The organism is Rhizobium sp. BK176, assembly GCF_024808055.1.
In genome coordinates this window covers 1-56,367 of the sequence record NZ_JANUBV010000015.1, presented here as the reverse complement: position 1 = coordinate 56,367, position 56,367 = coordinate 1, and the positions used below count along the sequence as shown (strand labels likewise).

The following is a 56,367-nucleotide window of genomic DNA, read 5'->3' as shown; positions in this document are numbered from 1 at the left end:
TAGGCGTCCAGCAGATCGGGAACATAGCTATCGTCGGCCAACGCCAGCAGCGCGCCTTGCCGGTCGAGGCCAAGGTTTTGCCAATGGCGGAGTCGCCAACGGATTGTAGCGGGATTGCCGAGCATGGCGGTTCTCCTTGCTGTCGCCGCCCGGTGACTTGTGATATGTATATACGTGGTGAAGCGCCGGGAGTCCCGCCCGGCACCGAGAATTGGTCAGCCTCGGCGTTCCCACGCGGAGGCTTTTCTATGACCGATGCTGATCTCAGGAAAATGGTAGCGGACGCATTTACCGAGGTTGCCGAGCGGGCGATCAGCGAGGCCTTTGCGCGCGGCTTGGATCAGGTCGCCCGCCGCTTTGCCGCGATATTCGAGGAAATCCACCGGGCCGATCTTGCGGCGCTTGAGGCCCGCATCAGGGAATTGGAGGGCAAGGCATGCGCGACATGAACGCGGGCGATATCCTTTCGGCGCTGGAAACGGCGCTTCGCAACGGGGCCGACAATTGGCGCTCGGCGCTGGACAAGCAGGCGCACGTCTTTGACGGCCAGCTTGGCAATATCAAAAGCCTGCTGGTATCCGTCCGCCGCGATCTGGACGGCCTCCGGGCGCTTTCCGGCATCAAGTCCCAGCTAGGCAGCAAGCCGCCGCCAGCCCCATATCGCTCGCTGATCCGATCGATATCCGTCCGCCTGATTGCCGCCGCCAACTACGGCAGCGACCCGGAAAGCTTGGCGAAGGAGCTTTTCCCGAATTCGCCCGGCCTGCCTGACGTAATCAAGGCCCCGGACGCCTACATGCGCCGCGCCTATACGTCGCCAGCGCGCACGGACGTTGTCGATTGGGCTGGCGTGCTGGCGAATACGACGAACTATCCCGGCCTGTTCGCCAGCTTGGCCCCGGCCTCGGTCTACTCCGCCCTTTCCCGGCGCGGCACGACGATATCGCTCAGCGGGACGGCGGGCGTCCGCTTTCCGGCGCGATCCGCGCCCGGCTCGTTCAATCCGTTCGTAGGCGAAGGCGCGACGATCAGCGTCCGGTCGATTTCCCTTTCGGCTGGCGCGGTGCTGGTGCCGCATAAGACGGCGGTGCTTTCGCCGTATACCCGCGAGCTTGCGCAGGCCAGCATGCCGACCATCGAGTCGGTCATTCGGCAAGGGCTTTCCGACGACCTCAGCCTTGGCGTCGATGCCGTATTGCTCGGCAATGGCGCGGCGACGGCCAGTCAGCCAGCCGGGCTATTGAATGGCTTGACCGGCCTTACGCCCTCGGCGGCGACCGACCCGGCCACGGCGGCGGCGGCGGCGGCTGATCTATCGGCCTTGGCGGCGGCGATCAATCCGGCCCCGTCAGCCTTGGCGTTCATCATGAACCCGATACAGGCGACCAGCCTTGGCTTGCTACTGCCAGGTAGCGCCGATCTGATCGTCAGCGATAGCGTCCCGGCCAAGACCGTCATTGCGATTGACGCCGCCGATTTCGCCGCCAGCGCCGACAACGGCCAGATCGACGTCAGCGAGGACGCCAGCTACATCAGCACCGACGCGCCCTTGCCGGTAGCGACCGGATCGAGCGGCACCGCCGCCGTTACCGACACGCCGCATATCAGCGCTTGGCAAATGGCGATCATCTCGGTTCGCGTGATCGAGGACGTTAGCTGGGCCATGCGCCGGGCGGGCCGCGTTTCGTATCTGACGGGCGCGAAATGGTGATTCCCAGCTAGCGTGCTTGCACATGCTGGATCAGAGGCGGCGGCAGGGGTTTCGCAATTTCCCCTGCCGCCGTTTCCTTGGCTTGACCGGCCTTATTTCGGTGAATTCGGACAGCCCTTGGATATCCATAGGCTTTGCAGGCGGACGAAGCTGTCGGCACTAGGCTGGCGGGACTCGCCAACGCTGCCGCGCCATAACGTCGTTCGGCTGACATGGCTTAGGCTGGCGATCTCGCCAAACGACATGCCTTGCGCCCGCAAGCCGGTAATCATGCTTTCGAAGATCCGGGCTGAATTCTCGACCATGCGCCATATTAGCGCCGGACGTGCGCATCGGCAAAAAGCGCCCGGATTTTGCTTTCCTAGCGTTAGGAATGCAAACCCACCCTACCCTTTACCCGGCAAAAATGTGGAACAAAGCGGAACGTGAATAAATGACTCAAGCGCGCAAATGCGGGGTTTGGATAAGTGACTCAGTTACGCATGTCATTGAAAAACAAGGAAAGCCGAATATCAGCTTGATATCCGATTTCATGCGGGAGAGACTTCCATTTTCATTACAGCATTGGGGATGGGTCTTGAATTTGCCATCGCGTTGGTCTTGAAGTGGCCTCTGTGATTTCAGATGTCAATTGGTTCGCACGACACATGGTTGGCATTTCGCCATTTGCACGCATCAGCCTCGCCTTCGTTTTCGCTGCCCTGCTGCCGTTGAGCGGCCAGGCGCAGGAGGCCTTCCAGACCTTCAAGCAACTCGACACGACGGCAAAGATGCCGAAGCTGAACGCCTTCATTGCTCCGGGCACGGCGCCGCAAGGCTCGAAGCTGCGCGAGGTCGCCCTTGAGGCAAAGCTGACGGCCAATGGTGATGCGGTCCAGGACGGTCTGTCCTGGTACGTGTTCAGCCCCATGGCCGGCTCAGACGGCAAACTCCCCCTGATCGCATCGTCGCAGGGCGGCTCCGCGGACTTCCAGCTCGCGCCGGGAGACTATTTCGTCAACGTCTCCTTCGGCCGCGCCGGCGTCACCCGCAAACTCACGGTTCCCGAAGACGGCACGGTCGGCAAGCAGACGATGGTGCTGGAGGCAGGCGGATTGCTTCTGAACGCGGTCTCGGGCTCCGACGTCCGCATCCGGCCGGATCAACTCAGTTTCTCCATCTATTCTGCCGAAGTGCGCGAAGACGGCGAGCGGGGCCTCGTCATGGCGGACGTGCCCCCCAACACGGTGGTTCGCCTGAATGCGGGCACGTACCACATTATCTCTGAATACGGCGAAACGAACGCCTCAATCCGAGCCGACATTCAGGTGGAGGCAGGCAAGCTAACCGAAGCCACGATCCAGCATAAGGCGGCGCAGATCACCTTCAAGCTGGTGTCGGAAGCGGGCGGCGAGGCAATCGCCGATACCGCTTGGTCGATCCTGACGGCGGCTGGCGACAGCGTCGGTGAAAGCGTCAGTGCCTTCCCAACCATGGTGCTTGCCGAAGGTGAATACTCCGCCGTTGCGCGAAACAAGGACAAGATCTACCAGCGCGATTTCAAGGTCGAGGCCGGCAAGAATACTGACGTCGAAGTGCTGATGAAGGATGTCCAGCCTGAAGCACCCACCGCAGCCGCAAAAACGGTCCAACTCCAGGCTGACCCGCAGCCGGGACAAGCCTCTTCCGGGCCCCAGCCCCTTCCCTCCTACGACCAGTTGCAGGGCGCAACCGGCGGCGCTGATGCCGACTGATTGATCGGTCTGATGACCGGGTCAGGTGATCTTTCGCATCTTCGCGGGGCGCCAATACGGCGATCCCGTCACCGATGCCGAAGGGATGGTTGGCAACGATCACGATCGGGTCTTTAGGAATGTCGTTGATCGGCCAGTTGCCCCTGATGTTGAGTTGGACGTCGATGAAATCCAGCATCTTTCCGAACGCGCGATCGCCCTTGCCGACGATGTCGGTACGCCAGAGGTTGTACAGCCTGACGTCGCGATCATTCCCGTAGGATAGTTGTTCAAAGCGCAAATCCGCGTCGGGAATATCCCCTCCTCATCAATGCGATGGCTATATTGCGGATACGTGACATACTTCTGACGGCGCCTGTGGGCGCCGTCAGATGCGTATCAACTAGGCCGCCTTCGCCTTTTTGGCTTCGGCCTTGCGACGGATATCCGGCGGTGTTGCTTCGAGCCCCAGGCTTGCGATCGCTTCGTCAAGCGACATCGAGGTTTGCTCCTGGCTGCCGAGGCGACGAATGTTGACCGTGCGCTCTTCCGCTTCCTTCTTGCCGCAGACGATGATGACGGGAACTTTCGTAACGGAATGCTCGCGGATCTTGTAGTTGATCTTCTCGTTACGGAAGTCGGTTTCGACCGCCAGCCCGGCGTCGCGCAGGGCTGCCGCAACTTCGGCGCCGTAGCCATCTGCCTCCGACGTGATCGTTGCGACGACGGCCTGCTGCGGCGATACCCACAGCGGCAGGTGTCCTGCGAAATTCTCGATCAGGATGCCGAGAAAGCGTTCCATCGAGCCGCAGATGGCGCGGTGGATCATCACCGGCTGCGTCTTTTCGGAGTTGCTGTCGATGTAGAAGGCGCCGAAGCGTTCCGGCAGGTTGAAATCGACCTGCGTCGTGCCGCATTGCCATTCACGGCCGATGGCGTCCTTCAGTGTATATTCGAACTTCGGACCGTAGAACGCGCCCTCACCCGGCAGGATGCCGGTCTTGATGTTGTTCGACTGCTGCTGGATCGTCTCCAGCACTTCAGTCATCACGCTTTCGGCGCGATCCCAAAGGTCGTCTGAGCCGACGCGCTTTTCCGGGCGCGTTGAAAGCTTGATGGTGATCTCGTCGAAGCCGAAGTCCTTGTAGACCGAGAGGATCAGGTCGTTGATCTTCAGGCACTCGGCCGCCATCTGCTCGTCGGTGCAGAAGATGTGCGCATCGTCCTGCGTGAAGCCGCGCACGCGCATCAACCCGTGGAGCGCGCCTGACGGCTCGTAGCGATGCACGGTGCCGAATTCCGCAAGGCGGATCGGCAGTTCACGGTAGGATTTCAAGCCATGCTTGAAGATCTGCACGTGGCCGGGGCAGTTCATCGGCTTCAGCGCGAAGACACGGTCGTCATCGGTGTCGTCGCCGGCAACCGTGACCTTGAACATGTTGTCGCGGTACCAGCCCCAGTGGCCGGAGGTTTCCCACAGCGACTTGTCGAGCACCTGCGGCGCGTTGACCTCTTGGTAGTCTTCGGCGAGGCGGCGGCGCATATAGGCAACCAGCGTCTGGAACATGCGCCAGCCCTTGCCGTGCCAAAAGACAACGCCCGGACCTTCTTCCTGGAAGTGGAAGAGATCCATTTCGCGGCCGAGGCGACGATGATCGCGCTTTTCGGCTTCCGCAAGCACGTGCAGGTAATTGTCGAGATCAGCCTGCTCGGCGAATGCCGTGCCGTAGATGCGGGTCAACATCGGATTGTTACTGTCGCCACGCCAATAGGCGCCGGCGACCTTCATCAGCTTGAACGCCGTGCCGATCTGACCGGTGGACGCCATATGCGGTCCGCGGCAAAGGTCGAACCAGTCGCCCTGGTAATAGATCTTCAGATCCTGGCCGGCGGGAATCGCATCGACGAGCTCGACCTTGTAGCTTTCGCCCTTGGCTGCGAAAACTTCCTTGGCTTTCTCACGCGACCAGACTTGCTTGGTGAAGGGCGCGTTGCGGGCAATGATTTCCTTCATTTTCTTTTCGATCTTCGGCAGATCGTCTGGGGTGAAGGGCTCGTTCTTGGCAAAGTCGTAGTAGAAGCCGTTCTCGATGACCGGCCCGATTGTTACCTGCGTGCCGGGCCAGAGCTCCTGCACCGCTTCCGCCATCACGTGGGCTGCGTCATGCCGGATCAGCTCCAGCGCGCGGTCGTCGGTGCGGGTGATGATTTCAATTGTGCCTGCCGTCACCGGGTCGGAAAGATCGCGGACCTGACCATCGATGGCGATCGCGACGGCCTTCTTGGCAAGCGACTTGGAAATGGATTCGGCGACGTCCTTGCCGGTTGCGCCAGCATCGTAGCTGCGCACGGAACCGTCGGGAAATGTCAGGGAAACGGATTGGGACATTTAGAATTCTCCTTGTCCAGTCCCGCCAACGAATGCGGGTGGTTGCAATGAAGCGCTTCGTCCGTACGAATGCGCCGCCGCCTGATACCGAGATTTGCTGCTTGAGTAAAGAAAAAGCCGGCTTAGCCGATCATTTCAGCCAGGCCACGAACCGTATTCCAGTTTCGCAACGTGCCGACGCCCATGCGCTTGGTCGTCAACGCCGAAAGCAACTTCCATTGGCTCGGCTTGTCGGCAAAATCGATCCAAAGATCGCCGCCAGTGAGCGCCATGCGTTGCGTCGGATCGGCATAAGGGCGAAGCGTCGCCATGACAGCCGCCGGTAGTGGCTTGCGCATCACCCGCACGATCACTTGGCTGCCCTCACCGTCCGGGAACGGATTGGACTTCGCTAGCTTCTGCCAGTCGGTGCCCTTGCGCACGATGATATCGACCGGTTTGCCGAACCGTGCTCTGAAGGCTGCCTCGAGCGTGGCCTCCATATCGACGAGCGCCACGGCTTCGGCCTCGTAGACGATGTTGCCGGTGGAGACCAGGGTCCGCGGATTTCGGTATCCGATGTCCGTTGCCATGTCGCGAAGGTCGGACATCACGACGCGTCGTCCAGGCGCAAGCACGATGCTGTGCAATAGCGCCACGTAAATCATGCCTTCCGGAACTCCCTGCCGTCCTTGGGAAGATCGTCAAGAATATCCTTGAGGGTGACATCGTGGCCGTGACGAAAGGCCCAAAATACGCGTTGCCTCATCCCTCGGCCGCCTTGCGGCCAAGCGCGAGATAGCGCCAGGGCGTCCACCAATGGAAGCGCTCGCCGAGCTGCTCGGGAACCGGGTCGAGCCCGCTCGTGCCACCCGGCCCGCAACGGGCGACACGAAACAGCGTCATCCAGCCGCCACTCCACAGTCCATGGCGCGCTACCGCCTCATAGCCGTATTCAGAGCAGGTCGGGATGTGGCGGCATGAATTGCCGATAAAACCGGACAGGGTCAGTTGATAAGCGCGAATGAAACCCATCCCGAGCACCCTGCCTGGGGTCTTGTGAAACGGGCCGGCGTAGTTGCGGGAATAGGAACGCGAGGCTGTACGGGGAGCAGCAGCGCCCCCCTCGTCTTCATCATCGCGATTGATCGAACAGAATTCACACATCGGCGGTGTTGCTCACGCTTCGATGGTTTCAGCGCGCTTGGCCTCAATCTGGCCGATCGCATCGACGACGGCGTCGAAGGTCAGCATCGTCGAGGCATGTCGCGCCTTGTAATCCTTCACCGGGCGGAGATAGCGCATGTCCTCGAACCGGCCTTCCGGCCCCTCGCCGTCCGCCTTCAGCATCGCCAGCATGTCCTCGCGCGCCTTGCGTAGTTCCGTCGTATTGGCGCCGATGACATGGCGGGCCATGATCGAGGAGGACGCTTGGCCGAGTGCGCAGGCTTTGACGTCGTGGGCAAATCCGCTCACGGTATCGCCATCCATCTTCAGCCAAATCTTGACCTTGGAACCGCAAAGCTTGGAGTGCGCCTGGGCGCTGGCGTCCGCATCCGGTAGATTGCCGATCAGCGGAATATTGCCCGCAAATTCGAGAATTTTGCTGTTGTAGATGTCGTCCATCGTGGATTCCGCTCCAGAATTCATGCGGATCGGCGCCTCAAAGCTCATTGTAGCACAAAAGAAAAACACAGCGTGTCGTGCCGGGAGACTTACATACAGATGCCGTTTTCCTATATGTATGTCGTTCGAAGGCCAGAAAATTGCAATGGCCTCGGCTAAGTTTGATTGGGAAACCGTGCCGGAAGGGCCGCAAACAAAGCCCTGAAAGCCCCGGAGCCTGCCAAAGGTGCATGAATTCCCTTGAGTGGAATTGCCAGTGGCTAGTCCGAAAGACGATCCGTAAAGCGGATCAGGAGACTGTTACATATGGACGCCATCATCAAGAATTTTCCGCAGACCCCCGCCGATCTCGATGCCGATCGGCCCAGCCAGAAAGAGGCTGAGGACGCCGTTCGCACGCTCCTGCGTTGGGCAGGTGACGATCCATCGCGTGAAGGCTTGCTCGACACACCGTCGCGTGTGGCCAAAGCCTATCGTGAGCTGTTTGCCGGCTATGATATGGACCCCGAAGATGTGCTTGGCCGCACGTTCGAAGAAGTTGCCGGCTACGACGACATGGTCCTGGTGAAGGACATTCCGTTCTTCTCGCACTGCGAACACCATATGGTGCCCATCATTGGCAAGGCGCATGTCGCCTACATGCCGGACGGCAAGGTGCTCGGCCTGTCGAAGATCGCGCGTGTCGTTGAGATCTACGGCCGTCGCCTGCAAACGCAGGAAACCATGACCGCCCAAATCGCAAAAGCGATCGATGAAACGCTCGCTCCGCGCGGTGTTGCGGTGATGATCGAAGCCGAACATATGTGCATGGCCATGCGCGGTGTGCAAAAGCAGGGCTCCACCACATTGACGACAACATTTACCGGAACGTTTAAAACTGAGCCGGCTGATCAAGCCCGATTCATGTCTATGGTCCGGAGCCGCTGAATACGGCTTCATCTAAGAAAGCCGCGATGATGCCCTTTGCGTTCAATGCACCGTCCGACGATAAATCAGAACTCGAGGACGCCGGCGACTTCACGCCGCGGTTCGATGATCGCGGCCTGATCACCGCGATCGTCACCGACGCCAACGATGGCGAACTGCTGATGGTTGCGCATATGAATGCGCAGGCCCTCGCCCTGACCATCCAGAGCGGCAAAGCGCATTACTTCAGCCGCTCGCGTGGCAAGCTCTGGATCAAGGGCGAGACGTCTGGAAACACCCAGATGGTCAAGGAAATCCGTACGGATTGCGATCAGGATGCCATCTGGCTGAAGGTTGAGGTCGCTGGCCATGACGCGACCTGTCACACTGGCCGGCGGTCGTGTTTCTATAGGACCGTGAACCTCGAAGACGGAAAGCCGATGCTCGAAATCGTCGACGACGAGCTCCAGTTCGACCCGACCGAAGTCTATGGAAAAGAGACATAAAAGCAGGCAATTGCCTCTTATTGGGCCAAAATCTACGCCTATATACGAATTGGAAAGGGACGCGGGACACTAATATAGTTCGTTTTTAATTGTTTGCCGGGAGGGAGACGAGCCATGCTGAATTGGGGTTTGTACCGCCAAAGCTCCGAAGCGGGCGCGTCCAATGCCAGCAGCCCGACCGCGCCAGACATGAATACTCCTCTCGCTCCTGCGCCCGCACCTGCCCCAAAGAGAACAAAGCTTGCCCTTGCATTGGGCGGAGGCGCCGCGCGCGGCTGGGCCCATATAGGTGTCCTGCGCGCCCTCGATGAGGAAGGTATCGAGATCGGCATGGTTGCCGGAACTTCCATCGGTGCCCTGGTTGGCGGCTGCTATCTCGCCGGCAAACTCGATGAGCTCGAAGCGTTCGCCCGTTCGCTGACGATGCGCCGGATTGCCAGCCTGCTTGACCTGACCATCGGCGGCAGCGGCTTGTTTGGCGGCATGCGGCTGACGAAGCGGATGCAGGAGCATCTGGAAGGGCTGAATGTCGAAGATCTGGACCGGCCGTTCGTCGCCGTTGCCGCTGAAGTCAACACCGGCCACGAGGTCTGGATTGCCAATGGCTCGTTGATCACGGCGCTTCGCGCCTCCTATGCACTACCGGGTATTTTCGAGCCAGTACGCAGCAACCAACGAACCCTCGTCGACGGTGCGTTGGTCAATCCGGTGCCCGTTTCCGTATGCCGCGCTTATGAGCAGCCGCTTGTGGTCGCCGTCAACCTGAACTACGATCTCTACGGTCGATCGGCGGTCGTCAGACACAACGCCACGCTCTCGCCGTCCGAGGTCCAGCGGCGCGAAGAGGCGCCTTACGCCAAGCTCGGCATGACCGGCGTAATGGTGCAGGCCTTTAACATCATCCAGGACAGGATTGCGCGGGCCCGCTTGGCGGGCGACCCGCCGGATATCTCGATTCAGCCGCGCCTTGGCGATATCGGTCTCTCGGAATTCCATCGCGCCGGCGAAGCCATCGAGCGCGGCTACGAGGAAGCCAAGCTGAGGCTTCCCGAATTGATACGGATGCAGGAACTATTCGCCGGCTCCCTCTAGGGGCCGGCGACGCGTTCAACCGGCGATGTAGGCCTTGATCTGCTCGGCTTCCAGTTCGACCTCCGCGATGCGTGTCTTCACGACGTCACCGATCGAGATGATACCGACGAGCTTGCCGTTGGTTTCAACGGGAACGTGACGGAAGCGGCGACTGGTCATTAGCCCCATCAGGTCGTTCACGGTCGAATCTTCATGGCACCGATAAACCTTTGCGGTCATCAACGATGCAACCGGCTGATCGAGACAGGCTGCTCCCGCCCTAGCGATCGCGTGAACCACGTCGCGCTCGGTAAAAATCCCGGAAATCTTGTTTTCCATCCCGACGATGACGATAGCGCCAATCTTCTTCTTGCTGAGAATCACGGCAGCTTCGGAAACGGTTGTATGCGGACCGGCGGTCACCACATCCCTGCCCTTTGCGTCGAGTATGGCTTTGACTGTATTGGACATTTTGAACCTCCTATGTCGAAAGTGAAGCACTTCTACTGATCACAGGCATCCGCAGCGGTTTACTCCTCCCATCGCGGATCAGTTCGAATGGTGCACTCCAACTCTCAAGATTGCAATATATCCGATGTCTCTGAAATTGTCGGTTTCTCGGGCGGTTCCCGGTCAAAAAGACCGAAGAGAGCGAAGCCAAAAATGAACCCTCCGATGTGAGCGTCCCAGGCGATTGCCTGCGATCCGTCACCGATCAGCGGGACGCCGACCGCAATCAGCAGGTTGCCGACGAACCAAAAGAGAATGAATGCAACGACCGTGCGGCTGCGAAACGCGTCGCGTATCGAAAGACGTGTATTGAGATGCGCTGGCGGGGCGATCCGCCGTTCGGGTGGGAAAGCGAAGCGGCAGGCAGCGCCCATTAGGCCAGACACGACCCCGGACGCGCCGATCAGCAGCGTAGCCGCGCCCCAATTTAGGACGGCATGGAGAGCGGCTGACGCGATCGCCGATAGCACCCAGAAAACAATGAAACGAGACGTACCAATTCGCCGCGCCACCGGTGTGCCGAAGGCCATGAGCCATAGTCCGTTGAAAACGATGTGCTCGATGCTGCCGTGAAGGAGTGAATAGGTGATCGGCGTCCAGAAAAGCTGAGGTCCCTGCTCGGACAACGGCGTGATGTAGCGCAACGGAATGAACCCGAAATTGAAGAACAGCCAGTCGAGACCACCGCCGGACAGAAGAAGTGATTGAACAGCGTAAATCAGCCCCAGGAGCGCAAGCGCTGTGAGCACCGGACCGGGAAGATTGAAGATCGGTGCCGGCGGCGGTGTTGCCGGGGGCTCCATCGCCGCTTGCGGCTCGACCGAGTGCTCGTTCATCTTCGTCCTCGCTTGAATTGCGGCACAGCCTTACAGGACGGCAAGTCAAAAAAAAAGCCGTCCGGCAAAGACCGGACGGCCCTCGAGCGTTCCGAGAATGCCTCGGCGCCTGACAGTCTGTGCTGAACTTCCCGAAGACAGGAAGCGATGGGCAAAGACTGCCATGGGACAGCTCCCCGCTCAATCGAAACCCTTCTTTAACCTTAACTGCTGCGAGTTGGCATGAAATACGCACCGCGTCCCAGTACAAGGCCATGACGGCCGTATTCTGATTTGAAATGAAACAGCCGGTGCCACAATGCGTATCAAAACAACGATCGACCTATTCGAATATTGGAATCGCATCCGCGGTCGTGACTTGGCGCCACTGCGGTCGCAGGTTGAACCGACGGATTTGCGACAGATTCTTTCAAGTGTGTTTCTGCTCGAAGCCAGCGAAACGGGACGGATCGCCTTCCGTCTTGCCGGAACGCGCATCTGCGACCTCTTTGGACGTGATCTCGGAGGGACCGCGTTTTCAGACCTCTGGACGCATGGGAGTGACGATATCGAGCATATTGCTGCTGGCGTTATGGCGCACGCAATCCCCACGCTGATCAACGCCACAGGTTTCACCACGGCCGGCCATAGTGCCTGCTTTGAAATAATCCTGCTGCCGCTGCGCTCCGAGGGCGCCGAATGCGATAAGCTGTTGGGCGCGATCGCTCCCGCGGTCGCGGCAACGTGGCTGGAAGTCGTGCCGTTGCAGTTCCTTGCTCTTGATCGCAGCCGATTGCTGCACGAGCGGCTCGGCAACGAGGACGAGCGTGATGAAACGGAGTTTGACGATGAGCGTCCGCAGTTCCCGCGTCCGCCATCGATTGCCGATACGATGCGCCGCGTCATGTCGGGCCTATTTGCTGAGCCCGACGCGCCCGCCGTCTCGATTCGACACAACCGGTTGGGTGCATAGGGGACGAACCTGAACAACCTTCTGTTAAGGGATTGCGGGTAAAGATCGGCTGGTAGTATTTCATGAAGAAGCCCTTTGATGCACGCGTTCCAGCAAGTTCAAACTCAACGGACTGCGCCTCGCCTCGAACAAGGTGCCTTTCAACGCGTGCCCATCAACATGCAGGGCCGGCTGATGCTGGCGAACTACGAGGAGTATGAGTGCCTCGTGGTCGACATGTCGCCGGGCGATATGTACGTGACTTGCCAGGGACGTCCCCGTGCCAACGAGCGTGTCGTTGCTTACATCGATCACCTGGGCCGCGTCGAAGGCTATGTGCAGACGGTTGATGGTCGCGGTTTCTCGATGTCGATCCATGCAACCGAACGCAAGCGCGAGAAACTTGCGGCGCAACTCACCTGGCTGGCCAATAAGCACGAACTCGGCCTTCCCGAGGACCGTCGTCACGACCGCCTGACGCCGCGCGAGACCAAAACCGAGATCACCTTGGAAGACGGTGCGCGTTACGAATGCCGAATTATGGACTTGTCGCTCTCGGGCGCCGCAGTCGATCTCGACGTCCGTCCGCCGATCGGCACCCCGCTCCGCCTCGGCAATATGCGTGGCCGCGTTGTCCGCCATTTCGTGGAAGGGGTCGCGATCGAGTTTCTGTCGCTTCAGTCGCGGGAAACACTTCGCGAATTTCTCTGATCGCCGTCACAGGCGCGTCGTGCATGGGGCTACCGAATTGGGTGGCGCATGACGATTCTCTATCCTGAAAAAGAGCCTTACGAGCGCGGCTTTCTCGATATGGGCGCCGGGCAGCAACTCTATTGGGAGGCTTGCGGCAATCCGGATGGAGCTCCCGCTCTCTACCTGCACGGCGGCCCTGGCTCCGGTTGCTCGACATCCGCTCGCCGCTATTTTTGATCCTTCGGTCTACCGGATCATCCTCTTCGATCAGCGCAATTGCGGCCGAAGCCTCCCGAATGCCACCGATATGGCAGATACGTTCGTGACAGCATGGGAACTGTCGAGGGCTTGGCCGGAGAGTCGGCTCGTTATCGCAGAAGATGCCGCGCATTCGGTGTCGTAAGACAGTTTGGCGCGTGCGATCATCGATGCGACTGACGTTTTTCGCGAAACTCCTCAAAAAATAATTTGCTTCCTAACTCGCAACTGGCGGCCAATTTGCCGATTTCCAAGCCGTTTTGGTGGTCTCAGCCGAGACGCGTGCCAGTGCCGCCGCCCATGCGAATGGTAAACAAAGGTTTCCCGAAATTCGGGATTGGGCTGCCGCGTTAACAACTTGTCCCAATATGCGCCCTTAGACCGCCCGACATCTTTTCGAGAAACCGACAATTTGAATCAAAATTGGCGCGAATGTCCTTCAAACTTTAGCGGCATTTGATCTTGTTTTTAGTCGATTTCTCCGCGTGTTTGAATCAACTAAGCCTTTAATTTGACTGCGTAATTTTGCGCAGGGTAAAAACGTCTGTGTCAAGTTCTCCTCACAACGGGGAGACGATAAATGACGGTAACAACTTTCATCAAAGGCGGTCTGGTCGCTGCTGCGATGCTGATCGCGACGGTGGGTTCGGGACAAGCGAGCCCCCTAAACATGACGGTTGTCGGCAACGCGAGCCCGCCGATCGGCGCCTATCAATTCTGCAAGGAACTGCCCGCCGATTGTGCGAACGCCGCCGGCGATCAAGGCGAGCTCCTTCTGACGGAAGAGCGCTGGAAGACCATTCTCAAGGTAAACTACCAGGTCAATTCGTCGATCTCGCCGTTGACCGACAAGGAAATCTACGGGGTCGAGGAGCGCTGGGCCTATCCTCGTTCGGTTGGTGATTGTGAGGACTATGCGCTGCTGAAGCGCAAGATGTTGATCGATGCCGGCTTCTCGCCTTCCGATTTGCTGATGACCGTCGTCCTGCAGCCAAATGGCGAAGGCCATGCAGTGCTGACCGTCCGCACGGATCGTGGCGATTTCATCCTCGATAACATGCGCAACAAGGTCATGCTTTGGGCAGACACCGAATACACCTACCTCAAGCGCCAGTCCGCCGACGATCCGGCCCGTTGGGTCAAGCTGCAGGACGGCCGCGCCGTGGCAGTCGGCAGCGTCAAGTAAACGCCACATCGCCGGATTGCCGGCCACACACATGCGGCCCCGGTCGTCCCCGCATCCCCGTCCCTGACCGGCGCTGTAGAGCCGCTCCCGCTGTCCCGGGAGCGGTTCTTTTTTGCTGCGTCCAAACGGGCTATTTAATTGTTCGTTAACTGTGGCTGCCGGATCATAGGCAAAATCACCATAGGCACCGACGGCTCCTGTTTTTATCGCGGCGGTCTGACATCCGAAAGCCGCCATGAGCTACCCAGTGCATCGTGCCCACGAGGTCGAGGAATCTCCTCTCCTGTCGACCAGATTCATCGTCCGCGTTACGGTCGCTATTGCCTGCCTTGCAGCATTGACGCTCGTCATCAGTTTCGGGGGGCGCTGGTTCGGCGCCCGTATATCACTCGCCGGCAACACGGACTCAACGGCTCCGATAACTTTGACGATCGGCCGCGATACGCTTCGACTGCCGGAAAACACATTGCGCTTTCCCAGCCAGCGACGCGACGGCCTCTCCGAGCGCGCGGACCTCTACCTCACCTGGCCTGAAATGCAGGGCTACAGCAAGGAGCATCGCGAGCGCTTCGATGATATTGCCCAGTCGTCGGGCCTCATTTTCCTCCAGATCGCGCAAAGCACGATGTCCAAGGACATGTCGGGGCGCCTGGAACCGATCTACTCGCACCTGATCGAGGGCGAGAGCGTGCCCTTCGCCAATGGAATGACGCTACATCACTTGCGAGGTGACGCTGGTTACGCGGACGAGGTTCTGTTGACGGCGCCAAGTGCCGATGCCCCCGCCTATGTCGTGCGCTGCGCCTTGCCGTTGACGCCGCAGACGGCCAGCAGCGGCGATTGCCAGCGCGACATCAGAGTCGGTCGCGATTTAACTGTGCTTTATCGGTTCTCGAGCGCGCATCTGCCTGATTGGGACCATATTGATGCCGCTATTCGCCACTTTGTGGAGGCTCGACTTGTGAACGCTTCTGCAACAGGTCGCTAGAATGATCCGATGCGGCGAAACAAACGATTAATCATAAACGGATTGGTAACCCAGGGCGGATAATTTGCCGAAAGAAGGATCGTGCCAGGAGGGTGGGCGATCTCTCTAATATCCGAAATGCAAGCGAAGAGTAGAATAGTGCCAAGGTCAGTCTCCTCCGTATCCCCATCGCGATCCCGCAACTTCCTGATAAGGGCGATCACGGCGCTGTCTCTCGCTGCCGCTGTCGTCATGGCCGACTCGATCGACGCCGATGCGGAGGCTGCCAACTCGAAATATGCTGGCATCGTCGTTGATGCGAAGACCGGCAACGTTCTCTACAGCGAGAACGCGGATCGCCTGCAGTATCCGGCATCCCTCACCAAGATGATGACCCTCTATCTGACCTTCGAGGCGTTGGAGCAGGGTCGCATTCGCCTGGACACTTCTGTTCCCTTCTCCGCACATGCTTCCGCCCAGGCGCCGACGAAACTTGGTGTGCGCCCCGGTGGCACGATTACCGTCGAGCAGGCGATTCTCGGCCTTGTCACGCTTTCGGCCAACGATGCCTCCACGGCTCTCGGCGAGCTGCTAGCCGGTTCGGAAGATCGCTTCGCGCAGGTGATGACCGCCAAGGCGCATGCGCTCGGTATGACGCGCACGACCTACCGCAATGCCAATGGTCTGCCGAATACCGCACAGATGACGACGGCGCGTGACCAAGCTCGACTCGGTATCGCTCTTCGGCAGCATTTTCCGCAGTACTACGGCTATTTCTCCACGCAGAGCTTTAAGTTCGGCAGCCGCGTTATCCGTAGCCATAACCGCCTTGTTGGCTCCGTGCGCGGCGTCGATGGCATCAAGACTGGCTATACCCGCGCGGCCGGCTTTAATCTGGTGAGTTCCGTTCAAGTCGATGGCAAATCGATCGTTGGCGTTGTTCTCGGCGGCGCTTCGACCCCTGCCCGTGACAACCAGATGCGCAAGTTGATCGCAGCCTATCTGCCGAAGGCCTCAAGCCGTGGCGGTTCCTCGGACCTGATCGCCCGGTCCGCGCCGCAACCGGCAGCGCCTGTCGCCGAAACGCGCGTCGCATCGGCTGCGCCAGAAGTCACCCTGCCGCGCACGGCGCCGGCCCCGGATACCCGCTATCAGCCAGCATCTGCGCAGGTCGCTTATGCAGACGTCGCCAAGTCCAAGTCCGACAACCCGCTGCTCCAGCAGGAAATGCCGGCGCCGACGAAGGTCAAGACGCAGGCGATCAAGCACGCCTCTGCGGCCACGCCGACGCCTGCGCCCGCCTACGTGCCGCCTGAGCAGGGTGATACCTCTGTCGACGAGTTGACGACCGCTTCGACCAAGGAGCCGCAGCTTGCCGGCTGGGCCGTCCAGATCGGTGTGTCTGCCAGCAAGGAAGGCGCCATGGATCTGCTCGACAGCGCCAAGGACAAGGCTGGCAAGGCTCTGCGCTCCGCCAAGCCTATCGCAGTCGCAAATGCAGGAAGTTATCGCGCCCGCTTCGGCGGCTTCGATGACCAGCGCTCTGCAGTAAACGCCTGCAACGCGCTGAAGCGTGCCGGTGTGAAGTGCTGGGCCACGGCCCAATGATCAAAGAACTGCCGCCTGATATTACAGGCGGCAGTCCAAAGCGTCGTGATCGGTGTGTTTGATCCGACGGAGTTCTGAGACTCGGTTTGTAATGCGTACGAGGATGAGAATGGCGATCAACGAGAATGTTCCGGAGTTTCCGCCACATGGTCGGGTAACCGGCAAGAATCCGCGAGCCGGTTTGCACCCACTGCACGAGGCTGCCTTGCGACTGGCAGAAGTTGGGTTGCAGCGGCAGAAGCCGAAATCGGCAAAGACCAAGGACCTGATCAATCTGTTGCTGTGCCACGGCGCGCGAGCATGGCGTTGCTCGCAGGCGGAAGCCAGTATCCACCTTCACGTCACCTGCCCTGAAGGGCGGTCGCCGGTTACGCTGCGCCTGCGCTGATAGTCAGAGTAGGCCGAGTTCAGAGAGTTCGCGGCGAAGGTCCGCGGGCATTTCGGCAATCCCCTCTCCGAGGCTGTTCAGATCGCGCGGTACATCGTCCTGCGGATAATAGCGCCAGCCTTGGAACGCACGCTTCGGCTGTACCGCCGTTTCGATGACTTCGGGCCCCAGCACAAGATGGCAACGTGAGATTCCCTCGCCATCTGTAAAAGTCTGGATGTCGAGAAGTTTCTGGCGCGCCTGAACTTGCCCCTTTATCACCCAGTAGAGCGAACCGCCGTCGAGCAGTTCCTCGACGCGCTTCGGGACCATCCTCGTCGTATGCACGGAATGCGGCTCCAGCCCGGCCGCAATCGCCCTGAGAGAGCGTTCGGCGACCCATTCACGCAGATCGTCGATCGAGTCCGCGCCGACACACAGTTTGATGAGATGCAATGCCATGCCGCCGTTGAAGTCCTTTTATCAGGCAGCGTCAAGCGGCAAGTCGCATGTCCACAAAGTCAACACTCCACGACATTGACAGCAAGCCCGCCGGTGGATGTCTCCTTGTACTTCTCGCTCATGTCGTTGCCCGTCTGCCGCATGGTTTCGATGCACGCGTCGAGCGGAACGAAGTGCTTGCCGTCGCCTTTGATCGCAAGCGAGGCGGCTGTGACCGCCTTGACCGCGCCGAGGGCATTTCGTTCGATACAGGGAACCTGCACGAGGCCCGCGACCGGATCGCAGCTCATGCCGAGATGATGTTCCAGCGCTATTTCGGCGGCGTTCTCGATCTGCTCTGGCGTGCCGCCCATGACCGCAGCAAGACCGGCAGCCGCCATGGCGGCCGCAGAGCCTACTTCGCCCTGACAGCCGACCTCGGCGCCGGAGATCGAGGCGTTGTGCTTGATGATCCCACCGACCGCCGCCGCGGTCAGCAGGTAGTCGCGGATGCCGTTCTGGTCCCAATCATCGTGAAAATGCTCGTAGTAGCGGATCGTTGCTGGAATGACGCCGGCAGCACCGTTCGTCGGAGCGGTCACGACGCGGCCGCCGGCAGCATTCTCCTCGTTGACGGCCATGGCGTAGACACTCAGCCAATCGTTCGCGAGCAGCGGGTTGATGCGGTTGCTGCGCCATTCCTCCTGCAGCTTGTCGTGGATCGAGCGAGCGCGGCGGCGAACGTTCAGCCCGCCTGGCATGATGCCATCGACCTTGAGGCCGCGTTCGATGCAGGAGCGCATTGCTTCCCAGATCCGATCAAGACCTGCGTCCAGTTCCTCGCGGCTGCGTTCCGTTTCCTCATTGGCGCGCTTCATCTGGGCGATCGAGAGGCCGGAACGCGCGGCCATGTCGAGCATCTGCTTGGCCGAAGAGAAAGGATACGGGACCTTCAGCGAATCGGAGGGTGTCTTCTTCTTCGCGCGCATCTGCTCGAGTTCGGTGTCAGTCACGACGAAGCCGCCGCCGACGGAATAATAGATACGCTTGATCAGCATCCGACCGTCCTTGTCGAAAGCGGAAAGCGACATGCCGTTGGCGTGGCCCGGCAACGGCTGCTTCTTGTCGAAAACCAGGTCGGTCTTCGGCTGAAAGCCATAGCTCGGATGCCCGGGCGGCGAGATGCGGCCGGAGCGCTCCACCTGGCTGATGATGCCGTCCATCTTGTCCGGATCGACGCTGTCAGGCTGCTCGCCCATCAGGCCGAGGATGACGGCCCTGCCCGTCCCGTGTCCGATCCCGGTATGCGCTAGCGAACCGTGCAGGCTGACCTTTATGGACGCGACCTGGGCGCCAGAAGTCGGGCGCGGCCAGTCGTTCGACAGAATGAGATCAAGGAATCGGTTGGCGGCAGTCATCGGACCCATCGTGTGCGAACTGGAGGGCCCGACACCGATCTTGAAGACGTCGAAAACGGAAAGGAACATGACTGCGTCCTGTTAAGTTGCTGCGCAAACCTACGCTACCGGCTCTCACGATCCCTGCGATGGACCGACATGGCATTTCACGCGTGCGACATCTGTAAAACGAAGTGCTGCCACTTGCCAGTCATTGCGACGTGCGCCCGCATCTGTAGAGTGGCGCGGCGACGGGAGCCTGATTCAATATAATGATGACGACAGCGGATTACATTGCACTGGTCTTCTTTGCAGCAATCTGGTTCGGCTATGCGCGCCTGCTGCACAGCTCGAGCTTCTTCGGCAGAACTAGCCTCACCCATGCCATGCGGGAACGCCGGCGCGAGTGGATCTACAATTCGCTGCGGCGCGATTTGAAGATGATCGACACCCAGATCATGGCCGGCCTGCAGAATGGCACCGCATTCTTTGCATCGACGTCGATTTTCGCCATCGGCAGCTGCTTTGCCCTGCTGGGCGCCACGGAAAAGGTTGATGCCGTCTTCGCCGACTTGCCCTACGTCTTTCATAGCGGGCATGCCGTCTTTGAAATGAAGGTCGGCGGCCTGGCAGCGCTTTTCGGCTATGCCTTTTTCAAGTTTGGTTGGTCGTATCGCCTATTTAACTATTGCACGATCCTTTTTGGTTCGATTCCGATGATGCGTGACACCGAACAGGATGTAGTTGCCGCCGAGCGGGCGGCGGAACGCGTCATCCGGATGAACATCATTGCAGCAGGCCATTTCAACGAAGGGCTGCGCGCCATCTTCTTATCGATTGGCTACCTCGGCTGGTTCATCAACCCCTATGTCTTCATGCTGACGACAACGATCGTGATTGTCGTGCTGACGAGGCGGCAGTTTTTCTCCGAGGCGCGGCTGGCGATCATGGACGTCCAACCGCCATCAAATCTCCACCTTTCTCCTGTGCCCCGCGCCAAGCCGTCTACCGATGGCAGCGACTCATCTGAGGGACTGTGAATGACCGCTTTGGCAACGGAAACACATGTGAGCGTCAGGCCGCCTCGCATCGGCTTGCTGGATGCAGCGCGCGGTGTCGCCCTGCTGGCAATGGCGACCTACCATTTTACCTGGGATATGGAGTTCATGGGCTACCTCGCCCCAGGTACAGCTGAGACCGGCTGGCTGAAGCTCTATGCCCGCGCCATCGCATCGACCTTCCTGTTCATTGTCGGCGTCAGCCTGGTCCTCGCAAACACGCCAGCGATCCGCTGGCGGTCGTTCTGGAAGCGGCTTGCAATGATCGCCGCCGCAGCGCTTGCGATTTCAGTGGTGACGTGGTTCGTCTTCCCCGGCGAATGGATCTTCTTCGGCATCCTCCATTGCATCGCAGTCCTAAGCCTGCTCGGGCTTGTCTTCTTGCGTCTGCCCTTGCCTGTCACCATCGCCGCGACCGCCGCTGTTGCCGCGGCATGGGTTGTTGATACATGGGTCGCGCCGGATCTGTTGCGCTCGCCGATCTTCAATCCGCGCTACCTTGCCTGGATCGGCTTGGCGGAGATGCCGCAAAGATCGAACGACTTTGTCCCGATCTTCCCCTGGGCGGTTTCTTTCTTGCTTGGCATGACAGCGACTCTGATTGCCGTGAGGACGGGGCTGCTCGAGAGGCTTGCCAAGCTTGGCGCGGGTTCAAGCCTGACGGCAAAGGTTGGGCGTCATAGCCTCGCCTTCTACCTTATTCATCAGCCGGTGTTGATCGCGGTCGCCTACGGGCTATCCCTAATTGTTCCGCCTGCTAAGCCGGACCCGGTCGAAACCTACCTGAGGCAATGCAATGCCTCTTGCATGATGCAGGAAGGCGAAGCGCTATGCCGCAGCTTCTGCCAGTGCACCCTTGATGCGCTACAGGCGCAATACCTCTTCACGGAATTCCAGTCTGGCGCTGTCAAGCCGGATGACGGGCGGATCATGGCGCTTGCCAGCGAGTGCAGCGCCAACACCCAATAATCAGGTGCCGACGCCGATGTCCGCCAGCCGACCGAGGCATGCCTCTTCAATATTGTCGAGTTCGGCGAGGGTATCGTCGATATCCTTGCGCTTCTGGCGCAGATCTTCGCGTTTCTCGTCAACGCGTTTCATCAAGAGCTTCAACTGACCGAGCTCGCCGGGTGGCTCTTTGTAGACCTGGATGATCTCGCGGATTTCCGCGATCGTGAAACCGATGCGCCGGCCACGGAGGATTTCCTGGATCAGACGCCGATCCGCCGGACGGAACAGTCGCGTGCGTCCGCGTCGCTCCGGATGGATCAATCCTTCGTCTTCGTAGAACCGAAGCGTACGTGTCGATACACCAAACTCGCGCGTCAACTCGGTTATGCTATAGTATTTGCTGACCGGCATAGGTTCCCCACCATTGAAGAACCGATAATATTGACTTTTACGTAATAGTCAATTTCTGCAGGCGAATTCGAGCCGGCTAAATTCCGAACCACCATGTCGCGATGCCGAGAAACGCAAAAAAGCCTGTGCAATCGGTGACGGTTGTGACGAAAACAGAGGACGCGATGGCGGGATCTGCGCCGACTTTATCCAATAGCAACGGCAACAGAATTCCGGCAAGCGCCGCCGCAAAGAGATTAATAACCATCGCCGCGCCGATCACGAAGCCTAGCTGGTAGTCGTGGAACCAAGTAGCGGCAATCGCACCCATGATGACGGAGAAGAGCGCGCCGTTGGCGACGCCGACCCCCGCCTCTCTACGAATAATGCGGCCGGCATTGTAGATGTCGATGTCGCCGGTCGCCAAGGCGCGGACGGTGACCGTCATCGTCTGTGTTCCCGCATTGCCACCCATGGATGCAACGATCGGCATCAGCACGGCCAGCGCGATCATCTTCTCGATCGATTCGTCGAACAGTCCAATGACGCTTGCCGACAACAGCGCTGTCCCGAGATTGATCACCAGCCAGAGAAAGCGCGAGCGCACCGTCGAGAAGACATTGTCGGACAGTTCTTCGTCGCCGACGCCGCCGAGGCGCTTGATATCTTCGTCTGCCTCCTCGTGGATGACGTCAACGACGTCGTCGATCGTGAGGACGCCGACCAGCCTGTCGTTCTCGTCGACGACAGCGGCAGATAGAAGGTCGTACTGTTCGAAAAGCTGGGCGGCTTCTTCCTGGTCCATCTCTGCGGGAATCGGATGGTTCGTCTCCCGCATGATGGATTCGATCTTGGTTTGCCGCTTTGTGCGCAGGATCTTGTCCAGATCGACGGCACCCAACAACTTGAATGTCGGGTCGATAACGAAGATCTGCGAGAAGGAGTACGGCAGGTCCTCCTCGTCGCGCATGTAGTCGATCGTCTGGCCGACCGTCCAAAACGGCGGAACAGCGACGAATTCGGTCTGCATGCGGCGCCCAGCCGAGCTTTCGGGGTAGTCAAGTGCGCGCCGCAAGCGCACCCGTTCGGTAAACGGCAGCTGCGCAAGGATTTCTTCCCGGTCCTCGGTGTCGAGGTCCTCGAGAATGTAAACAGCGTCGTCCGAATCGAGTTCACCGATTGCCGCGGCGATCTGCTCGTTCGGCATCTGGTCGACGATCTCGCGACGAATCGTTTCGTCGACCTCCGTCAGCGCCGTCATGTCGAATTCGTCGCCAAGCAGGCGAACGAGCGCAAGTCGTTGGTCGGGCTGCAGCGATTCGAGAAGGTCGCCTATTTCCGATTCGTGCAGGCGCGCGACGTGTTGGCGCAGGAAGATCGTGTCGCGATCGGCGATGGCTGCGCCGACCAGCGCGAGGAAATCGCCACGGACGTTGCCATTTTCATCATAGATGTCGGTTTCGCCGCTATCTGGCCGCGGGCGGACGAGCTCTTCTGCGTCGTTCGTCATGATTTGCCGCCCTCGCATCTCGTTTGAAGTTCAATGACTAAGCGCCGAAGTGTCGAGATTCGTGCTAGCGGAAAGCTAGAGGTCCGTCCAGCCGCAAACGCCTTGCCTGGATGACAATGCGCCTGCGCAACGATAGTTTCCCTGCATCTTGAATGAGGAGCCTTGGCAGTGGCTGTCCGCCCAATATTGCGTTTCCCCGACGTCGGTCTCCGAACCGTTTGCAGGCCTGTCGAGGTTTTCGACCAAAGCCTTCGTGGACTCGCTGATGATCTGCTGGATACGATGCGGGCCGCCCCCGGGGTCGGCATCACCGCTGCCCACATCGGCGTTTTTCTTCGGGTGGTCGTCATCGAGCTCAGCCGCGACGAAGGCATACGCCACTACGTCAATCCTGAAATCAGTTTTGCCTCCGACGAGACGATTCGCCATGTCGAAGGAAGCGTCTCGATGCCTGGTGTGACCGACGAGGTTGTGCGGCCCAAGGCGATTCGCGTTCGCTACCGTGATCTAGCTGGGGCTGAGCAGGAGGAGGATGCGGAGGGATTCCTCGCAGTTTGCATCCAGCACGAGATCGATCAGCTCGACGGCGTCTTCTGGATACAACGTCTGTCGAGACTCAAGCGCGAGCGACTGGTGAAACGGTGGGAGAAGTCGCGTGCGTAGTGGTGGTGCAGAGGAATAAACGATCCCTCTTTGGTTGTGCAAACTTTGCTGAATACCCGCCGTGGCTTAGAAAACAGCGTGCTATCACAAAGCTGTCAAATCGGGTCGCGTATCTGTGATTTCATTTGATAAAGCGGCGCTGCCCACGTGATTTTTCACTCACATTCTTGCCGCAATTCGAGCGCGAAGTCGTCGTTGCCGAGGGTTTGGTATCGTTGTGATTACAACGAAGAATTGAGGAGATATTCCATGCGCTTCAGATTTGCTGCCGCCACTTCCATTCTCGTCCTCGGCCTTGCAGGTGCGGCCTTCGCTCAAACCCAGTACTCGAACGACTACAGCAATGACAGTGACGGCTTCGCGCCCGTCCAGACCACGGCGAAAAAGCCGGTGCACTACGTCAATCGCAAGGCACCTGAATATTCCGACGACTACACGAATGACAGCGACGGTTTTGCGCCGACCCATATGTCGCCGAACGTTGACAGGACGACGACGGCCAGCATCAAGCCCCTGCCCGACTGCGACTACATGAAGACGAACTCCAAGGTGCATACCGCCGGCGGCGATAGCGGGGCATCACATTCCGATGCCTGCCGCGACATCGGTGATAAATAGCGAACCGCAGCAAAGGGCCGGTTGGTTATCCGGCCCTTTGCCACTCACTAAAAGGGTGGCCCCGTGTCCCCTAATCGTTGACCGTCTCTCCGAAAACCGATTCGAATGCCTGCCGAAGAAGGATGTCGACATCGGCCATCATGACCGGCAGCCCAAGATCGACGAGGCTCGTTACGCCGTAGGCCGAAATCCCGCACGGGACGATTCCGCTGAAATGATCGAGATCGGGTTCGACGTTCAGTGAGAGCCCGTGAAAGGTTACCCACTTCCGCAGCCGGATGCCCAGCGCTGCGATCTTGTCCTCCGCCATCGTGCCATCGGGCAGAGCTCCTTTGTCGGGCCTGCGTACCCAGACACCAACCCGGTCCTCGCGCCGCTCGCCGCGGACGTTCATCGAATCAAGCGTGCGGATGACCACTTCTTCGAGCGCAGCAACAAAGGCGCGCACGTCCTGGCGTCTGCGTTTCAGGTCGAGCATGACGTACGCAACGCGCTGGCCAGGTCCGTGATAGGTATATTCGCCGCCGCGTCCCGTTGCGAAGACAGGGAATCGATCCGGCTGCACCAGGTCTTTGGCGTCCGCGCTGGTCCCGGCTGTATAAAGAGGCGGATGTTCCACGAGCCAGACGAGCTCGTCGCCGCCTTCGGCAATCGCAGCGACCTCGCGTTCCATGTTTTCCACAGCCTCCTGATAAGGCACCAGGCCGTCGGCGATGCGCCATCGGGCCGGCCGGGACCCTTCGCGCGGCATCATGGAGTATTCGAGATCTGTGCGTAACATAGCCATTCCTTGTCGAGGCTGCTCCGGAGGCAGCGCTGCGAAGGCCTATATGGCCCCGTTTCGAAGCCGATTCAAATGCTGTGATTTGTTTTGAAAAAATCTGTCATATCGCCCTTGTGTCCCGAAAAACCTTTTGCTACATGCTGCGTCGCCGGCACAAACTGGCACCTACCACGATGCGGTCGTGGCGGAATTGGTAGACGCGCAGCGTTGAGGTCGCTGTGGGGCAACCCGTGGAAGTTCGAGTCTTCTCGACCGCACCATCTCCTCTCAGGAGGATTGTTTCCGTTGATCTTTTCGGTTGGCGACTGGGTCTTTTGTGGCACGGTTTTGTGCTAATTTGTGGCTCAAAAAAATAGTTATTTTTATGAATGCGAAGCGATGGTTAGGACCTTCAGCGCTTTATATTGACGGTTTTTTGAATTGCCTGGTGCGCCCTCCCGGGAAGTAAAGTTGACAAGCGAGCGCTCTTTCGGTCCGTGTCGTCCATAATGATACCGGCCTTCTAAACAAAAACAGTTCGGCGACACCACAAGATCGAATCGTCACGCCACGCGATCTCCGACAGCAAGCTGGGAAACGCCCTGACCGATTGCCTTGATCGTTCCAGCCACCTCGTGGCCGAGGATCATCGGCTCGCGAACCCGCACTGTACTGAACCCACCATGATTGTCTCGGACGTTCATCGCCTCTGAACATGTGAAGTTGTTGCGCTTCTGAAGATCCCGTCGAAGAAATGCGATGGGATGCTCTCTGAGCGTCAGCCCGACGTGGCCACAGTCCTCGCCAGGTTGTGACCTTTTCTCATCTGCAGTAGTGCGACCTTCGGCTTCGTCAGCGGGTTTACGGCTGTGAGCTATGACATTGTGCGTGGGGCGATACCGGGAGATGAACGCGGTGGTGGCGCTCGATCATTTCGACCGCCAGTCGGGAACGCCCTTACATAAGGGGTATCAGTCGTGGTGACAGAAGCAACCTCAGTTCCTATATCCGCTACCGCCATCTGAAAGGAACATCGATCATGACAATCAACGGAAGCCTGCTCGTCGCGGGAACGGAAAAGCGCGGCTCGAATGGCGACTTTTACGGGATTGAGGCAGCCACCGGGAGATCCCTCCTCGTCTCGTTCGGAGGCGCGTCGCCCGACGACGTAGAGGCAGCAACGGCGCAAGCGTGGGAAGCCTTCGCATCCTATCGCGAGACTAACCTCGAAAGCAGAGCTGCATTTCTGGAAAAGATCGCCACAGAAATCGAGGCGATCGGCGACGAGCTGATCGTCCGGGCCATGTCGGAGACCGGACTTCCCCGCGGAAGGCTCGAGGGCGAAAGGAACCGCACGACAGGGCAGCTCCGGCTGTTTGCAAAGGAAGTCCGCGCAGGCCGCTTCCAGGAGCTGCGTTTCGATGAAGGTGATCCGTCCCGAAAGCCCGTTCCGAAACCAGATTTGCGCCTCCGCAATGTCCCTATTGGACCAGTTGCAGTCTTCGGCGCGTCTAATTTCCCGCTCGCTTTCTCTGTTGCGGGTGGAGACACAGCTTCGGCGCTCGCGGCTGGTTGCCCTGTGGTCGTCAAGGCGCATTCTGCGCATCCGGGAACGTCTGAACTCGTAGGACGCGCCGTGCAGCGGGCGGTGGCGGTCTGTCGCCTTCATCCCGGGACCTTTTCCCTGCTTTTCGACACGGGTTTCGAGGTAGGTCAGAAACTCGTTGCCGATCACAGAATTCGCGCGGTGGGCTTCACCGGGTCGCGCCGCGGTGGCACGGCGTTGATGGATATTGCGTCAAAGCTCCGCCAGCCAATTCCAGTCTACGCCGAGATGAGCAGCATCAATCCGGTCATTCTGTTTCCGAATGCACTCGAACGGGACGTCGAAAGCATCGCATCGGCGTTCGTCTCCTCGCTGATCCTCGGTGCCGGACAGTTCTGCACTAACCCCGGCCTCCTGCTGGCCGTAGATGGTGAAGCGCTTGATGCCTTCGTCGCGAGGACGGCTGAACTTCTGCCCGAGGTCGCACCCCAGGCGATGCTGACCCCGTCGATTGCCAGAGCCTTCTGCGAAGGCGTCGAACGCCTCCGCGTGCATCCGGAAGTGCGGGCCATCGCGTCGGGGAAACCCGGCAGCGAATTTGAAGGCACGGCCGCTCTATTCGAGACCACCGCATCCGCGCTTCTGGAACATCATGAGCTTCAAGATGAGGTGTTCGGCGCCGCTGGCCTCGTCGTTCGATGCCGGAACCTTGCGGAACTCGAAGCGGTCATCGACGCACTGGAGGGGCAGCTGACGGTGGCACTGTTCGTCTCCGACGACGACGAGGCCGATGCTCGCCGTCTCGTTCCTAAGCTTGAGATGCTTGCGGGCCGCCTGCTCGTAAACGGTTTCGGAACGGGTGTCGAAGTCTCTCCGGCGATGGTCCATGGCGGTCCCTACCCTGCAACCGCAGACGGTCGATCCACATCCGTCGGAACGCTGGCCATCTACCGTTTCCTGAGGCCCGTATCCTACCAGGACTTTTCAAGCACACTTCTTCCCGAGGTGCTGCGATAGTTGAGGCTAGGGCCGCCGAACGTTGCGTCGGCGGCCCTCATTCACACGTCGGGCCGCCCCGGCGTGGCCTATCAGACCGAGTCGGGGACGGGCACCGTGTCCAGGAAGAAAGATTCGGGTATGCGCCGTTGCTCGACCGGAAAAGACGCCGTCGCGGAATACGACGGCGCAGTTGTGCTGACGCGAATTAGCATCGCCCGACGCAAGAGGACTGCACTGTCCTGAAGTTTGGGGCGATTTCGCCGAGAATATCGGAAGCAGCAATTCGCTTCGGGAGGCGCGCCGCGAGACTGTATTACTGACCCAACCATCGATACTCAGCGATCGACGCCTTGCCGGACTTCTTGTCGTACAGGCAGATCACATTGACGAGTTTCTTCGTCTTCGGGTTCTTCTCTCTAAGCAGGACAGCGACCTTTGCGGTGGCATCATCGAAAACGACTGGGGCAGTCGCCTCTGGAGACACCATACGTGATTGCCCGATGCAGGTGCCATTGGCCTTTGCATAGAGCGCGTTCCACGCCGCGTCGCTTGATGCATGCGCCAGTGGCGCAATGGCAAGCAGTGCAGTCGCTGTGGCAATGGCGATCTTCAGCATCTAAAATTCCTCATGTCATTTCGTATAGGGCCGGACGTCGGCTGGCCGTTGTTCGCCACAAAGGATGGCAGCATAAGGGCCGCACCGCCCAATCCGGGTCAAAGCAGCTTAAGCCGATACGCCATGACGACTGCTTACACGCGCGTTTTAACGTCCAGCTTCTTCATCGCGGTCTTCAGGTATGCTGTGACCGTGTGGCTGCTCAAGCTCAGGATAATTGCAATCTCGTCACTACTCTTCCCTGCCGCCGACCAACGCAGACATTCGAGCTCTCTACGGGATAACAGTTTGGCTTCACCACTCCCGCGCGTGAGCTTGTCCAAAGCCGTCATCAGCCCGAAGACCAGATCGGCAAGCCCAGCTTGCGAGCAATCCGATCCGGAAACCATGAAAAGGTACTGGTGGCCCCAAGCGTCGTGTAGTGAGATGCCCACGTTGCAGGCGAACCCATCGTCGTAGAAGACACCTGCTATCCTGACGGCGATGCTCTGCTTCTCCGCCCTGGCGAAGAGCAGTTCCTCCAATGCGACCGGAAGCACACTTTCCTTAAGCCTTGCGACGACCTTGCTCTGGCTGAACATGTCCGTCGATCTGTACCGTTGAAGACGACCGTCCGTTGTTGCGGTCTGACCCGACTCCTACATCGTAGCTGCGGCGGACGTGGGCGACCACCCCCGCCCGAGTCCGGCAAAGGCCCCCGTCAAACTATCGGGGGCCTTCCCGCATTCAGGCTTTCTGACATCAGGAATCCACCTTTCACGCCAGACACCTACATCCGACGCAATCGAAAGCCCCTGGGGTGGATACGAGCTATATCTGGCTCGGCATCGAATGGCGGGCCGTCAAGCCAGCTACCCGTCCGCTCGCGATTTTCCCGAGCGCATGACCGTCAATAGGCGAGAGCGCTTACATCGCTCCTTACGCCGTTACCGCCCCCTCAAGAGGCCGAGCGTGCTCTGGCCGAATGCCTTTGCATGTCCCAACCAGTCACGCGCCTTCTTGACGAGGGATGCTCCTGCACTGTCAATAGCGCGGACATCAACAGGCCACGTGAAGATGACGTCCATGGACAACGTTCTGCAGCTTGCGCTCGATCCGATCACCCAGTTCGCGGCGCTTGTCCTCGTCCTGGTGTTCGCGAGAGCCCTCGTCCGCGGGAAGCCGACACAGCGGTTCCTCGTTCACATTGCATTCTTCGTCATCCTCACCATCTTGCTCGTGGGCAACGATGTGGCTCCCTGGACTGCGGGAGTCGTCGATGAAGATCTCACGCACAAGACGTTCATCGGTATCGCCAAGGCAGCATGGTGGGTTGGCGGTGCGATGGTTCTGGCCAGCTCAGTGCGCGTCTACCTCATCTTCGAGCGAAAGCCCCGAGAAGGACGCCTGATCCAGGACTTGCTGGTCGCTTTTATCTATCTCGGTGCGGCTCTCTCCATCATAGCCTTCGTGTTTGACCTTCCGGTGCGAACCCTGATCGCTACCTCCGGGGTCTTCGCCATCGTGCTGGGTCTCGCACTACAGAGCACCCTGAACGACGTTTTTTCCGGGATCGCACTGAACCTTGGACGTCCGTACACCGTTGGCGACTGGATCGAGGTCGAAGGAGGCGTCCGCGGTCAGGTGGTCGAAACGAACTGGCGTTCGACGCATCTCCTGAACGACACAAACGACCTGGTGATCGTTCCCAACAGCACACTCGCCAAGGCCACGCTGACGAATCTCACAGGTACTGACTCCGTCCATGGATCCAAGGTGGTCATCAGGGCACTTCCGACACGAACGCCAGCGGCCATCGAGGAGACGATGAAAACGGTGCTCCTCAGCGCGAACTCGATTCTGAAGTTCCCTCCGCCGTCCGTGTCAGTCACAGGTCTCGACGGTTCCGCGGTCGAGGTCGAGTTGTCCTTCAAGGTCGCCAGCCTCGGCCAAACCGGAATTGCCAAGAACGAGATCTTCGACCTGGTTTATCGGCATGCAAAGGCGGCAGGCATCCAGCTCTCGACGGCGGCGAACGTTCTAATGGAAGCAACGTCGTCAGACTCTTCCAAACATCCCGGCACGCCTTGGCGGCTCCTGACATCGATCCCGCTGTTCTCGGCTCTCACGGAAGACGAGATGGAGACGGTCGCAAATAGCATGACGCGTTGCACGTTCAAGAAGGGGGCGGTGATCGCACCGCAGAATGCCTCAATGACGTCTCTGATGATTGTGCGCAGCGGAGTCGTGTCGGTCGAGCTGGACGATGACGATGGCGGGCGCGAGGAGCTGACCCGACTGGCCCCCGGAGATCTATTCGGCGAACGTGGGGTTCTGATGGGGGCGCCGGAGCCCGCCACGATGCGCGCCCTCACCTTCGTCGTCGTCTATGAGATCTCGAAGGACCATCTCGCGAGCGTGATGCACGAGCGTCCTGCGCTCGTGGAGGAACTGAGCCAGCTCTTGGCGAAGCGCGTGGAGACCGAGGAGCACCTCAAGGCAGATGGCAGCGCTGGCGCGGAGGCACATCCGATTTCACTGGCGGCCAAGATACGGCACCTGTTCAGGCTTCCTCATTAAGCTACTCGGCCGCTCGAACGGGCGACCTGGGCAAGAGCCTTCCCTGTGCCAGCAGTGCTATCGTCCCTACGGCAATCGCCGCCACCAGCACATTGGCAAAGAAGAACAGATACGGCGCGAGCTGGGCGCCGATACTGTCACCGCCACGGGACACCATCCTCATGGCGGCGGAAGCCAACGCGATCGTGCCTAGCATTGCCGCCCAGTAAGAAGGCGCAAACGGCTGCTTCCTTATCTACGGCGTTGCCCGGATCAACAGTGCGACCTGAAGCAGGGAGTAGCCCAGCAACCCGTTGGCGAAGAGATCCGGGGGACCGGACGTTAGGCTGAGATACGCGGCACAAGCCTTTTTGTTGGGCTTCGCGAACATTTGAATCCTACTACCTTTTCGCACAGTGCCGACTTCGCGGACTGCACGCGACCGCGAAAATCGACAGGTTAATGCTTTGTGAATATCTTCTGCAGGCCACTGCTCGCGGCGGAACGACGTCTTCAACTTGCTTCGACCGGTAGATGATCTGAGGATCCTTGTACTGGTGCTCGTCCTGGCTTCCGGCTCTCTAGTCGGCACCCTCCAGGTCGTTGTCAGCCTCGACCGGCATTTTCAGCGTGCGACAGTCAGTTCGTCAAAGACTCCCATTTTTTTCAGCGAGCTCACCAGACCGGTGAGTGCAATTACCCCGACGAAAAGGCCTACGAGCACTACCGCGTAAGAAAGTTCCTGATCGGTTATGGAATCGGCCGCTACCCTGTAAAACTCGGTGGCCAACAGCGCGATCAGCGTCGACGACATGGTCGAGTAGTCCTTGGCGATAACTCGTCTCATATTGAATGCCATTCCCTCGGTGGACGCCGAGAACGCACTCAGCTTCAGTCCCCATCTGGGGACATCCCGACAATAAGCACTGTAGGCCTCCCCGAACTTGTTAGCGAGGAACTCCTCTTCGGCGTAGACGATGCACTGATAGATAAACCCGAACAGCAAACTTCCGACAACAACGACCACCGGATTGCCGTGGAACAGGAAGAGGCCCGCGTAAATAAGCATGTTTCCCACATACAACGGGTTGCGGCAAACGCCGAACATGCCTTCCGTGACCAGATCGTTGGCATACACGCGCTTATTCAGGCCGCCGCGCTTGATGTAGGCATAGCCGATAACGGTTGCGCGCAGCACCAAACCCGCTAGGACGATGAGCAGTGCAATGATGTCCTTCGTTTGCTCGAGTGCCGCGCTACCCAGAACGGTGGTCGTCGGCGGGGCGGCAATAAACAATGCGACGATGATAAGAGGAAACGCCTGGTTTCGGTACTTAAAAAAGAAAGTCCCGAAGGCGAGCATGAGAATCTTCATGGTCTTTTGTCTCACTTCACCGCGACGATGCCGCAGAAATTGTACCAACGGAAGAATACTTCCGTGCTCTTGAAGCCCACCTCCTTGAGCAACTGGATGTTCTCCTCAAGGCGGTACGGGATGAGGACGTTTTCCAACGCCTCCCGCTTCTTCGATATTTCGATCGAGGAGTATCCGTTACGCCGTTTGAAATCGTAGTAGTGGTCGATGAACAGCCTGTTGAAGGTCGTGTCCTCGCTAGTCAACTTCTCGATCAGCAGCAGGCATCCGTGTTCGTTGAGACCGTCGTAGATCGTCTTCATGACCCGTTCGCGGAAAAGCGGACGTACGAATTGCAGGGTAAGCAGCATCGTCACGACACTGGCGTTCTCCACAGAGAAGCCTCTGTGGAGGTCGCCAGTGACAAGCTCGATCGATCGGTTTGTTCCCGATTCCTCGATCTTCTCAGCCGCCTTCTTGAGCATGTCCGGAGCGTTGTCGATACCGACAAAATCAACGTGGCTGTCGACGAGGTGGTCGAGTGCCAAGAGAGTCGTGGCCGTTGAGCAGCCAATGTCGTAGAGGTTCGACTGGGGCTGGGCAAAATCCCCTGCCAGCTCGCAAACCATCCGCTGCATCTCCCCATAGAACGGAACCGAGCGGCTGACCATGTCATCGAAGACGTTCGCGACGGTGGAATTGAATGAGAAGTCCGCAACAGCATTGCGTTCGTCGGCAAAGACCTCGTCACGCGAATTCGTATGCAGCACAAGACGGCTAGACTGGTCGGTCATATCCGCTCCAAATGTATAGCAATGTCAGATGGGCGTGCTTTTCCCCAAACACACCCGGCGCACCGCGATTTGGTCACAATACTCTGACGGCTACCTGAAAGCGGTTGCCCCTTACAAAAGCGGAGGAAGGAGGCGCCTGAAGGCAAGCCTGCAGGCGAAGGACCAGAGGGAACACGCACACCAACCGAAAGCTACATCGGTGGCAGTGCTGACTATTAAGCTAGGCTGTCCCGCCGTCGATATTGACAACAAGGGAGGGCGATGTGGCGGTGCCGGCAAGCGGTCAACGACAGTAGATCGAGCCGTCTGCGCTATCCGGCCGGGGCCGACGCGGTAGCGCTTGCGTCCCGGGCTGAGCCGACCTCACCTGTTGGCAGCGCAGCGAAGGCTAACATTGCTTAGTGACAGCTGTGGGCCGACAGTTACTCCACCGGCGTGAGAACCGGTGCGCCCTTGTTCTTGAGAAGCAAGACGATGAACTTTGCAGGCTTGGTCGTGCTTGCATTGCGGCCGACCACGTGAATGTCGGATGGGCCTTCGTACCAGGTCTCTCCCGGCGACAAGGTCACTTGCTTTTCTCCCCTCACCTGCATCACGACTGAACCCTCCAGAACGTAGATGAACGCATGTGCGTCGTGTTTGTGAATCGGATCGGAGCCTCCCGGCGGATACTCGACTGATATCATCAGCGCCTCCTTTCCGGGGTAGTCAGGAAGGTCCTTTTTCACAAGCGATGTGACCGTTGCCGCATCGGCGGCGACCGCCAAAGTGCCAAGAGAACAGACCATGCTTGACACGCAGAGCGATAACAAGACTGACTTCATTGTCGTAACCCCTTGTTTGCCGGAGCGCCCCTTGTCCTACAGCGCCCCGTCGTGGCGTCATGGGATGCTTGTGGACGCATGTACATCCACAAACATCGTCGCCGGCTTATTTTCCGACCGCCGCCTGTGGCGTCGTGCGGAAACTGATTCCCATGCGGTTATAGGCGTTCATCAGGCCCGTCGCGAGCGTCAGATCGACGAGTTCGCGTTCGTCGAACACCGCACGCGCGGCTTCGTAGGCGCTGTCGGGAACGCCGGTCTCGGCAACGCGTGTTACGGTTTCGGCCCAGGCAAGGGCCGCCCGCTCACGCGCGTCAAAAAGATTCCCGGCTTCCCTCCATGCCTGCACCAGCGCGATCTTCTCGATCGGTTGCTCCTTCTTCAAGAGGTCGCGTGTGTGCATGTCGAGGCAAAAGGCGCAGTTGTTGATCTGCGATACACGAAGGAAGACAAGATCGACCAGCTCCGTGGGGAGGCTGCTCTGCGTGGTGGCGTAGCCATAGAGTCCGTTGAGGGCTTTCATCCCGGCCGGGGCGATCTGGTTGTAGTCGAGGCGCTTGCTCATTGTTCTTTTCCTTAGATTTTCTGTCGTTGAAAGTGTTGGCGTGTGCCGTCCAGAATTCCAAAAAACCGCGGCGTTTGGTGCAGGTGGTCGGCATAAAATGGCCGCGACAGGGCTGCGCCGGTCAATCCGCTCATGGAATCGACTCTGTTTCCCGTGCGAGGCAAAGGTCGCCTCGGACCCCGCACGAGAAAGCTTGATGTAAAGGCTCGGCGTAAATCGCTTGACGATCTAGTGCTCAAACGCTGTCAAAAGCTGTACCTACACGTCGCCCAGCAGCGGTCAGTAGTCCCAGTACATGGGCGCCCACCGGAATTTATCGCCGTCTACGGCCACGCGCCCCAGCGACGGGAACGGGAGATGGGTAGCCACCAGCAGTTCACCACTCGCCGACAGTTCCCGGAGGAGACCGATCCGAACCCTGGCAGCCTCTTCCGGGTCGTGCTCGAAGCCGTTGTACCAATCGGGATGATCGAAACCGACCGCGAACACGGCGTCTCCGGCAAACGTCAGCGCGTCGTCTCCAGACGCGATGCGGATTACACAGTGACCCGGAGTATGGCCCCCCGTGCGACGCGCGACGACGCCCGGAGCAACGTCCTGCTTCTCGTCAAACAGGCGCAGATAGCTGCGATACTCGGCCAGGAAGCGTTTCGCCGTTGCCGCAAGCGCGGCGGGGAAGCCGTCGGGCATGTTTGTGCGAGTGAAGTCCGGTGCCTCCCAGAACTTGGCCTCGGCGGCGGCGATGTGGATCCGCAGGTCGGGACGAAGCTTTTCCTTGATCCCCTCGACGAGAAGCCCGCCGATGTGATCCATGTGCAAGTGGGTGAGCACAAGATCAGTCACCGTTGTCAGATCGATATCGGCAGCTTCCAGTCGCTTAAGCAGTTGTCCCGCACGCGGCAGGTTCAAATTCGGATCGAGACCCAACCCCGCGTCGAGGAGAACGATTTGATCGCCGCTGCGCACCACGACCGCATTCAGAGCCCAGTCGAACGCTTCGGGAGGCAAGAACTGGTCCGCCATCCAGCTCGCGCGACTAGCGGGATCCGCATTGTGTCCCAACATTTGGGTGGGAAGCGGCAGCACGCCGTCGCTGACAACCATCACGTCGATGTCGCCGATCTTCAGTGCATAGCGAGACGGAACCAGCTCACCTGTAGCGGGCTTACCGGGATGGAAGTTGATTTCTTCGGAAATTTTCTTTTGTACGTTCATTGCGAACTCCTGGTCTATTTGTTTGCTTGCCACCTCCGTCGCGACGGGGGCACACGGTCACGGACTGGCGCTCAATCCCATTGGATTGCTGCTTGTTTGAGCGCTGCTTGGTGACGGCTTTCGACACTCTTGCACACGCCTTCGCGCGTCGTAATCCAAACAAAGGTTTGGGCTGCTCGTCGGACAGCGCGGCGCGCGCGGAACGGCGGCTGGAGGTTGTGACCAACACCAGTCCTTTTTATCCATTGGGACGAAGTAGCTGACGATATCGAGAGGCGTGAACTATTCGAAGCCGGCGCGCCTTGGGAGGGCGCTGACTTCCGGCGGCAGATTAGGCCTTGGCCTTAGCGACGTCCTGAGCCGTCTGATAGCTTTCGATCAGAGCGCCGTAGTTAGGTGCCAACAAGGCATACAACTTGGCGAGATCGGCGGCCTCGGGACGAGCCCACGTGCGGTGAGACCCGGCCACGACAGTGTTCGTCGACGTGGGGATGATGCCAGCCTGCACCAAACGCGCCAGAGGCGATGCAGACTTGCGCTCAACATTCGAAGCGCTGGCCTCCGCCGAATAGTGTCGACATCTGTCACACGCGATCTCGACATGGATGGTCTCGGTGCAAGCCACCCGTCAATCAGGCTTTCTGCAGGCTCTCGACTTTCCGAACAAGATCGGGCAGCGACCGGCTGTGCATTTTTCTCATGACGTTCATACGGTGAAGCTTCACGGTCATCTCTGAAATGCCAAGCTGAAAAGCGACCTGCTTGTTCATCAGTCCGCTAGCGACCGCTTGCATCACTTCCTGTTCCCGTGGCGTCAACGTTCCTGCGAGTTCCTGCAGCCTTTTGTGATCCGCATCCAATTTGCGTCTCTCGCCGTCTGCTCGAATAGCGCGCTCCACGGCATCTAGCAGGTCCTGATTGACGAACGGCTTCGTTATGAAGTCCGTTGCCCCCGCCTTCATCGCAGTGACGGTGGCAGGTACGTCGGCCCGACCAGTCAAAAAGATGACGGGCATCTTGCTGCCCATTGAAATGAGTTGGTTTTGCACGTCGAGACCGGTGCTTCCAGGCATATGCAGGTCGATCACCACGCAACCGGGCGCATTGGTGTTGGCCTGCTCCAGAAATTCTGTTCCGCTCGAAAAGGCGGACGCACGCTTCTTGGCGAACGTGAAGAGATCCAACAGCGACTCCCGCATTCGTTCATCGTCGTCGACGACGTAGATGATGGGTTCGACAGATGAGTTCACGGCGCCTCGCCTATTGTGGCCCTGTCTGACATTAGACGCGCGATCGGCCTAGCCTGGTTGTCATGCGGAGTTACTTCGTGAGGTGATTTTATCACTGGTTTCTGCCTTGTGATGGTAAACGTTGGTTTGGGTTCAGGGCCGGATTGCTGTGTCAGTCATCAAAGTGAAGGTGAATTTCGCGCCGTGCGGCTCAACAGCCTCAGCCCACAGCCGCCCCCCATGCGACTCGATGATGGAGCGGCAGATCGCCAGTCCCATTCCCATGCCTTCAGCTTTGGTGGTGAAAAATGCCTCAAATATCCGCTCCGGACATTCGATGCCACGGCCAGTGTCGCCGATTTCGACACGTACGGCGCCGTCCAAGTGACGAGCACGGACCGTCAATATGCGCCTATCGGAAGTACTATCCATCGCCTCGATGGCATTGCGCATGAGATTGACCAAAACCTGCTGGATCTGGACCTCGTCGAACGTGAGAGCCGGCAAGCCCTCATCGATCACCACGTCCCATCGGACATGGTGACCGGTCGCCTCATCGGCCAAGAGGTCGCACGTTTTGCTGATCACCGACCCTAGGTCCGAGACCGTCCGCGCGTCCACGCCCTGTTTGAACAGCGCGCGGATCCGCGCCACCACGTCCACGGCGGAATCTGCACTCTGAATGACGCGCTCCAGCGTCCCCAATGCACGCTCGACGTTCGGCGGCTCAGACGTCAACCACCTTTGGCAGGCGTCCGAACTCGAAACGAGCGCCGCCAACGGTTGCGCCACCTCATGGGCGATCGATGCGGAGAGTTCGGCAAGGGTGGCCGCCTGACTTGCGCGGGCCAGTTCCACTTGAGCGGCGCGCAGCTTTTCCTGTACCTGGACCTCATCATCGACATCGATGACGAGACCGTACCATTCGGAAATAGTTCCACTTTCATCGCGAAGCGGCTCAAACCTGCTGTCGAGCCAGCGAAACGATCCGTCGCTCGAGCGACGACGGTACCGGAAGGCGAAGGTTTGCCCTGTACTAAGACAATGCGCGGCTGTCCTGGAAACCTTTTCCACATCATCGGGATGAATCAGCGCGCGTGCGGTGGCCAGGAAGTCGGAAAAGTTGGCATCGGCGAACCCGAGTGCATCCGAATACCGCTTATTGATGTAGGTCATCTCACCAGACGGCAGCCAGCTACAGACTTGTATCGGCAGGGCATCGAGCAGTCCGTGGAGATGCCGCTCACTTCGACTGAGCGCATCTTCAGCATTTATCTGGCCGTCTATGTCATGAGAAATCCCATACCATTGGAGGATTCGCCCATCTTGATCCCGGAAAGGTTCCGCGCGCCCCTCCATCCAGCGGTACACGCCGTCTGATCGACGAACCCGGTAACGACTTGAAAAGCTAACTCCGGTGGCAAGGGAGCGCTGCAGTGTTGCTGTGACGCTCTCGATGTCGTCGGGATGGATAACCTGCTCCACATTGAGTTCCAGCGATGCCGTCCCTTCTGTTCGAACGTCGGGGATGGCGAAACCGAGGTAGTCGGTCAGACGCTTGTTGTGGAATATCGGTTGTCCGTCCGGTGCAAGCATCCAGAGCCGGCCCGGAACCATATCGATGAGTTGCGTGAGACTTTGCTCTCGCGCTTTCAGGTCCGACAGGGTCTTTCGCTGTACGTCGATGTCAATCGATGTGCCGTACCATCCAACGATCAGGCCCCCTTTGTTGCGAACCGACCTGGCGGCGCTTCTGGCCCACGCGAAACCAGATTTGCGTCGGATGCGATGTTCGGCGTTGAATGGCTCGCCGGTCCTTATCGAATGAGACCATTTTTCAGCTACCGCATCGTACTCGTCGGGATGAAGCAACTGCTTCCAGGCGATATAGCCATCGTCCAAGGAGCGATTTAGCTCGTCCGGTGTCTTGCCGAGCGTGGCCTGAGCGAACAACGGCAGATAGATCCACCGCCCCTCGGCATCGAACGCCCACCCATTTCCGAACAGCTCCTCGACAACGTGCGCCGCCCGAACCGGTCCCAAACCAGCAGCGTCAAGCCGTTCGCCGTCAATGCACATCGGTTGTTCCTCGTCGGTAGACAGGACATCGACATTCCCGCGCACGCCGTAGGTGGGATCGGTGCGAACTTCGCTCCACACGTAATTGCCATCCTGCTGCCTGAGACGGAATCTCATCACCTGAGGGACGCCAGTCCAAAACGCCCGTGCAGCAGCCTGCTCAGCCGTGGCGCGGTCGTGCGGGTGCATAAGACCCAAAAACTCCGCCGAGGCATCAATCGGCTGGCGTCTTTGTGGACGGCGTCCGGTTCCCTTTCTCACGCGGCCGGACTTGGCGTTGGCTGCGTAGAAAGCCGCAACGGCTAGGAAAGTAAGCGAAAGGAGTGCACCCCATATCGCGGGGCGGCCCGATCCGTGGCTTTCGATGACAAACATTGAGATGGTCACCGCGACGGCGAGGCTCGCGTTCAGAATTTGAACGGTGCTCGTCCGGTCTTGAAAAAAAGCTAGGCCGATCGGGGCCACCATGGCGAACGGTGTCTGTGTCAACCAACACACCGCCAATCCGGCGGCAATGGCCGCGATTCCTACGTTATCGCGCTTCAAGAAAAGCGCTTTGCTGAGGATCATTGCAACTCCTGAGTCCAAACCATCCCACAATTGAACCGCTTGCTCAGCAGGCACATGGTGGTCGACTCTCGCGACTATCGATCGACGCCACTCCTGCACGGAGGACCGGTTAGGATCCCGCGCAGCGGGGCAAGCATCCAATGCGAACGACGTCGGGATGGATTTTCTGACCATTGGATGCGTAGTTCATATATTACGGATGTTTCATGTCCGTAATATGGCGATGAGTCGCGCCCTGTTCCTGTTGTCGGGAAGGATCTAGATAAGTCAGGATGCTGAGCACCGTACCACCTCGCAGCGATCAGCTTCTGCGTGAAGCGCGGCTCTGGCGAGGATTGCGCTGGGAGCCGCTCGAACAGCATACCGATAGAACGCGGCTCCGACTGCGGTTACGGCAATCCTTCGGGCCGCGCGGTGAAGTAGTTGCACTCCGAGAGTATTTTCAAGCTCACACACTCGACCTGACAGTCGCAGGTGCCAGTTGCGCTGGGAACGGCCAGATCGAAACCGCCCCGATCAACAACTCGGGTGAAGAGGTAGGCGTGCTTGAGGTCAAGCATCGGATACTAAGACTTTTCTGTTCAGGTCCGATGGGATCCGAGGGTCACAGTCCGATGGGCTGCCAGACCCGAACCAAAGTTTACTCCTACAATCGCGAAGTCGGGACCGAGCAGGTCTGAACCCCTCGAAAGCCGCGACCGGTGATGTCTCAATTCGGGTGCGGCTTTGCAGCGCCGACCATATTTGCTGTTAAGCTGGTGCTTTTTCGCCAGCGCGGAGACTCCCAAGACGACAGCTAATCTCCGACAAACGTGACCGTCTCATCAAGCTGGACGCGACCCGTCCGCGGAAAGCTCACCGAGGGATCCTCGTACCCGATCGACATGCCACAGTAGAGGATGAGCCCTTCCGGGGGTGAAAGAACCTCCGCGACTGTCTCGCGTACCTGCGACCATGCCATCTGCGGGCAACTATGCAATCCTTCAGCGCGCAGCAGCAGCATGACGGTCTGCAGATACATGCCGACGTCGGCCCATTGCGGACGCCCGAGGCCCTGATCGATGTAGCAGAACAGTGCGGCGGGCGCGCCGAAGCAGTTCCAGTTGGCGATGGCCGCCCGCTGGCGCGCCTCCCAGTCCTCGCGCGCAATGCCCAGCGCGCTGTAGCGCTCACGTCCGAAAGCGGATCGGCGATCCTTGTATGGCGACTTCAAAGTGGCCGGGTACATCTCGTACTGTCGCTCGTCCCACTGGTCGCCGTGGGCCACGCGCTCGACCGCGCACGTCTTGAGTTCGACGAGTGGCGCCCCGGTCAGCACGTAAGTATTCCACGGCTGGATGTTCGATCCGGACGGCGCCCAGGCCGCGGCGGTCAGCACCCGCTCAAGCACCTCCCGTGGGACGGGCTCGTCTTTGAACCCGCGCACCGACCGTCGGCTTGTGACTGCTTCATATACGTCCATGATGATCGCCTCCTTGCGGCTGGCCATTCGCTTCGCCTAACCGCCACGAAGCCTAGTAGCGCGTGCCCAAACCAACCGACAACCCAAACCAAATGTCTAGATCGTCCGCTCGCAAGTACTGGAGGCCGAAGCCTCGAAGCTCGACGGCACGTCGACGGAATTCGCCTCGGTAAAATAGCCCCCAAGCAAATCCGCTGGGACTGGAGATCGTGTCATGTGGCGAACCTCATGGAGCAGCAGCAAGTAGCTCGACCGCTTGGTTTCTTGACCGGAAATGAAGGGCTGTTGATGGCCGGGAGCCAGACTATGCGATCGTCTGGCTCGTCACCGGTTGTCGACCCGCTTGTTGAAGGGATATATGCTGACGCTCCTCCAAACTCCTGCTCTCTTGAATGGATCGTCTTCATTAAAATCAACTACTTCTTGCTTGGTGGTCGCGTCGAAGATGAACAGCGAACCGATCATTGTTTCATGGTCGTCGGCAAGGACGGGACCGGAGACGACTGTTTTCATCGCACCCGTTGACAGGTAGGCCTTGTGGTCATCGTAGTTCGCAAGCCGTTTCGCTTGAGCATTCTCATGATCGAGGCAGTGAACAACATAAAGCACGAACAGCCCTCCCCACTTCTGACAACGCCACCGCCCTCACCGATTGGCTGCCGGTAGCCGGACTTGATGAAACTGCGCTCCCGGGCTGTGGTGACCGCGTCGGCGTCTCAAGGCGCCGACGCGGTTATCGTCAGGCAGCGTCGACGCTGACACGCTCCCGGGACGAGCCAATATAACCGTCGTGCACGTCTTGGGCACGTGCGTACTCCGGCTGGAAGCGCACGTTGGCGTAGTGCGAGTTCTTTTCAGCCTCCTGGGCACGCTTGCCAAGCTCTGCCGTATCGCCAAAGCCCAGTATTTCGCGGGCCAATGCGGTGAGCGGACCGTCTACATGGTACTCCGTCCGCTGCATGGTCAGCAGGTTGATCAGGTAGAGCGGCGTCCTCGCTAGCGTCCACCAGACCGCGGTTGCGCAGGTCTACGGAAGGGCCGCGCGCCGGGATGCATAAAGGGGTGTTCGTGCTGGCAAGCGGTAGGAAGGTTCGATGCCACGGGCGGGAGTCCATCGACGGAAACGGAAATGCGACTTAGATCGACGGCGCCGTTGAGGGACGTCACATAACGATCAGCTTGGGCCGTCGAGCTCATCAAGACAGTCTCCGAACCCTATATAACTCACTGATCGACAGGGGTAGAACTGGCGGCAGCAAGCATTATTGGAGTGAACGCGGTGCCTCGACCCTGAGCATAAGCCAGCTGAATAATTAGCTCAGCCAGTGGCTCGAGGTACCGAGCACATGCAATACCGCCAGTGTCAATGGCATCGTACCCTATATCGCGAACCAGTGCCGCCACCCGCTGCTTCGAGTCGGCATCGTCTCCCGCCAGGAAAACTTGGGGCGTGATGCTCCCGTACGACGAGTCGGCGGACACGACCTCCGCGAAAATGGCATTAAACGCTTTCACGACCTTTGAGTGTGGCGCAAGCCTCTGGCATGTTTCTCCGGCCGAATCCGTATGGCCGATTGTAAGTTGCATATAGTCGGATGTGAGTGGATTGGTGCAATCGACAACGATTTTGCCATCAATGGCTCCCAATCGAGCCAGTGTTTCCGGCAAATTGTCAAATGGAACGGCGATAAAAATCACGTCTGCTTCCGAGACGAAGGAAGCCGCATCTCCTCCGCGGACGCCAAGCTGTTCCGCAGCAGCCTGCCCGGTTTTATGATCCCGAGATCCCAGCAAGACTTGATGCGAGGTTCCTGCAAACCGCTTCGCCAAGGCGCTTCCGACATTGCCCGTTCCCACAATCAGAAGTGTCAATGTTGAACCGGACATTTAAGCCTCACAGCTGTCGACGTATAAACTCAAAAATGTTCTCGACGCCATTGCGCGTCAAGCAGATTCTCTCCGAGAGTAATCGATTCCGTACTATGGTGGCTAAGGCCACAGGATCTGGTTTTCGCGATTGGAGACGCCCATGTCGCTTACGCTCCGACAATGGCTCGAGCAGATAGGCTTACCGGAATATGCCGACCGGTTCGAGGAAAACAACATTGACTTCGGAGTGCTTGGATACCTAACCAGTAGCGATCTTCGCGAAATTGGGGTTAAAGCCGTCGGCGACCGGCGACGATTGATTGTTGCCGCGAAGCAGGTCGGTGCCGAACCGTCTCGGGTTGTTCCTATATCGGATCAAAGTGATCATACGGGAACAGCACCCCGCCAGGCCGGAAGAGCGGAACGACGAAACCTAGCAGTGCTCTTCTGCGACCTTGTAGGTTCCACCCATATGTCGGAACAGCTAGACGCCGAAGAGTTGCGCGACATCGTTGCCGGCTACCAATCGACGTCAGTCAGAGTGGTCCGGAAATATGGCGGGACGATAAGCCAGTTTATGGGCGACGGCGTAATGGCCTATTTCGGGTGGCCCAATGCGCGAGAAAACAACTCAGAAAGCGCCGTTCGGGCGGCGCTTGAGCTCAGCAAGGGGGTCAGAGAACTAGGGCTGTCCTCGCGCATTGGGATTGCCACCGGCTCAGTGATCGTCGGCGATATTCAAGGTGACAATCTCAGCCTCAAGGATCAGGTCGTGGGCCGAACACCCAATCTTGCTGCTCGCCTGCAATCGGAAGCGGAAGCCGACACCGTCGTTGTTACCAATGAGACCCGTGCTGTGGCTGGCGAGGAGTTCGTCTATAGCGACCTTGGCCTTCGGACAATGAAGGGGATTTCATCGTCGGTAAGAATCTGGCGTGTCGATGGAATTAGGCTGCGTGGAACTGTAGAGCGCATTGCCCACTGGGACACGCCCATTTTCGGCCGCGGTGAACAACTCGATGCTTTGATGCGGCTCTGGGACGACGCAAAGATCGGCGGTCAGCGCTCTGTGCTTGTTCAAGGAGAGCCGGGGATTGGCAAGTCGCGCTTGGTCTCCGAAGTACTGACGCACGCGGAACCAGGTCGAGACTCCGTGCTGATGGAATTTCAATGTTCACCCTTCCATAGCCACGAGCCACTGTTTCCGGTGCTCGACCAGCTCCGGCGCTCTGTCCTGCCCGAGGGAAATGTCGGCTCGTCTGCCCCGCTTCAGACGCTCGAAAGAGACGCTAGCCAAGAACGTCGTGACGCCGCCCAAGTCCTCGTCGGGCTCCTCTCAGGTGATCCGGACTTTCATTTTGCCGGACTGACGGCCAGGGGACGGAAGGAAAGGACGTTCGGTGCGATCCGGTCGGTGCTCGATACAATTTCCATGTTTCGAACACTCTTGATCGTCGTGGAGGATCTCCATTGGGCAGACCCGAGTACCCTCGAATTTTTTCAGCGGTTCATTGATGATCCTGCGAGGCGAAACACTCTCGCAGTGTTTACGTGTCGCAGTGAAGCCACGCCGCAACTGTCCGAGATGCGATTCGATGAAGTGGTTGACGTCCCGCGTCTCTCGTACGGCCAAGTGAACCAGCTGATTGAGGCCATCACAGGCAGTGCCGATACACCCGAACCGGTTCGGGCCGCCATCGCGGACCGCTCCGACGGCGTTCCTCTTTATGTTGAAGAACTCGTGAAATCGGTGATGGACGGCGATCAACTGCCTCACGCAAGCCAGGGGCGCGATCTCCATGTGACGTCCATCCCGATGACCTTGCACGACTCGCTCATCGCAAGGATAGACCGGCTACCGATGAAGATGGAAATACCACAGACGGCGGCAGCGATTGGTCGGGAATTTTCTTCCCATGTATTGAAGATGGCGCTTGGGTATCGTGGATCTGAAGTCGATAACGCATTGCGCCACTTGATCAGCGCTCAGGTCGTGAAGGCCGACCAAGGAAGGGCTGGCCATTTCGTTTTCAAGCATTCGTTGATGCGCGATGCGATATACGAAAGCATGCTCTCTAAGGCGAGGAAGGCTGTGCATTGCCAGATCGCTGTCGCCTTGGAGAATACCCATTCGGCAGGCAGGTCACCTCACGTTCTCGCGCATCACTGGGCCTCCGGCGGGAACGACATTAAGGCGTTTGAGTACTACTCGCAGGCAGCCACCCTCGCTAAGGCAAATTTTGCGAATAAGGAGGCCATTTCGTACTTCCGGCAGACGCTGCAACACTTGCGCCTAGCGGAGGACGGTTCGAAGCCGCTCGCGGCCGACCTGAAGATATCGCTGCTTGAACAACTGAGCGAGGTGCTGTTCCTGTCGCACAATATCGACGAAGCGGAATTGGCCCTGCGCGAGGCCATGGAGCTCGCGCCAAACGAGCCCCTTCAAAGGGCCCGCCTGCTCCGAAAGCTGGGGGTAGCTCTCCAACAAGACCGAGATCGGGCGTTGCAAGTACTCGAAGAGGCGGAGCAAGTCCTCAACAAGCTCCCGGATGCTTCGACCGAAGATGCGCTACGCGAGTGGATCGAAGTTCAGCTTTCGAGATGCAACGCCAACTACTGGAGCGGCAACGGCAGCGAGATGAGCAATCTGTTGAACCGAATTTCCCCGAGACTGGATGTCTGCTCAGCCGAACAACTGGCAGAATTCTTCAATCAGTCCGTCCTCCGAGACCTGCGGCTCCAGCGATATCGCACGTCTTTGGCCACCATCAAGCATGCGCGGAACTATGCGAACGCTGCCAAGTTGACCAACAACCTCGCTACCATCTCGTCGTCGTTGTTCATCCTGGGTTTTACATATCTACACAGCAACAAACTCCGGAACGCCGAGCGCACCCTGACCAGCGGAATGCAAGCAGCTCAACGGTCCGGCCACAAGGCGATTGAGCTCCGCTGTCGTGTGTATTTAAGCTTGGCGTTTCGACTGCAAGGTGAGATCGACGCCGCTGTTGCATCAGCCAGGGAAGCAATGGAAACGGCTAGAATCGAGGCGATGTCAGAATATGTCGGTCTCGCCAGCGCAAACCTTGCGTGGGGTCACTGGAGAAGAGGTCGACCGGAGGATGCCCGTTTGGAAGCGGAGCGCGCCCTCCGGGAGTTTGACAAGTCCAAAATTGCGTATCCATTTGAATGGACTGCCCTCCTGGTCTTGTTGACAACTGCCCACGAAGACCGCGATAGGGTGAGAGCACTGTGCTGCCGTCTCTTGCGTGAGACTCAGCAAGAGTTACCAGAACGTGTACGAATAGCGGTAGAGAGACTCTCAGTGAGTTCAGAAGCCGATCAGCCAGCGATAATTCAGCTATTGCTTGCGTCGTGCAGACGGCGAAACCTTCTATGACTTATCGTCTGATGACGCCGGCCTTGAGGCCGCTTCGCTGGTGAAATGCTCGATGATCGCTCGCTTTTGAATCTTCCCAGTCGGCCCCTTTGGGATTTCTGTCCAGATATCGATACACTTTGGGACCTTAAACGCGGCAATTTTATTCCTGCAAAATTCACGCAGTTCGTCTGAAGTAACGGTTTTTCCGGGAACAGTAGTTACGACTGCATGTATGCGCTCACCGTACTGTTCGTCCGGCAAGCCTATCACGGCAACCTCGCTAACCGCGGGATGCTCAGCCAAAGCGTTTTCGATCTCAGTTGGGAAGACGTCGTAGCCCCCGCTCCTAATTCTGAACTTGGCGCGATCGCTGAGATAAACGTAGCCGGCCTCGTCTCGGCTTGCTAGGTCACCGGTATATATCCACCCATCCTTTATGACCTCAACGTTCTTCTCCGGCGCGTTCCAGTAGCCTGAGAACTGCGTGTCGCTACGGACTATAAGCTCACCCGTCTCGCCGGGCGGAAGTGAGCAGCCATCTCCATCCACGACTTTGACATCGACGAACGGCAAAGGCTTCCCAGCGGAAGCCAGTATCTCCGGGCGAGTGGTGATGCCAAGCTCGTGATCTGACGGAAACAGCATCATCGACATGCCCATCAGCTCCGTAGTGCCGAACATCTGTAGAAACGGCCTGCCAAAAGCCTTCATGGCTTTCTTGATCGTCTTGGGAGGGAGCGGAGAAGCGCCGTAGCCGAACAATCGCATCGAACTCATGTCAGTGCGTTCCAACATACTCGATTCGAGCAGCGAATTCAGCATTGTGGGAACGAGGACGACATTGGTTGTGTGTTCGCGCCCGATCAAAAAAAGCGCATGTTCCGCCGACCAGGGCCCGACAATCACGGTGGCTGCAGCATGGAACAGGTTGCGGACCATATGCATCAATGGGACGCCGGCCGCAGGCATCGTGTGCAGCCAGCGAGTCGATGGATCAATCCCTTCCAACATGGCGGTGTATAAGATCGACTGAAGGAAGGCCCCATGCGGATAGACAGCTCCTTTGGGAAGCCCTGTCGATCCCGTGGTGTAAGCAATCATCGCAGTCGGATGTGGGGTTTGGACAAGTTCTGGCTGATCACTTTCGGCAGCGATCAGCCTTTCGTATTCACTGGCCGGTGATCCGAACTCGATAATACGCGCCTCGCCTCGGCCTGCCGGCATCGCGAACGCTGCTTTTTCCGCCTGATCAAGATAATCGCGATGAACAAAGATCACTGTAGGGGTGCAATCCGCGACAAGCGCTGCGATTTCCGGCTGAGTGAGACGAGGGTTCAGACCAACCCTTACCGCTCCGATCTTCATGCATGCACCGAATGTCTCCGCGACTTCGATGCAGTCGGCTGACAGTATAGCGACGCGATCACCGGCGGCAGCTCCCAAACGACGCGTAGCGAAGCCTAGTGCATCAGTACGGGAATGGAATTCGTGCCAACTGCGACGCCGGTCCGCTTCAACGAATGCGTCCTTGTGGCCCCAATATAGACCGTTGCGACGGATCAGTTCCCCAAAAGTGAGCATACTTCCTCCCATTTGAAGGCCAGCTTCTCGTTCATTTCACGTGGCGCTATGCCGAAGCAACATGGTCAATCGCTGCAAATGATGAGACATCGAGATTTATATTAGATAGGCGAAATGTAGTACTTGCCAATCGCAGCTGTCGGGCGCAATCTCAGGATACTCAACGTGAAGACGTGCGCAAGCCAAGCATAGCCCAAGATTCCAACCGCTTGTTACAGCGCGTGGAAACGACTACCGAAAGTAGTGTGAGGCGAAGCATCTCGAAATAGACTGCGCGTTGATCTAAGGCAGTAGCCCGTTCAACCCGGTAATCTTTGACGTTTCATCCGACTTTGGAATCCCCTTTGACAATACGAGCGATGCTCAAGATCAGTATCAAGGTTCGCAAGGGAGAGAGGAAGCTATGTCTCAAGATGAAAACAACGAAAGCTTTAACCACGATCTCATAATCGCCAACGGTGATGGAACTGTGCTGTTTATTCCACGGGATGTTTGGGATCGTGACGAATACCGCATCGACACGGCGACGTTCTGGTCCCATGAAGGTTGGGAGGTTGTTCGCGATCTTCTGCAGTGCGGCGTATTGCTCGCAGCCGTTCCCAACAAGCTGCCACCAGATAAGCCAAAGCCTCTTGGCACCTGCTGGCTCGTGAACATAGAAGGCTTGAAGCAGTCTACAAAGTTCCATGTTCGGTGACGGCGGAAGCTATAGAAGCGCGGTCACGTACTCGCTTTATACGCGAGATTCACCCCGCTGAGACCCTGGCCAGGATGATTCCATTCTTGCGCGAAATCGGTGTTTCGCGCATAGCCGATATTACCGGTCTCGATTCCATCGGATTGCCTGTTGCTGTCGCCTACAGACCAAACGCTCGTTCGCTTGCAACGTGTCACGGCAAAGGCGGAACACTGACCGAGGCGAAGACTTCCGCCGTGATGGAGGCACTTGAACGCCACTGCGCCGAGAACCCCAAAATCGATCTGAGATATGCATCCTTCAATGAACTGTTCGATGAAGGCCGAGTGGTTGATTTGGATATCCTGCCCAGAATCTTTGAAGCGCTTCCGTCCAAAAACCGGCGCACCCTGTGGACCAGCGCGACAGGCATGATCAGCGGTGAGAAAATATGGGTCCCATTTGAGACAGTTCATCTGGACTATGCCCTACCGCTTCCGGCAAACCTTGAATGCTTGCTGATTGGGTCGGGAGGACTGGCATCTGGGAACACGATCAAGGAAGCTGCGGTCCATGCGATAGCCGAATTGATCGAGAGGGATGCCCTCACCTTGTGGCGGTCCAGAGGCCCGGGGGTACCGGCAACGGCCGTCGATTTGGAATCGGTCAATGACCCGTGGTGCTTTGACGTGCTGAACACACTCCGCCGGTCTGGCACGAGAACCGATGTGTGGGATATGACGAGTGATCTTGGCGTACCTGCGTTCTTTTGCGAGATACGGTCCGATCATTGCACTTCCCGGAGCGTGGGTCCTGCTGCCGGCAGCGCATGCCATCCGATAAGTGTGATTGCGCTAGGGAAAGCAATTCTAGAGGCAGTCCAAAGCAGATTGACGATGATTTCTGGAACGCGGGATGACCTGACACGTGAAATGTTCCTGCACGGCCCCCCACGGCCCCCATCTAACGAAGCAACAACCCGCGCAGCCAAGGCCTTTGCCGACATTCCAAGTGCTCCGGATTTCGCCAGCATCGACGACGCGCTCGACCACCTCTTGGAAAGAATGAAACTTGCTGGGATCGACGAACCTCTTATGATTGATCTATCCCATAGCGGCATTCCTGCTGCAGTGGTGCGTGTTATTGTGCCCGGGCTTGAAGGTTCGTGCGACGCGCCCGGTTATGTAGCGGGAAAACGTGCGAGGCAATTGGTCGCCTTCGGAGGTGGCGATGGCCACCACAACTAACAAAGTACCGGTGTTTGTGGGCCCATCGCTTGGACGTGATCGTCCGGCATATCACGGTGTCGATTTCGACTACCGCCCGCCTGCCGCGCAAGGGGACGTCATAGCGGCTGCCGTCGATGGTCCAAGAGCCATCATTTTGATCGACGGCTATTTCGAGCACGTGCCTGCAGTACACCACAAGGAGATATTGTGGGCGATTGACAATGGAATTGCGGTATATGGGGCTGCTTCAATCGGGGCTCTCCGCGCCGCAGAATTGAGCCGCTTTGGCATGGTCGGCGTAGGGGTGATCTTCGAGTGGTTCGAGTCGGGAGAGCTCGAGCGCGACGACGAAGTCGCGTTGGTCCATGGACCGGAGGAACTATACTATGAGCCGCTTTCGGAGCCACTCGTAAACATTCGATCGACCTTGTCGTCTGCTGTGTGTTCCGGGGTGGTCGAGAACGACTTTGCCGACTTCTTGATTGATCGCGCCAAGTCGACCTTCTATCCAGAACGCAGCTTCCGGCGACTGTTGGGCGGGCTGGACCGCAAGGCAGATCGCGCCAGCGCGGAGAGGTTGGCAAGCTGGTTGCCGAGTGGACGGTTGGATCAAAAGCGAATCGACGCGATGGCATGCCTCGATCGAGCGACCGCCGACCTTCAGCAGTTGTCTAGTGAGAACCGACGCGCGAGTTCGGAATTCGTCTTTACGGACGCGTTTGCGCAGCTTGTACAATGCACAGCAGCAACAATGCCGCTCGGGAACAGCAGTGCCGATGGCTTGATCCAGTTGTGTTCGCATACGGCCGCGGGGTTAACCGCATCAGCTGCCATAGGCGCGGCTGCTTTGGCGATAGACCGGGCTACCCAGGGTCCAGTCCCTGTTCACTCGCTCAGTGAGGCCGTCAACTGCTTCCTCGAGCAAGTGCCACAAGCCGATATCGGACCTTGGATGAAATCCCGCAATCTCGATATCGATACTTTGTCCCGCATGCTGGAGGAGCTGGCTCGCGTCGAACGGTCCTCTGATGAAGCGGAACAGTTGGTTCACCGACTAGTTCATTCCAGGCTAAAAATGAGTTAGCACCTTCCGCTCGTGGGCGAGAGTTCGCGAACCCCACATTTCCGTGCTTCACTTGGGATCGCAATTTTGTTCCGATTGGTGCACCAACGATCCCTTCGATGGCCTCCAGCGGTGTTCTTATTTCAGCTTCCGTTGAAAATGATTCATCTACAACGAATCTGGATAGATTCCTGACGCGCTTATGACCTGCCGCCCGAGGAACAGTTTTCCCGCTCGTGGGCGGTCGAGCGATTTAGTTCCGTCGCCAGATGCTCCCTTCACCAAGCGGGCAACTTTCGGTATAGCCGCCTGAACCCGAATAGAATCTCACCGATGCGCAATCCCCCGGAACACCAAAATCCTCTGCAGGGCATGGCCCTGATGGCTGGCGCTATGCTCGTGCTGCCGGCGATGGATGCAATTGCCAAATACATGGCGACCTTCGAGTCCATGTCGCCCGGCCAGGTGACGTTCTACCGGTTCTTTTTCCAGCTGGTCTGTACGCTTCCGTTTCTGTTCGTAATCTTCGGTCGCAAGGCGCTGCATGCAAAGCGCCCCTGGATGAATCTGTTGCGGGGCATCCTCCATGGCGCAGCCAGTCTGCTTTTCTTCGTTGCCGTGAAATACATGCCGCTTGCGGATGTGTTTGCGATCTATTTCGTCGAGCCCCTGATGCTCACCGCACTCTCGGCAATCTTCCTTGGCGACAAGGTCGGCTGGCGACGATGGATGGCAATTGTCGTCGGGTTTGGTGGCGCGATGATCGTCATCCAGCCGAGCTACGAGATCTTTGGCCTCAAGGCGCTCCTGCCCGTTTTCTGCGCGTTTCTCTATTCGCTTTACCTCTTCCTGAACCGCGCAATCGGGAACGCCGATTCGCCGCTGACGATGCAGACCATGGCGGGCATTGGCGGCACGGCCTTCATGGCGGCGGCCCTGATGGTGGGCAATGGGCTCGGAGTTGGTGATTTCCAGCTTTCCCTGCCCTCCTCCGCGTTAGCTCTCGCTTTGCTGCTGATCCTTGGGACGATTTCTGGCTATGCCCATATGATCATCGTACGAGCTTTCCGGCTGGCGCCTCTGTCGCTGCTTGCACCCTTCCAATATTTCGAGATCATCTCTGCGACGGTGCTCGGCTATGCGCTGTTCGGCGACTTCCCGAACCTTTCGAAGTGGATCGGCATCGCGATCATCGTCGCATCAGGCCTCTTCATCATCTGGCGGGAGCGCCGAGCAGGCGCCACCGTTAAAAATGTCGTGACCGATTGAGCACGGCGTTAACACTGCTTATTGAGGGATCATCAATTCGCTCGCGGTAGAACGGCCTTCGGCCTCATGATGAGGTTCTGGAGACAAAAATGAGCGAATTCCGTCTCGCTTTTCCGGCCTGTGTGATTGCCGGGAAGCATCGGCTGACGGCCGAAGATATCAGTCTGTTGCGCAAGCACACCTTCCCGGAAGGGATACGTACCTCGGACGACGTGGTCGCGATGCTGGCGCTGAACAATTCCTGCCCAGAGAAATGCCCGGAGTGGAACTGCTTCTTCGTCGAGCAGCTCGCGGATTTCATCGTCAATTACACCTACCCGCAGGGGTCTCTCGACGAGATAAACGTGGCCTGGCTTATGCGCATGGTCTCGACCGACGGCGTGGTCAACTCGGCCCTTGAGCTAGAGCTGGTTCTGCACGCAATGGAGATTTCCGCGAATGTGCCGGATGAACTGCGTGCCTTCGCGCTCGATCAGCTGCGTCTCGCACTGACAGAAGGCATTGGCGGCTACAAGCTGTCGCGCACAGTTGACCGCAGAGGCATCACCCGTCAGGACATCGACTATGTAACGCGGGTTCTCCGTGGCACAGGCGATGCTGGCGTCATCCATGCTCAGCCGCTGACCTGGAGCGTGCTGATGCAAATCGCCGAGGAAACGCTCCCAGCCGGAAATCATCCGCGTTGGGCTGACATCCTCGCGGCGCTCCATCTCGTCGAGTATGCCGGGCCCCCACGGCGAAGCCGCTGGCTGAGGATCGTCGACGATACCTTCGGAAGCGAAACTGCCGTCGCCTGACATCCACTGATATTCTTTACGCCGATTGTACGTTCCGGGGTTTTATGCGTAAAAACTCCGGAACGCATGTTTTGGGTGGAGTCTTCATGTTCAAGAAAATCCTGATCGCGAATCGCGGCGAGATCGCTTGCCGCGTCATCAAGACCGCGCGCCGCATGGGAATTGCAACAGTTGCGGTTTATTCGGATGCGGATCGGGATGCTCTCCACGTGGAAATGGCGGATGAAGCCGTTCACATCGGTCCCGCGGCTGCCGCCGAAAGCTACCTCGTGGCGGACAAGATCATCGCCGCGTGCAAGCAAACTGGCGCGCAAGCAGTCCATCCCGGCTACGGTTTCCTCTCCGAGCGGGCGTCGTTTTGTGAAGCGCTGGAGAAGGAAAGCATCGTCTTCATCGGTCCGAAGCCGAAAGCGATCATGGCGATGGGCGACAAGATCGAGTCGAAGAAGTTCGCCAACGCCGCCAATGTCTCCACCGTTCCTGGCTATCTCGGTGTGATCGACGATGCGCAGCACGCAGAGAAGATTGCTGCCGAGATCGGCTATCCCGTTATGATCAAGGCATCCGCCGGCGGTGGCGGCAAGGGCATGCGCATCGCCTGGAGCGAAGCGGAAGTGCGCGACGGCTTCGATAGAGCGCGTTCCGAGGCGAAAAGCTCCTTTGGCGACGATCGCGTGTTCATAGAGAAATATGTCGTCGAGCCGCGTCACATCGAGATCCAGGTACTTGCGGACGCACATGGCAACGTCGTCTATCTCGGCGAGCGTGAGTGTTCGATCCAACGCCGTAACCAGAAGGTCGTCGAAGAAGCGCCCTCGCCTTTCCTGGATGCTACGACACGTGCGGCGATGGGCGAGCAATCTGTGGCGCTCGCCCGCGCGGTGGACTATCAGAGCGCCGGCACGGTGGAGTTCATCGTCGATCGCGACCGGAACTTCTATTTTCTGGAAATGAACACACGCCTGCAGGTCGAACACCCGGTGACGGAACTGGTCACTGGCATCGACCTGGTCGAGCAAATGATCCGCGTCGCGGCCGGTGAAAGGCTTCCGTTCGCGCAGAGCGACATAAAGCTGAATGGCTGGGCAATTGAGAGCCGGTTGTATGCCGAGGATCCCTATCGCAATTTCCTGCCCTCGATCGGTCGCCTGACGCGATATCGTCCGCCTGCCGAAGGCCGGTCCGGGAACGCTATCGTGCGCAACGATACGGGTGTCTTTGAGGGCGCAGAGATTTCGATGTACTACGACCCGATGATCGCAAAGCTCTGTACCTGGGCGCCGACACGCCTGGAGGCGATCGAAGAGATGGGCGAGGCACTGGATGGCTTCGTTGTCGATGGGATCGAACACAACGTCCCCTTCCTTGCGGCACTGATGAAGCACCCCCGCTGGCGTGAGGGACGTCTGTCGACGGGCTTCATCGCCGAGGAGTATCCGAACGGATTTTCCCCCGCGACGCCGGATGCCGACCAAGAGGGCTTTCTCGCGGCAGTCGCACTTTCGGCGTCCCTGATCGAGTCCAGCCGCAGGGAGCGCTTCGCCGATCGATTGCGTGCCCAATCCGGCGCTAGCCGGGAAGAATGGACAGTGAGGCTGGGCGACAGCTATGTGGATGCACGGCTGGTGGACGGTCTCGTGACAATTCCATTCGACATGGATATCGAGATCGGAGGCAAGGTTTCGAACATTGTCACTGATTGGCGAGCTGGCGACGCCGTTTGGCACGGCAAGATCGCCGGCCAAAGCGTAATTGCGCAGATCCGCCCGGTTCTCAACGGCCTTCGGCTGGACTGGCAAGGCATATCGCTGAAAGCCAAGGTGCTGACGCCGCGTCATGCCGCACTTGAGAAGCTGATGCCGGTCAAGCTTCCGCCGGATACGTCGAAGCTCCTGCTCTGCCCGATGCCCGGACTCGTGGTCTCGATAGCCGTGGTCGAAGGCCAGGAAGTCAAGGCAGGTGAAACGCTGGCTGTCGTCGAGGCCATGAAAATGGAAAACGTGCTGCGCGCGGAACGCGATCTTGTCGTCAGTAAGATAAATGCCAAGCCGGGAGAGAGCCTGGCGGTCGACGCGGTGATCCTCGAGTTTGCCTGACACGGTCGCCGCGGCAGTTAACTTTTGTTAACCGCCGGCTGCCTATGGTGAGCCCCCTGGCAGGACGCCGGGCGGAGGTAGCTAATGACGGCGCTCCAATCGGCAATCCTTTTGCTGATCATAAATCTAGGCCTTCTCTGGCTTTTGATGCGCGCTCCGCTTGGGCGCAGAACCATCCGCCTCAGCCGGCTCTATCAATGTGCTCCCGATATATTGTGGAAGGCGATGCATCCCGCCGGTCCTGATGCTTCCTGGCACCATTCGGTGATCAGCAGTCGCGCGCTTGTTGATCGCGGCGGCGTTGTGGAGCAGATCTATCGGCATCTCGACAAGAACGGCGCCCCGTCGCGCAGGCTCATCGTCCTCGAGCCATTGCCGCGCGTTGCGACGAATGCGCATGGGTTCCAGTCGCGCATCATCGACGACAGCACGCTGGATCCCGCGTTCTGGAATCACTACCGGGAGCGCCGCATCATTCGGCCGACACCCGAGGGCGCGCTGCTGGAAATCGAGCAGACCGACCGTTATCGCGGATTGGCCTTTCTCCTGTTTCGCTATTTTGTTCTTCGCCGTGAAATGCAAGCGTTGGACGAATGGTTGAAAACGGGCGAGTCTTTGCCGCAGGGCTATTTCGAGTTGCCCTTGGTGCAAGGTGGACTTGCGGTTCTGTCGACGTTGCTGCTGTGGCCGTTCTTCGGGCTCAACGCCGGTGGCCTGATGCTCTCGACCTTCCTGACGTTGGTGATTGCGTTGCATGAGCTTGGGCACATGGCGGCCTACCGTATGTTCGGCCACGCATCCGTGAGGATGATCTTTGTGCCCTTTCTGGGCGGCATCGCCATCGGCGGCAGGCCGTACCGGTCGCTATTCGAAGTGGCGACCTGCGCGCTGATGGGCGCGGGCATGTCAGCGTTTCTGGTGCCGATTCTTGCGGTTGCCACGCAGCTTTCCGAAGCGGGATTGCTGCCTTTCGCATCGCGTGCGCCCCTGCTCGTCTTCATTCTGATCCTCGGTGCCTTCAATCTACTGAATCTGCTGCCGATGCATCGTTTCGACGGAGGTCAGGTTCTCCGGCAAATCTTCCGCACGAGAACGTCGCAGATCGCCGCCAGTTTCGTCGTGACAGTGTGCATCCTGGGGATCGGATTCGAGATCGGTCTGCCTGCGAAAATGCTGACGGTCGGTCTGCTCGTCTTCACGCTTGTCAGCCTCGTCAGTGGCGGGTCTGTCAAGCCGCGCCAGATGCTCGAAGAGATGAAGGATGGCGAGCGTATGCTGGTTGCTTTCGGTCTTTACGCGGCGATTGCCGTTCATGGCTATGCCATTATTTTCGCAACCGAAAACCTCTTCTGACGCACGCTGTGCAGTGGCTGACGCAATCAGTCCATTCGAAGCTGAAACGTCCACTCAAGGACAGTTTTTCCTTGAGCCTGCCGCGCCGTGCATGCAAAGGTCCGTGCAATCAAATCAGCAGGAGACACTCGACATGGACGTTCGCGCCGCCGTTGCCGTTGAGGCTGGCAAGCCTTTGGAAGTGATGACCGTGCAGCTGGAGGGACCGCGGGCC

Annotated in this window: 53 protein-coding genes, 1 tRNA gene and 4 pseudogenes (1 of these 58 only partly in view); 29 read left to right on the top strand and 29 right to left on the bottom strand. The window is 58.6% G+C overall.

Going from position 1 to position 56,367, the window contains the following annotated elements:
• Positions 1-125, bottom strand: partial view of a hypothetical protein gene (locus FHT76_RS30580; RefSeq protein ID WP_259130446.1) — the 5' portion only. 187 nt of this gene lie to the left of the window's left edge; 125 of the gene's 312 nt are visible here — the first part of the coding sequence; its start codon is at positions 123-125; its stop codon lies beyond the left edge, outside the window.
• Between the two features lie 123 nt (positions 126-248).
• On the opposite strand from FHT76_RS30580, the gene FHT76_RS30575 reads away from it, so the two are divergent.
• The 3 genes from FHT76_RS30575 (at position 249) to FHT76_RS30565 (ending at position 3,444) form a co-directional block, all read left to right on the top strand.
• Positions 249-449 carry a hypothetical protein gene (locus FHT76_RS30575; protein WP_259130444.1) on the top strand — a complete coding sequence of 67 codons (201 nt, stop codon included), beginning with the start codon at positions 249-251 and terminating at the stop codon, positions 447-449.
• A complete protein-coding gene (locus FHT76_RS30570) occupies positions 437-1,711 on the top strand; it encodes a phage major capsid protein (RefSeq protein ID WP_259186178.1) in 1,275 nt (424 codons plus the stop codon). The genes FHT76_RS30575 and FHT76_RS30570 overlap by 13 nt, the downstream gene beginning before the upstream one ends.
• A gap of 647 nt (positions 1,712-2,358) precedes the next feature.
• Positions 2,359-3,444: a hypothetical protein gene (locus tag FHT76_RS30565; protein ID WP_183864592.1), complete on the top strand. Its 1,086-nt coding sequence runs from the start codon at positions 2,359-2,361 to the stop codon at positions 3,442-3,444.
• 40 nt (positions 3,445-3,484) lie between these two features.
• Here the strand turns inward: FHT76_RS30565 and FHT76_RS30560 are convergent.
• From FHT76_RS30560 to FHT76_RS30540, 5 genes and pseudogenes are all read right to left on the bottom strand, one after another.
• Positions 3,485-3,724 (bottom strand): annotated as a pseudogene (locus FHT76_RS30560) (glycerol acyltransferase); the annotation flags it as partial.
• A 102-nt stretch (positions 3,725-3,826) separates the two neighbouring features.
• Entirely contained in the window at positions 3,827-5,812 is a 1,986-nt protein-coding gene (gene thrS, locus FHT76_RS30555) for a threonine--tRNA ligase (RefSeq protein ID WP_259130442.1), read from the bottom strand.
• Positions 5,813-5,934: 122 nt separating this feature from the next.
• A complete protein-coding gene (locus tag FHT76_RS30550) occupies positions 5,935-6,459 on the bottom strand; it encodes a DUF1697 domain-containing protein (RefSeq protein ID WP_183864595.1) in 525 nt (174 codons plus the stop codon).
• Between the two features lie 97 nt (positions 6,460-6,556).
• Complete coding sequence (yidD, locus tag FHT76_RS30545; protein WP_183757208.1) at positions 6,557-6,958, bottom strand: membrane protein insertion efficiency factor YidD; 402 nt, start codon at positions 6,956-6,958, stop codon at positions 6,557-6,559.
• Positions 6,959-6,970: 12 nt separating this feature from the next.
• Positions 6,971-7,417 carry an iron-sulfur cluster assembly scaffold protein gene (locus FHT76_RS30540; protein ID WP_183864596.1) on the bottom strand — a complete coding sequence of 149 codons (447 nt, stop codon included), beginning with the start codon at positions 7,415-7,417 and terminating at the stop codon, positions 6,971-6,973.
• A 306-nt stretch (positions 7,418-7,723) separates the two neighbouring features.
• On the opposite strand from FHT76_RS30540, the gene folE reads away from it, so the two are divergent.
• The 3 genes from folE (at position 7,724) to FHT76_RS30525 (ending at position 9,921) form a co-directional block, all read left to right on the top strand.
• Complete coding sequence (gene folE / locus FHT76_RS30535) at positions 7,724-8,344, top strand: GTP cyclohydrolase I FolE (protein WP_183757206.1); 621 nt, start codon at positions 7,724-7,726, stop codon at positions 8,342-8,344.
• Positions 8,345-8,370: 26 nt separating this feature from the next.
• Positions 8,371-8,829 carry a phosphoribosyl-AMP cyclohydrolase gene (gene hisI / locus FHT76_RS30530; protein WP_183864598.1) on the top strand — a complete coding sequence of 153 codons (459 nt, stop codon included), beginning with the start codon at positions 8,371-8,373 and terminating at the stop codon, positions 8,827-8,829.
• A gap of 114 nt (positions 8,830-8,943) precedes the next feature.
• Complete coding sequence (locus tag FHT76_RS30525; RefSeq protein WP_259186177.1) at positions 8,944-9,921, top strand: patatin-like phospholipase family protein; 978 nt, start codon at positions 8,944-8,946, stop codon at positions 9,919-9,921.
• 15 nt (positions 9,922-9,936) lie between these two features.
• Here FHT76_RS30525 and FHT76_RS30520 read toward each other — a convergent pair whose 3' ends face one another.
• The gene (locus tag FHT76_RS30520) at positions 9,937-10,371 is read right to left on the bottom strand and encodes a CBS domain-containing protein (RefSeq protein ID WP_183864600.1); all 435 of its coding nucleotides are present in this window, start codon (positions 10,369-10,371) and stop codon (positions 9,937-9,939) included.
• A gap of 104 nt (positions 10,372-10,475) precedes the next feature.
• The gene (locus tag FHT76_RS30515; protein ID WP_183757202.1) at positions 10,476-11,246 is read right to left on the bottom strand and encodes a rhomboid family intramembrane serine protease; all 771 of its coding nucleotides are present in this window, start codon (positions 11,244-11,246) and stop codon (positions 10,476-10,478) included.
• A 298-nt stretch (positions 11,247-11,544) separates the two neighbouring features.
• Here FHT76_RS30515 and FHT76_RS30510 point away from each other — a divergent pair, with 298 nt between their 5' ends.
• From FHT76_RS30510 to FHT76_RS30480, 7 genes and pseudogenes are all read left to right on the top strand, one after another.
• Positions 11,545-12,198 carry a PAS domain-containing protein gene (locus tag FHT76_RS30510; RefSeq protein WP_259130437.1) on the top strand — a complete coding sequence of 218 codons (654 nt, stop codon included), beginning with the start codon at positions 11,545-11,547 and terminating at the stop codon, positions 12,196-12,198.
• A gap of 78 nt (positions 12,199-12,276) precedes the next feature.
• A complete protein-coding gene (locus FHT76_RS30505) occupies positions 12,277-12,888 on the top strand; it encodes a PilZ domain-containing protein (RefSeq protein ID WP_114712739.1) in 612 nt (203 codons plus the stop codon).
• Positions 12,889-12,936: 48 nt separating this feature from the next.
• Positions 12,937-13,210 (top strand): annotated as a pseudogene (locus FHT76_RS30500) (prolyl aminopeptidase); the annotation flags it as partial.
• Between the two features lie 498 nt (positions 13,211-13,708).
• Positions 13,709-14,314, top strand: a complete 606-nt coding sequence (locus FHT76_RS30495) for a transglutaminase-like cysteine peptidase (protein WP_259130434.1) — start codon at positions 13,709-13,711, stop codon at positions 14,312-14,314.
• A 235-nt stretch (positions 14,315-14,549) separates the two neighbouring features.
• Positions 14,550-15,302: a hypothetical protein gene (locus tag FHT76_RS30490; RefSeq protein ID WP_183757199.1), complete on the top strand. Its 753-nt coding sequence runs from the start codon at positions 14,550-14,552 to the stop codon at positions 15,300-15,302.
• 117 nt (positions 15,303-15,419) lie between these two features.
• Positions 15,420-16,889: a serine hydrolase gene (locus FHT76_RS30485; protein ID WP_183864603.1), complete on the top strand. Its 1,470-nt coding sequence runs from the start codon at positions 15,420-15,422 to the stop codon at positions 16,887-16,889.
• A gap of 109 nt (positions 16,890-16,998) precedes the next feature.
• Positions 16,999-17,277 carry a hypothetical protein gene (locus FHT76_RS30480; RefSeq protein ID WP_016554038.1) on the top strand — a complete coding sequence of 93 codons (279 nt, stop codon included), beginning with the start codon at positions 16,999-17,001 and terminating at the stop codon, positions 17,275-17,277.
• 3 nt (positions 17,278-17,280) lie between these two features.
• On the opposite strand, the gene FHT76_RS30475 is transcribed toward FHT76_RS30480, so the two are convergent.
• On the bottom strand, positions 17,281-17,718 hold the full coding sequence (locus FHT76_RS30475) for a DUF1489 family protein (RefSeq protein WP_016554039.1): 438 nt from the start codon (positions 17,716-17,718) through the stop codon (positions 17,281-17,283).
• Positions 17,719-17,777: 59 nt separating this feature from the next.
• A complete protein-coding gene (locus FHT76_RS30470) occupies positions 17,778-19,184 on the bottom strand; it encodes an L-serine ammonia-lyase (RefSeq protein WP_183864604.1) in 1,407 nt (468 codons plus the stop codon).
• Between the two features lie 185 nt (positions 19,185-19,369).
• Between FHT76_RS30470 and FHT76_RS30465 the strand changes: the two genes are divergently transcribed.
• The gene (locus FHT76_RS30465) at positions 19,370-20,134 is read left to right on the top strand and encodes a DUF599 domain-containing protein (protein WP_183864628.1); all 765 of its coding nucleotides are present in this window, start codon (positions 19,370-19,372) and stop codon (positions 20,132-20,134) included.
• Entirely contained in the window at positions 20,135-21,121 is a 987-nt protein-coding gene (locus FHT76_RS30460; RefSeq protein WP_183864605.1) for a heparan-alpha-glucosaminide N-acetyltransferase, read from the top strand.
• Here the strand turns inward: FHT76_RS30460 and FHT76_RS30455 are convergent, their stop codons facing one another.
• Both FHT76_RS30455 and mgtE read right to left on the bottom strand, forming a co-directional pair.
• A complete protein-coding gene (locus FHT76_RS30455; protein ID WP_016554043.1) occupies positions 21,122-21,514 on the bottom strand; it encodes a MerR family DNA-binding transcriptional regulator in 393 nt (130 codons plus the stop codon).
• 76 nt (positions 21,515-21,590) lie between these two features.
• The gene (gene mgtE / locus FHT76_RS30450) at positions 21,591-23,003 is read right to left on the bottom strand and encodes a magnesium transporter (protein ID WP_210296781.1); all 1,413 of its coding nucleotides are present in this window, start codon (positions 23,001-23,003) and stop codon (positions 21,591-21,593) included.
• 168 nt (positions 23,004-23,171) lie between these two features.
• Here mgtE and FHT76_RS30445 point away from each other — a divergent pair, with 168 nt between their 5' ends.
• Positions 23,172-23,666, top strand: coding sequence for a peptide deformylase (locus tag FHT76_RS30445; RefSeq protein ID WP_183864606.1), 495 nt, complete (start codon positions 23,172-23,174; stop codon positions 23,664-23,666).
• 249 nt (positions 23,667-23,915) lie between these two features.
• Positions 23,916-24,284 carry a hypothetical protein gene (locus FHT76_RS30440; protein WP_183864607.1) on the top strand — a complete coding sequence of 123 codons (369 nt, stop codon included), beginning with the start codon at positions 23,916-23,918 and terminating at the stop codon, positions 24,282-24,284.
• Between the two features lie 70 nt (positions 24,285-24,354).
• Here FHT76_RS30440 and lipB read toward each other — a convergent pair whose 3' ends face one another.
• Positions 24,355-25,071, bottom strand: a complete 717-nt coding sequence (lipB, locus tag FHT76_RS30435) for a lipoyl(octanoyl) transferase LipB (protein WP_259186176.1) — start codon at positions 25,069-25,071, stop codon at positions 24,355-24,357.
• A gap of 172 nt (positions 25,072-25,243) precedes the next feature.
• Here lipB and FHT76_RS30430 point away from each other — a divergent pair.
• Positions 25,244-25,328 (top strand) — tRNA-Leu (locus FHT76_RS30430).
• A 285-nt stretch (positions 25,329-25,613) separates the two neighbouring features.
• On the opposite strand, the pseudogene FHT76_RS30425 reads toward FHT76_RS30430, so the two are convergent.
• Positions 25,614-25,736 (bottom strand): annotated as a pseudogene (locus FHT76_RS30425) (alcohol dehydrogenase catalytic domain-containing protein); the annotation flags it as partial.
• 350 nt (positions 25,737-26,086) lie between these two features.
• On the opposite strand from FHT76_RS30425, the gene FHT76_RS30415 reads away from it, so the two are divergent.
• Entirely contained in the window at positions 26,087-27,610 is a 1,524-nt protein-coding gene (locus FHT76_RS30415) for an aldehyde dehydrogenase (NADP(+)) (protein WP_259186174.1), read from the top strand.
• A gap of 295 nt (positions 27,611-27,905) precedes the next feature.
• Here FHT76_RS30415 and FHT76_RS30410 read toward each other — a convergent pair whose 3' ends face one another.
• Both FHT76_RS30410 and FHT76_RS41290 read right to left on the bottom strand, forming a co-directional pair.
• The gene (locus tag FHT76_RS30410; RefSeq protein ID WP_183864610.1) at positions 27,906-28,208 is read right to left on the bottom strand and encodes a hypothetical protein; all 303 of its coding nucleotides are present in this window, start codon (positions 28,206-28,208) and stop codon (positions 27,906-27,908) included.
• Positions 28,209-28,342: 134 nt separating this feature from the next.
• On the bottom strand, positions 28,343-28,789 hold the full coding sequence (locus FHT76_RS41290; protein ID WP_183864611.1) for a helix-turn-helix transcriptional regulator: 447 nt from the start codon (positions 28,787-28,789) through the stop codon (positions 28,343-28,345).
• 484 nt (positions 28,790-29,273) lie between these two features.
• Here FHT76_RS41290 and FHT76_RS30400 point away from each other — a divergent pair, with 484 nt between their 5' ends.
• Positions 29,274-30,767: a mechanosensitive ion channel family protein gene (locus tag FHT76_RS30400; protein WP_259186167.1), complete on the top strand. Its 1,494-nt coding sequence runs from the start codon at positions 29,274-29,276 to the stop codon at positions 30,765-30,767.
• Between the two features lies 1 nt (position 30,768).
• On the opposite strand, the gene FHT76_RS30395 is transcribed toward FHT76_RS30400, so the two are convergent.
• From FHT76_RS30395 to FHT76_RS30340, 12 genes are all read right to left on the bottom strand, one after another.
• Positions 30,769-30,963, bottom strand: coding sequence for a hypothetical protein (locus tag FHT76_RS30395; RefSeq protein WP_246712767.1), 195 nt, complete (start codon positions 30,961-30,963; stop codon positions 30,769-30,771).
• A 408-nt stretch (positions 30,964-31,371) separates the two neighbouring features.
• Positions 31,372-32,121, bottom strand: a complete 750-nt coding sequence (locus tag FHT76_RS30390) for an isoprenylcysteine carboxylmethyltransferase family protein (protein WP_183864612.1) — start codon at positions 32,119-32,121, stop codon at positions 31,372-31,374.
• Between the two features lie 11 nt (positions 32,122-32,132).
• A complete protein-coding gene (cmoA, locus tag FHT76_RS30385; protein WP_183864613.1) occupies positions 32,133-32,894 on the bottom strand; it encodes a carboxy-S-adenosyl-L-methionine synthase CmoA in 762 nt (253 codons plus the stop codon).
• 422 nt (positions 32,895-33,316) lie between these two features.
• Positions 33,317-33,718: a cupin domain-containing protein gene (locus tag FHT76_RS30380; RefSeq protein ID WP_183864614.1), complete on the bottom strand. Its 402-nt coding sequence runs from the start codon at positions 33,716-33,718 to the stop codon at positions 33,317-33,319.
• Positions 33,719-33,824: 106 nt separating this feature from the next.
• Positions 33,825-34,283 (bottom strand): carboxymuconolactone decarboxylase family protein, encoded by a 459-nt coding sequence (locus tag FHT76_RS30375; protein ID WP_114712384.1) that lies wholly within the window; start codon positions 34,281-34,283, stop codon positions 33,825-33,827.
• 279 nt (positions 34,284-34,562) lie between these two features.
• A complete protein-coding gene (locus FHT76_RS30370) occupies positions 34,563-35,498 on the bottom strand; it encodes an MBL fold metallo-hydrolase (RefSeq protein WP_183757183.1) in 936 nt (311 codons plus the stop codon).
• A 632-nt stretch (positions 35,499-36,130) separates the two neighbouring features.
• On the bottom strand, positions 36,131-36,748 hold the full coding sequence (locus FHT76_RS30365) for a response regulator transcription factor (RefSeq protein ID WP_259130412.1): 618 nt from the start codon (positions 36,746-36,748) through the stop codon (positions 36,131-36,133).
• Positions 36,749-36,880: 132 nt separating this feature from the next.
• Entirely contained in the window at positions 36,881-39,376 is a 2,496-nt protein-coding gene (locus FHT76_RS30360) for a PAS domain-containing protein (protein WP_259130410.1), read from the bottom strand.
• 796 nt (positions 39,377-40,172) lie between these two features.
• Positions 40,173-40,838 (bottom strand): nitroreductase, encoded by a 666-nt coding sequence (locus tag FHT76_RS30355; RefSeq protein ID WP_183864616.1) that lies wholly within the window; start codon positions 40,836-40,838, stop codon positions 40,173-40,175.
• Positions 40,839-41,162: 324 nt separating this feature from the next.
• Positions 41,163-41,447: a YciI family protein gene (locus tag FHT76_RS30350; RefSeq protein ID WP_183864617.1), complete on the bottom strand. Its 285-nt coding sequence runs from the start codon at positions 41,445-41,447 to the stop codon at positions 41,163-41,165.
• Between the two features lie 130 nt (positions 41,448-41,577).
• On the bottom strand, positions 41,578-41,799 hold the full coding sequence (locus tag FHT76_RS30345) for a hypothetical protein (protein WP_210296783.1): 222 nt from the start codon (positions 41,797-41,799) through the stop codon (positions 41,578-41,580).
• A 263-nt stretch (positions 41,800-42,062) separates the two neighbouring features.
• Positions 42,063-42,725 (bottom strand): NADPH-dependent F420 reductase, encoded by a 663-nt coding sequence (locus FHT76_RS30340; RefSeq protein WP_183864618.1) that lies wholly within the window; start codon positions 42,723-42,725, stop codon positions 42,063-42,065.
• A 142-nt stretch (positions 42,726-42,867) separates the two neighbouring features.
• Between FHT76_RS30340 and FHT76_RS30335 the strand changes: the two genes are divergently transcribed.
• On the top strand, positions 42,868-46,107 hold the full coding sequence (locus FHT76_RS30335; RefSeq protein WP_183864619.1) for an AAA family ATPase: 3,240 nt from the start codon (positions 42,868-42,870) through the stop codon (positions 46,105-46,107).
• Here FHT76_RS30335 and FHT76_RS30330 read toward each other — a convergent pair.
• The gene (locus tag FHT76_RS30330; RefSeq protein ID WP_183864620.1) at positions 46,102-47,670 is read right to left on the bottom strand and encodes a class I adenylate-forming enzyme family protein; all 1,569 of its coding nucleotides are present in this window, start codon (positions 47,668-47,670) and stop codon (positions 46,102-46,104) included. The two genes, FHT76_RS30335 and FHT76_RS30330, sit on opposite strands and share 6 nt — an antisense overlap.
• Before the next feature lie 403 nt (positions 47,671-48,073).
• Here FHT76_RS30330 and FHT76_RS30325 point away from each other — a divergent pair, with 403 nt between their 5' ends.
• The 8 genes and pseudogenes from FHT76_RS30325 to FHT76_RS30290 all read left to right on the top strand — a co-directional run.
• The gene (locus tag FHT76_RS30325; protein WP_183864621.1) at positions 48,074-48,367 is read left to right on the top strand and encodes a hypothetical protein; all 294 of its coding nucleotides are present in this window, start codon (positions 48,074-48,076) and stop codon (positions 48,365-48,367) included.
• Positions 48,364-49,593: a YcaO-like family protein gene (locus tag FHT76_RS30320; protein WP_259130404.1), complete on the top strand. Its 1,230-nt coding sequence runs from the start codon at positions 48,364-48,366 to the stop codon at positions 49,591-49,593. Before FHT76_RS30325 ends, FHT76_RS30320 begins: the two co-directional genes overlap by 4 nt.
• A complete protein-coding gene (locus tag FHT76_RS30315) occupies positions 49,577-50,659 on the top strand; it encodes a TfuA-like protein (RefSeq protein WP_183864623.1) in 1,083 nt (360 codons plus the stop codon). The genes FHT76_RS30320 and FHT76_RS30315 overlap by 17 nt, the downstream gene beginning before the upstream one ends.
• A gap of 312 nt (positions 50,660-50,971) precedes the next feature.
• Positions 50,972-51,907, top strand: a complete 936-nt coding sequence (locus tag FHT76_RS30310; RefSeq protein WP_183864624.1) for a DMT family transporter — start codon at positions 50,972-50,974, stop codon at positions 51,905-51,907.
• A gap of 89 nt (positions 51,908-51,996) precedes the next feature.
• Entirely contained in the window at positions 51,997-52,704 is a 708-nt protein-coding gene (locus FHT76_RS30305; RefSeq protein ID WP_183864625.1) for a hypothetical protein, read from the top strand.
• An 86-nt stretch (positions 52,705-52,790) separates the two neighbouring features.
• Positions 52,791-54,800, top strand: a complete 2,010-nt coding sequence (locus FHT76_RS30300; RefSeq protein WP_183864626.1) for an acetyl/propionyl/methylcrotonyl-CoA carboxylase subunit alpha — start codon at positions 52,791-52,793, stop codon at positions 54,798-54,800.
• Between the two features lie 84 nt (positions 54,801-54,884).
• Positions 54,885-56,153 carry a hypothetical protein gene (locus FHT76_RS30295; RefSeq protein ID WP_183864627.1) on the top strand — a complete coding sequence of 423 codons (1,269 nt, stop codon included), beginning with the start codon at positions 54,885-54,887 and terminating at the stop codon, positions 56,151-56,153.
• Between the two features lie 133 nt (positions 56,154-56,286).
• Positions 56,287-56,367: pseudogene (locus FHT76_RS30290) on the top strand (GNAT family N-acetyltransferase); the annotation flags it as partial.

What these genes read in the sequence shown, in the direction of transcription:
- FHT76_RS30310 (WP_183864624.1), top strand. Translation starts at nt 50,972, where the DNA reads ATGCGCAATCCCCCGGAACACCAAAATCCTCTGCAGGGCATGGCCCTG.
- FHT76_RS30340 (WP_183864618.1), bottom strand. Translation starts at nt 42,725, where the DNA reads ATGTCCGGTTCAACATTGACACTTCTGATTGTGGGAACGGGCAATGTC.
- cmoA (WP_183864613.1), bottom strand. Translation starts at nt 32,894, where the DNA reads ATGACCGACCAGTCTAGCCGTCTTGTGCTGCATACGAATTCGCGTGAC.
- FHT76_RS30300 (WP_183864626.1), top strand. Translation starts at nt 52,791, where the DNA reads ATGTTCAAGAAAATCCTGATCGCGAATCGCGGCGAGATCGCTTGCCGC.
- FHT76_RS30345 (WP_210296783.1), bottom strand. Translation starts at nt 41,799, where the DNA reads ATGCAGCGGACGGAGTACCATGTAGACGGTCCGCTCACCGCATTGGCC.
- folE (WP_183757206.1), top strand. Translation starts at nt 7,724, where the DNA reads ATGGACGCCATCATCAAGAATTTTCCGCAGACCCCCGCCGATCTCGAT.
- FHT76_RS30305 (WP_183864625.1), top strand. Translation starts at nt 51,997, where the DNA reads ATGAGCGAATTCCGTCTCGCTTTTCCGGCCTGTGTGATTGCCGGGAAG.
- FHT76_RS30315 (WP_183864623.1), top strand. Translation starts at nt 49,577, where the DNA reads ATGGCCACCACAACTAACAAAGTACCGGTGTTTGTGGGCCCATCGCTT.
- lipB (WP_259186176.1), bottom strand. Translation starts at nt 25,071, where the DNA reads ATGGCTATGTTACGCACAGATCTCGAATACTCCATGATGCCGCGCGAA.
- FHT76_RS30355 (WP_183864616.1), bottom strand. Translation starts at nt 40,838, where the DNA reads ATGGACGTATATGAAGCAGTCACAAGCCGACGGTCGGTGCGCGGGTTC.
- thrS (WP_259130442.1), bottom strand. Translation starts at nt 5,812, where the DNA reads ATGTCCCAATCCGTTTCCCTGACATTTCCCGACGGTTCCGTGCGCAGC.
- FHT76_RS30295 (WP_183864627.1), top strand. Translation starts at nt 54,885, where the DNA reads ATGACGGCGCTCCAATCGGCAATCCTTTTGCTGATCATAAATCTAGGC.
- FHT76_RS30570 (WP_259186178.1), top strand. Translation starts at nt 437, where the DNA reads ATGCGCGACATGAACGCGGGCGATATCCTTTCGGCGCTGGAAACGGCG.
- hisI (WP_183864598.1), top strand. Translation starts at nt 8,371, where the DNA reads ATGATGCCCTTTGCGTTCAATGCACCGTCCGACGATAAATCAGAACTC.
- FHT76_RS30565 (WP_183864592.1), top strand. Translation starts at nt 2,359, where the DNA reads ATGGTTGGCATTTCGCCATTTGCACGCATCAGCCTCGCCTTCGTTTTC.
- FHT76_RS30370 (WP_183757183.1), bottom strand. Translation starts at nt 35,498, where the DNA reads ATGAACGTACAAAAGAAAATTTCCGAAGAAATCAACTTCCATCCCGGT.
- FHT76_RS30525 (WP_259186177.1), top strand. Translation starts at nt 8,944, where the DNA reads ATGCTGAATTGGGGTTTGTACCGCCAAAGCTCCGAAGCGGGCGCGTCC.
- FHT76_RS30410 (WP_183864610.1), bottom strand. Translation starts at nt 28,208, where the DNA reads ATGCTGAAGATCGCCATTGCCACAGCGACTGCACTGCTTGCCATTGCG.
- FHT76_RS30485 (WP_183864603.1), top strand. Translation starts at nt 15,420, where the DNA reads ATGCAAGCGAAGAGTAGAATAGTGCCAAGGTCAGTCTCCTCCGTATCC.
- FHT76_RS30400 (WP_259186167.1), top strand. Translation starts at nt 29,274, where the DNA reads ATGGACAACGTTCTGCAGCTTGCGCTCGATCCGATCACCCAGTTCGCG.
- FHT76_RS30325 (WP_183864621.1), top strand. Translation starts at nt 48,074, where the DNA reads ATGTCTCAAGATGAAAACAACGAAAGCTTTAACCACGATCTCATAATC.
- yidD (WP_183757208.1), bottom strand. Translation starts at nt 6,958, where the DNA reads ATGTGTGAATTCTGTTCGATCAATCGCGATGATGAAGACGAGGGGGGC.
- FHT76_RS30550 (WP_183864595.1), bottom strand. Translation starts at nt 6,459, where the DNA reads ATGATTTACGTGGCGCTATTGCACAGCATCGTGCTTGCGCCTGGACGA.
- FHT76_RS30510 (WP_259130437.1), top strand. Translation starts at nt 11,545, where the DNA reads ATGCGTATCAAAACAACGATCGACCTATTCGAATATTGGAATCGCATC.
- FHT76_RS30520 (WP_183864600.1), bottom strand. Translation starts at nt 10,371, where the DNA reads ATGTCCAATACAGTCAAAGCCATACTCGACGCAAAGGGCAGGGATGTG.
- FHT76_RS30460 (WP_183864605.1), top strand. Translation starts at nt 20,135, where the DNA reads ATGACCGCTTTGGCAACGGAAACACATGTGAGCGTCAGGCCGCCTCGC.
- FHT76_RS30465 (WP_183864628.1), top strand. Translation starts at nt 19,370, where the DNA reads ATGACGACAGCGGATTACATTGCACTGGTCTTCTTTGCAGCAATCTGG.
- FHT76_RS30480 (WP_016554038.1), top strand. Translation starts at nt 16,999, where the DNA reads ATGGCGATCAACGAGAATGTTCCGGAGTTTCCGCCACATGGTCGGGTA.
- FHT76_RS30575 (WP_259130444.1), top strand. Translation starts at nt 249, where the DNA reads ATGACCGATGCTGATCTCAGGAAAATGGTAGCGGACGCATTTACCGAG.
- FHT76_RS30330 (WP_183864620.1), bottom strand. Translation starts at nt 47,670, where the DNA reads ATGCTCACTTTTGGGGAACTGATCCGTCGCAACGGTCTATATTGGGGC.
- FHT76_RS30415 (WP_259186174.1), top strand. Translation starts at nt 26,087, where the DNA reads ATGACAATCAACGGAAGCCTGCTCGTCGCGGGAACGGAAAAGCGCGGC.
- FHT76_RS30540 (WP_183864596.1), bottom strand. Translation starts at nt 7,417, where the DNA reads ATGGACGACATCTACAACAGCAAAATTCTCGAATTTGCGGGCAATATT.
- FHT76_RS30515 (WP_183757202.1), bottom strand. Translation starts at nt 11,246, where the DNA reads ATGAACGAGCACTCGGTCGAGCCGCAAGCGGCGATGGAGCCCCCGGCA.
- mgtE (WP_210296781.1), bottom strand. Translation starts at nt 23,003, where the DNA reads ATGACGAACGACGCAGAAGAGCTCGTCCGCCCGCGGCCAGATAGCGGC.
- FHT76_RS30395 (WP_246712767.1), bottom strand. Translation starts at nt 30,963, where the DNA reads ATGCTAGGCACGATCGCGTTGGCTTCCGCCGCCATGAGGATGGTGTCC.
- FHT76_RS41290 (WP_183864611.1), bottom strand. Translation starts at nt 28,789, where the DNA reads ATGTTCAGCCAGAGCAAGGTCGTCGCAAGGCTTAAGGAAAGTGTGCTT.
- FHT76_RS30335 (WP_183864619.1), top strand. Translation starts at nt 42,868, where the DNA reads ATGTCGCTTACGCTCCGACAATGGCTCGAGCAGATAGGCTTACCGGAA.
- FHT76_RS30505 (WP_114712739.1), top strand. Translation starts at nt 12,277, where the DNA reads ATGCACGCGTTCCAGCAAGTTCAAACTCAACGGACTGCGCCTCGCCTC.
- FHT76_RS30375 (WP_114712384.1), bottom strand. Translation starts at nt 34,283, where the DNA reads ATGAGCAAGCGCCTCGACTACAACCAGATCGCCCCGGCCGGGATGAAA.
- FHT76_RS30490 (WP_183757199.1), top strand. Translation starts at nt 14,550, where the DNA reads ATGAGCTACCCAGTGCATCGTGCCCACGAGGTCGAGGAATCTCCTCTC.
- FHT76_RS30495 (WP_259130434.1), top strand. Translation starts at nt 13,709, where the DNA reads ATGACGGTAACAACTTTCATCAAAGGCGGTCTGGTCGCTGCTGCGATG.
- FHT76_RS30390 (WP_183864612.1), bottom strand. Translation starts at nt 32,121, where the DNA reads ATGAAGATTCTCATGCTCGCCTTCGGGACTTTCTTTTTTAAGTACCGA.
- FHT76_RS30380 (WP_183864614.1), bottom strand. Translation starts at nt 33,718, where the DNA reads ATGAAGTCAGTCTTGTTATCGCTCTGCGTGTCAAGCATGGTCTGTTCT.
- FHT76_RS30440 (WP_183864607.1), top strand. Translation starts at nt 23,916, where the DNA reads ATGCGCTTCAGATTTGCTGCCGCCACTTCCATTCTCGTCCTCGGCCTT.
- FHT76_RS30360 (WP_259130410.1), bottom strand. Translation starts at nt 39,376, where the DNA reads ATGATCCTCAGCAAAGCGCTTTTCTTGAAGCGCGATAACGTAGGAATC.
- FHT76_RS30455 (WP_016554043.1), bottom strand. Translation starts at nt 21,514, where the DNA reads ATGCCGGTCAGCAAATACTATAGCATAACCGAGTTGACGCGCGAGTTT.
- FHT76_RS30475 (WP_016554039.1), bottom strand. Translation starts at nt 17,718, where the DNA reads ATGGCATTGCATCTCATCAAACTGTGTGTCGGCGCGGACTCGATCGAC.
- FHT76_RS30470 (WP_183864604.1), bottom strand. Translation starts at nt 19,184, where the DNA reads ATGTTCCTTTCCGTTTTCGACGTCTTCAAGATCGGTGTCGGGCCCTCC.